Source organism: Collinsella tanakaei YIT 12063, assembly GCF_000225705.1.
Classification (GTDB): Bacteria; Actinomycetota; Coriobacteriia; order Coriobacteriales; family Coriobacteriaceae; genus Collinsella; species Collinsella tanakaei.
Map to the genome: position 1 here is coordinate 57,672 of NZ_JH126469.1, position 56,218 is coordinate 113,889.

Sequence of the window (56,218 nt, forward strand, 5' to 3'; positions counted from 1 at the left end):
AAGGCTCTGATGTCTGGACATCTTGGCGGATACGCGGTCGATGTTTACGTTAAGGAGCCGCCAGATCCTACTTCCTATATGAGCCTTCCAAATGTGCTCACTACTCCACATATTGGATCATCGACGATGGAGGCGAACCTTCGAATGGGCGACATGGCGGTCGACAATATTTTGGCATTCATGAACGGGGCCGTACTTCCCAATAAAGTTACGGTGGTTGATAGGCTGAGGTTCTCTTAGGCGGTCGGCTGAATCGCTCGCGCAGCTATTGAGCCCAGGAGCGGGCGAGTTCCTGGTAGCGGCGCGCAGCCAGGCTGCCGCGCTGCCAGATCAGGCGAAAGTCATGTTCTACAAAGAAGTCCGCAGGGGTGATGTCGCGCAGCTCGCCCTGATCAAGCTCGCGCTGCACGGCCGCGCGATACATAAACGTAATGCCAGCCCCCGCCTGAACGCAGAGTTTGATGGCGGGGATGCTGGCGACCTCGAGCGTGCCGGCAAAGTCGCCTACGGCGAGGTCGCGCGCTGCCAGGTGCTTTTCGAGAATCTCGCGCGTGCCGGATCCCTCTTCGCGCAGAATGAGCCTGCGACCAAGCAGGTCCGTCAGGGACGCGGGGCCGTCCGGCGCGTCAAACTCGTCCACGCACCCAACGGCAACATAGCGCTCTCGAGACACGGTGGCGAAGTCAAAGCGCTCCCGGTCAAAAGATCCCTCTACCAGGGCGAAATCTATGTCGCCAGCCTCTAGGCGCATCACAAGTTCATGCGTGTTGCCCACGCTCATCCGCACCAGCTCGTCGGGGTGCTTCGCCATGTGGCGGGCCAGCACGCGCGGCATCCAATAGTCGCAAATGGTGCGCGTGCATCCAAAACGCAGCGGCGCTTTGGCAGGTTGCTCTTGTGACAGGGCTTCTGCTTGCGTTTTGAGGCGTCCCTCATCGTTTTCCATGGTCTCCAGCGCGCGAAACAGCATGGCTCCCGCCGGCGTAAGTTCGCCGCGCCGGCCGCCCCTGTAGAATAGGTCGCATCCGTAATGCGCTTCAAGCTGGCGGATGTGCTGCGATACGGCGGGCTGGGTGATGTGCAGCTCCGCGGCCGCCCGCGTAAAGCTGCCCAGCTTGCACACGGCCAAGAACGTGTGGGTTCGGTAGTCCAGCATGGTGTCTCCTATGCTCAGATATCGTCCGCAGCCTCAACCACAGCGTCTAACGCGGCGTCGCCCGCGGCGTCGACTGGGACATCGTCCATATATAACAAATATTTATGGAGTGATAACCAAATGGGTGAAAAGAATTATAAACCAAGGTAGTACCATCTCTTTGCACATTCACCCGGCGGCGGGCTGGGAATAGCTGCACCGCATACGATAGCCGGTGGCCCGGCACATGGGGCAGCGCCTAGGGAAAGGACGATGACATGGCGGGAAGAACGTGGAACAAGGTTCAAGATAGCTGGAGGGGCGTGGCGCTATGCCTGCTTATCGCTCTGCCGGCATGGTTTTTGGGCAAGCGCTTTGACGTGATCGGCGGGCCGGTCTTCGCCATCCTCATCGGTATGGTGCTGGCGCTGTTTATTAAGGACGACGCGGCGCTGCCGTTTGCGTCCGGTATCAAGTTCACCTCTAAGAAGGTCTTGCAGTACGCGGTCATCCTGTTGGGCTTTGGCCTCAACCTTTCCCAGATCGCGCGCGTGGGCGCCCGTTCGCTGCCTATTATCGTGGCGACCATCACCACGTCGCTGGTGATTTCTTTCGCCCTGCATCGCGCTCTCAAGATCCCCACCAAGATTTCCACTCTGGTGGGCGTGGGGTCGTCAATCTGCGGCGGCTCGGCAATCGCGGCGACCGCTCCGGTTATCGATGCGGACGATGAGGAGATCGCGCAGGCCATCAGCGTCATCTTCTTGTTCAACATCATCGCCGCGCTTATTTTCCCGGCTCTTGGCGGCATGCTTGGCCTTTCAAACGAGGGCTTTGGCCTGTTTGCCGGCACCGCCGTCAACGACACCTCGTCCGTAACCGCCGCTGCTGCCGCGTGGGACGGCATGCACCCTGGCGCCAATACGTTGGACGAGGCGACCATTGTGAAGCTCACCCGCACGCTCGCCATCATCCCCATCACGCTGGCGCTGGCATTTTGGCAGGTTCACAAGGCCAAGCGCGCCGCCGCGAACGGCGAGGGCGGCGAAGCTGCGGGCACGTTCGATATCAAGAAGATCTTCCCCTTCTTTATCCTCTTCTTTGTGCTTGCCAGCGTGATCACCACGGTCTTCGCGCTGCCTGCGGGCGTGACCGCACCCATAAAGGAGCTCTCCAAGTTCTTCATTGTTATGGCTATGGCGGCGATTGGTTTCAACACCAATATAGTCAAGCTGGTCAAGACGGGCGGCAAACCCATCTTTATGGGTCTGTGCTGCTGGATCGGCATCGCTCTGGTGAGCCTGGGCATGCAGCATCTGCTTGGCATTTGGTAGGCTGACCTTATTGGCGCCGGCGCTCGATGATGGGTGCCGGCGCCTTTTTCTATGTCCACGTTTCGTTAGCATTCCGTACAAATTTCGTGGGCGGGCGCCCCTGCATATATGATGTAGCGCGCAGCAAATACGAAAGGTTCGGTTATGCAAGAGGCATTCTTCTCGTTCATCAGCCAGTTTGGCTATTTCGCCGTCGCGGCGCTCATCTTGCTTGAGAACGTGTTTCCGCCCATTCCCAGCGAGGTCATCCTGCCGCTTTCCGGCGCCCTGGTTACCCAGACCGACATGCAGTTGCCCGGTGTCATCGCGTTCGCGACCGTCGGTTCCGTCGTCGGCGCCTTCTTCCTGTACGGCATTGGCCGCCTGCTGTCGCAGGAGCGCCTGGAGGGCTTTTTCGACACCAAACCCATGCGCATGCTGGGATTCCACTCCGGTGACGTTGCTAAGGCGATCGGTTGGTTTGATAAGCGCGGCCAGATCACCGTGCTCATCTGCCGCTGCATCCCCGTGGTCCGCAGCCTGATCTCTATTCCGGCGGGCACCGCCAAGATGGGCATCATTCGCTTTACGCTGTACACCCTTGTGGGCTCACTGGTGTGGAACGCCGTGCTGTGCACGTTGGGCTTCTACGCCGGCAATGCGTGGGAGACCGTGTCTCAGCAGGTCGAGGGCTTCTCTGACATCGTGAAGATCGTTATCATCGTGATTGCCGTCGCCGTCATCGCCTGGTGGATTGTCAAGCGCATTATCCCCGCCATGAAGAAGGACCGCGCCGAGTAAACCGAGCAAAGGCGCTCGAGCACCCTGCGCATGGGCCGGCGGCGGGCTGCCGATCGCTGGCGTTAGCGCCTCCGGGTCCCTTTCCAATCGACGAAACCAAAAGAAAGACCGCTTTCCCCGTTTCGCACAGCGGGAAAAGCGGCCTTTTTTTGTTGGCTTCGTCAAAGATACTTTTACAACTTTTGCTCTTTTTTATTTCTTTTGCTCTTTTGCGTGACGCTTGGGCGGCGGCGCCGATGGCGGATGCTCGAGGCGGTGCGCGGCAACAAGGCCCTATGGGCCAGGGGGTGCTTTGCCGTATGGCAAGCTGTATCAAAACAGTTTGGCACCTGCATAAATGAGAGCGTCACAAGAATAAAAAGCGGCAATGTGTTCATGCACCTCGTATCAACACGCAATCGTCACGCTTCTTGCCCAATCTTTACCGCTGCTCGAATAGGTTGCCCGTCTACCTATTTAATCGTTTGGCGAACGGTATTTGGGGGTTTAACTGAGGGTAGCTATTACATCCGAGCGCCCGGCGGGGCGCGCGACGCCGAGGAGGCAGCCATGGGACTGAAGGCAGACGACACTCTCACGTTTTCGTTTGAGGAGCTGCTGGCTTACCTGCGCTCCAAGACCCGTGTGTTCATGGATGTGGACGACCACGAGTACTACATCACCCACACCGACGGCTACTGGCGCGTGCAGGATTGCGAGAAGCTCAACCCCAAGGGTCGCTTCTCCGACTGCTCCGAGCTTGTTACCACCATGTCCGAGCTCGTCGAGCTCCCTTGGTTGGATGGCAAGAGCCTGCACGACCTGTTTGAAAACGCCACGTTCTACGAGTCGGTGCAGGAGGGTTGGGTTCGCCCCGAGTAGGCAATCCAACGGGGCGCGCGGCGCCCGAAGGCATTCGCACGCAATCAAATGAACGCTTTGTGGTTGGGGCGCTCCGTATGGGGCGTCCCTTCGTCATTTACTATGCGCGGCAGATTTTTTCCTTGCGAGCATCAATGCGTAGCCCAGCAGGTTTTGCCCACGCCATAGCGCGGGGTCGAGTCGGGCGTGATCTTTCATGGACAGCCCTATGCCCCAGATGCGGTCTTTGACCGCGCATTCAGCCAGCATGGCGTTGCCGGTTTCGTCAAGCTGCGCGCAAAGGTCCGGGTTCTGCCCGAACTTGGCAACCAGCCCCTCGTACACCTCAATCTGCCACATGCCGCTCCATATGTGCTCGTTATAGTGTGCGACGAGTCGTCCCAATCGCTTGATTTCCCCAACATCGTCAATCTCGAGTATGCGCGTGGCGACCTCTTCGTCGTTAAAGCACATTGCCTTGCGGTACATCATGTATTGCTCCATTGAAGAGAACGCTACCCCGCGTACCGTGAAGCGCGATGGATGCCAGTTGCTTAGGTAGCCGTTTTCCTCATTTGGGTTATGGAAGCAGATAATCTCACTCAGATGTCTGTTCGAGTGTGACCTCCTGCAAATGTACAGCATTTGCAGTGATGCTAGGTGGCTCTTTGCATTCTTGCGATCCATTTTGCAATCACATTGCCAGCAGGGTAGCGTCGGCTTTACATGTCGCTGCGCAGTTCTCGAGGATAATTGCATCAATATCGGATAGTGCTCTGTATAAAAAAACGGTAGCAATTCATTTTTCTAGTGTACGGACGAGCAGCGGGTGCGGCTACTCGGCTTTTTTCAAAATCGATGCAATTATCCTCGAGAACTGCGCAGCGACGTGAGGAGAAGTGCCCGCAGGAGGGATTGACTTGGGCACTAAAGGATTGTTAACCTCTAAGTTTGTCCGAAATCGGACAGAATAGCACCGCGGACGGTGCATTTCGCGCGTCCGTGGGCAATCGGGTAGGACATGAAGAGGGGGTTTCAATGTCAGGTACCTGCAACTTGCCGGTAGAGCTTGAGTATCTCTACAACGCGGCGGATCGGCTGTACGTGGACTTCGCGCGCAGCTGCGGCATCTCGAATTGCGCCTATTGGATGCTCTACGAGCTGGAACGCGCCGGGGGCGAGGCATCTCTGCGCGCCCTCAACGTGGACTGGGGCTATAGCAAGCAGACTATGAGCTCGGCGCTCAAGACCATGGAGTCGCGCGGGCTTATCGAACTCTCGTTTGAAGAGGGGAGTCGCAAAAGCAAGCGCGCTTCGTTGACGGACGCGGGCCGCGCATTCGTGGATAAGAACATCGTCCCCGCCATGCGCGCAGAGGAGCGGGCGTTCTTCAGCCTTGATCAGGAAGAGCGCGAAACGCTCATGACCTTGGCGAGACGCTACGCGGAGGCACTCACAAGGGAATTCGAAAACATGAACGGCTCGCGCTCGGAAGACGGGCGGTGCGAGAACGGCGCCAAGGGCGCGGCGAATGCCGCGGGCGCCGCAGAAGGGGAGGGGACTGCATGAAGCTGCTGCTAAAGTACATGAAGCCCTATCGGGGGCTTGCCATTATCACCGTGCTGGTGCTGATGGTCGACATCGCCGGCACGATGTTGGTGCCGACGCTGCTGGCGAATATGGTCAACATCGGCGTGGCCACCAAGAACTTCAACTACATCTTGCAAAACGGATTGGCCATGCTGGGCGCTACGGCGCTGGCGAGCGGCGGCGCGCTACTGGGCAGCTATCTGTCCGCTAAGTTGGCGGCCAACGTGGGCCGTGACATTCGCAACGCCGTGTACGATAGCTCGCTGGCGTTCTCCGGCAGCGACTTCGAGCGCTTCGGCACCGGCTCTATGATTACCCGCACCCTCAACGACATCAATGTCATTCAGCAGTCCATCATCATGACCATCCAGATGGTGCTGCCCGTGCCCATCATGTGCGTCATGGGAATCGCGCTGGCAACTTCCATCGACTATCAAATGGGCATCCTGCTTGCGATCGTGGTCGCCGTGGTGCTGGTCATCGCCGCGATCACGGTGGCAAACGCCGCGCCCATCTTCACGCGACTGCAGCGCTTCATCGACCGCATGAACGTGGTGTTGCGTGAAAACATCACCGGCGTCCGCGTGATCCGCGCCTTCAACAAGGAAGAGCATGAAAACGAGCGCCTGGACGACGTCTTCTCTCGCTACGCCAAGGCCGCCATCAAGGTGAACTGGCTGTTCGCCGGCCTGGACTGCTCGGCGTTCTTCCTCATGAACATCGCAGAGGTCGCCGTGCTGTGGTTTGGCGGCAACCGCGTGGGCGCGCACGCCATGGAGATCGGCAGCATCTCGGCGGTGCTGGAATACGCCATGCTCATCTTGTTTTTCATCATGATGGCGCAGATCGTGGCGTTGACCTTGCCGCGCGCCAAGGCGTGCCTGGATCGCGCGGACGAGGTCATCAACCTGGTACCTGAGATTCGCGATTGCGTGCGACCCGCTCACGACCCGCTTGATGCCAAGGGCAACCTAGCGCTCGATGCCGCCGTGGTCGCCGATGCGGCCGTGACCGCCGATGCCGCCGTGGTCGCCGATGCGGCGGAGCCGGACGATGACGCCGACGTGGTGGCCGCCTTCCGCCACGTGACCTTCCGTTTTTCAGATGCGGACGAGGACACGTTGCACAACCTCAATTTCCGTTGCCGCCGCGGCCAGACCACGGCTATCATCGGCTCCACGGGCTCGGGCAAGTCCACCGTGGCCAAGCTGCTGCTGCGCTTCCATGACGTTACGGGCGGCGCCATCCAGTTCAACGGCGCGGACGTGCGAGGCATGACGCGGGAGTCGCTCCGAGATGCGATCGCCTACGTGCCGCAAAAGGCGTGGTTGTTCAGCGGCACCATTGCGGACAACCTGCGTTTTGGTAATGAGGCCGCCACGGAGGAGCAGATGCGCCATGCGCTCGACGTCGCCCAAAGCCAGTTTGTCTACGACCTGCCGGATGGCCTCGATTCGCGCGTGGCCCAAGGTGGAACCAACTTTTCCGGCGGCCAGCGCCAGCGTCTCTCCATCGCCCGCGCTCTCATGAAGCGCGCCGACCTCTACATCTTCGATGACAGCTTCTCCGCCTTGGACTTCAAGACTGACGCCGCTCTGCGTCGCGCCCTGGTGCCAGAGACGCGAGACGCCGCGACGCTGATCATCGCCCAGAGAATCAGCACCATTTTGCATGCGGACCAAATCATCGTTCTTAAAGACGGCGAGATGGCCGGCATAGGCACGCACGAGGAGCTCATGGAGACCTGCGAGGTGTACCGCGCCATCGCGGAGTCGCAGATGAAGGGAGGTGATGGCAATGGCCGATAAGGACGACGCCATGGACAACACCGCGGATAGCGCCACAGATATCGCTACGGAAGAGCTCGAGGTCCCGCGCGATACATGGCCGACCATCCGCCGCCTATGGGACGCCGCGCGCAGCCAGCACTGGCGTTTCTACCTGGTCATGGTGTCAATCATCTTCTACACGGGGTTTAGCCTCGCCGCGCCGGCATACAGCGCGCGCGTGATTGACGTGCTGTGGGACGGCATCAGCGAGGCGTTTGCCCGGGGTGGCGACTTTACCGTCACGTGGGATAACGCTGGGCGCGATATCATTATCTACCTGGGTATTTGGACGGCTGCCTGCGGTTTTTATAGCCTGCAGAGCTTCACCATGGCGGGCTTTGCGGAAAAGCTCAACCTGGAGCTGCGCAACCGCATCGCCCATAAACTCAACCGCCTGCCGCTAGCGTTCTTCGATAGCCATAAACCCGGCGAGGTGGTAAGCCGTGCCACTAACGACCTGGACAAGATGTCGGAGGTGCTGCAGACTGGCTTGCTCCGCCTGCTCACCGCGGTGGGCGCCATCGCCGGATCGGTCATCATGATGTTTCGCTACAGCCCGCTGCTGGCGAGCATCTTCATCTGCTTCGCCGTGCTCTCCACCGTGGTGACCAAGCTTGTCGCTAAGCGCAACCTCGCCCTGGCGGCGGAGCGCCAAAAGTGGGTGGGTCATCTCACCGGAGCAGTGGAGGAGGCGTACAGTGGGCGCGTGATCATTCGTTCCTTCAACCGCGAGCAGGCAAGCTCCGCTGACATCCATCGCATCTCGGATAAGTTGGCAGAGGCCTCCCGCCGCGCCGACTTCATGACCAACGCCATCTCGCCCGCCATCCGCATGATCATTCGCATCGCGCAGGTTATCATCGCGGTGGTCGCCGGCGGCATGCTAGTGGCCGGACAGCTTACCGTGGGCGTGTTCCAGGCGTTCTTCCAGTACATCTACCACGCATCCGAGCCGCTGACCCAGATGAGCTTCACCATCAACACGCTGCAAAGCGCGCTTGCCTCCGTTGAACGCGTCTTCGATATTTTGGACGAGGCCGAGGTGGAGCCGGATCCCGCCCCCGCCGCTGCCGCCCACGTGGAACAGCCCACGCAGGGCCACGTGGCCTTTGAGCATGTGCGATTTGGCTACAGCCCGGATAAACCGCTGATGCGCGACGTCAGCTTTGAGGCGCGCCCCGGCCAAAAAATCGCCATTGTGGGTGCGACCGGCGCGGGCAAGACCACGCTGATCAACCTGCTGATGCGCTTCTACGAGATCGACGGCGGCTGCATCACGCTAGACGGCGTGGACACCCGCGCGATGGATCGCGGCGAGCTGCGCCAGAACTTTGGCATGGTGCTGCAAGACGCCTGGCTCTTCGACGGCACCATCGCGGATAACATCGCCTACGGATGCCCGGGGGCCACGCGCGAGCAAATCGTCGAGGCGGCGCGCATGGCGCACGTGGACTTCTTTGTACGCACCATGCCGCAGGGCTATGACACCCACGTGGCCAATGACGCGGAGAACATCAGCCAGGGCCAGCGGCAGCTGCTTACCATCGCTCGCGTAATCCTCTGCGATCCCAAGATCCTTATTTTGGACGAGGCGACCTCCAGCGTTGACACCCGCACGGAGCGGGCTATTGTCCATGCGATGGAAACGCTTATGCAGGGCAGGACCAGCTTTGTCATCGCGCATCGCCTCTCCACCATTGTGGATGCGGACCTGATTTTGGTAATGCAGGCCGGTACCATTATCGAGCAGGGCACGCACCAGGATCTGCTCGCCGCGGGCGGTTCATATGCGGAGCTGTATCGGTCGCAGTTCATGTAGCGGGTGCGTATGGGCGCGGGGCCGTCCCCGCGCCCCGCTGCTATTTTTGACCTTCAGTTGGAGTTGCCTTGCTAAAAACGACCTTCAGTTGGAGTTGCCCTGCTAAAAATGACCTCCAGTTGGACTTCGCCCTGCTAAAATCGAGCTTCATGTACGCTCTTTTGCTATTTTTGGCCTCCAGTTGGACTTGGGCCTACTGAAATCGACCTTCAGTTGGAGTTTGCCTTGGCTATCAAAAAGACTCTCGTGAAAGAATAGCAGGTAGAGAGCTTGCGCGACTGGACGATGAATACTAGCAAGTCCAACTGAAGGTCGATTTTAGTAATTCGGCCAACATGAAGGCTGATTTCAGCACGCTCCAAGTCCAACTGGAGGATAAAAATAGCAGCAGTTGCTTCCGGGCGTTCATTCAGGGGCTGCGCGAGGTGTGGGCGGCGGCTGCCTTCGGTCGCGCGCAATCGCGACCGCGGCGGCCCGCAACCGCGGGGACCCGCGACCGCGCGGCGCGTGCCATGTGCGCCTATGCGGCCTCGGCGGATACAAAGACGTTGCTGTTGGGGTAGTACGTGAGGTCGATAGCAAACGCATTTTCGCGAAATACCTGGTCAAGAACTGCATCTACGTCGCCGGCGGCAATATAGACCACTGGGTTGGGCATGGTGCCGTCCCCGCTCACGTTGGTAAAAGCGAGCTGAAGCTGAGTAGGGTGAAGCCCCGCGTAGCGACCGGTGGGCCTGTCGATGTCGTAGTCGCGATAGAAGCATCGCACCGTAGCGGGGCCGCTTGCCGCATCGACCGCAGCCCTCCATGCGATATCCCAGCCAATGAGCGCGCCGCCAACGGCAAAGGAAAGGCAGAATGCGATGAGCCCCGCATTGCCAAGGTGCTTGTACGACACGCCCCTGCGCTTGCGCCTGCGGTGCACAAGGGCAGCCAGCGCAACCGCGCCGCCCGCGAACGCCAGCATGATGATGAGGTTGAGTGCGGTCTCGTCTTCAAGAAAGGAAACGCCGGTTAAATAGAGCAGCGCACAGCCTGCGTACGCGGCGACGGCGGGTGCAAGCATGACGAGCTCTTGGACGTATTCGCGGCGCAGCGCGTCACGAGTCCGTTCGTTCGGCGCGGCAGGGGTCCCCGTGGTCTTCGTGCGGTGCTGCAGATGTAGAAGGCGCGCGGTCATGGCTAGGCTGATGCCAAACGTAATCAGCCCCACTCCCTGGCATGCCTGCATGGCAAGGCCGGCGGCTCCGGTGCTGGGTCCCCACTCGCCCCCAAAGATGAGCGCGAAACCGCCAAACAGCAAGATGAGAAGGACGATGATCCAGACGCGGCTCGCGGGCTTGGCTCTACGGCCCTCGCGGCCGCCGCGCGCCTCTTCGATAGGGCCTTGGACGTCGTCCGCGCCGTCGCGCCTCTGGGGCTTTACAAAAGGGACGATGTTGGAGGGGATGGACATGCGAGCTCCAAGTAAAGGCGCCAAAACGTGCCGCGAGCCAGGCGGGCGACGCGAAAACGCGGTTTATTGTAGCGTGACGTCGCGCCTGCGGCGCCGCTAGCGCCGGGCATTGTCCGCGGACGGAGCGTTCGGGGGCATGGACGAGTCGCGCTCCTGGTCGGCTCCTTGCGTCGCGAGCGCCTCGACCAGCGCAGTCAGCTCTGCCACGCGCTGTTCAAGCTCCTCGATGCGGCGTTGGTTGCCCACAATGCCCTCGCGGTTAAGCAGCGACTGCTCCTGCACGGGGTCGGGCATGCTCTCACGATGCTCGCGGCGGTCCATGTTCTCGTTCAGTACGCGGCAGCCGGCGCGGCGGACCACGCGGCCGGGCACGCCCACCACGGTGGAGTTGCTCGGCACGTCCTTAACCACCACGGAGTTTCCGCCAATTTTGACGTCGTCGCCAATGCGGATGTTGCCCAGCACCTTGGCGCCGGTGCCCACGGTCACGCGGTCGCCCAGCGTGGGATGGCGCTTTCCGCACTCCTTGCCGGTGCCGCCCAGGGTGACGCCCTGGTACAGCACGCAGTCGTCGCCCACAATGGTGGTCTCGCCAATCACCACGCCCATGGCATGGTCAATAAACAGGCGGCGCCCAATCTGAGCCGCGGGATGAATCTCGACGCCGGTCATAAAGCGGGTGAACTGGGACATCACGCGCGCAATGCTGTGCAGGCCGTGGTTCCATAGCCAATGCTCCGGCGTGTGGGCCCACTTGGCGTGCAGGCCGGGGTAGGACAAAAAGATGACCAGGCCGTTTTGCGCAGCGGGGTCGTGCGTCTGCACGGTGTTGATGTCTTCGCGTATGGTGGTGATGAAGCTCATCCGCTCTCCCGCCGGACAGGTTGCCGCGGCGTGCTGTAGACGTCCGGCGTAATCGGTAATGCTGTCATAGTAGCCATCGTCCGCGGTTAAGTCTAGAGAAACGCTAGGGTTTAACGTAGCGCCGCCTAACGCGGGGCGGCCGGGACGCGGGGCGCCCAGGGCACGCGGGGCACCCCGTAGCGCGGGGTTGCGCCTGGGTCGTGCGAGCGACGCGCAAAGCGGTCCCGGCACGGGCGCAACTGTGAATCTAATTGTTACGCGATGGCAAATTGCTTTACTTAATAAAAGAAAGCTTTTACGCGCGAGCGGGGTGCGGAGTAGAATCACATCCAGTCAATCAGGGCGAGCGTTTGCCCGCACGCGTCGATGGGAGTAATGCCATGGCAGTTGAGAAAAAGGACCTGGACTGGGGCAGCCTGGACTTTGGCTACCGCAAGACGGACGTTAGCTACGTCTCCAATTGGAAGGATGGCGCGTGGGACGAGGGCGGCCTTACCGCCGACCACAGCCTCAACCTGTCCGAGTGCGCGGGCATTTTCCATTATTGCCAGGCGTGCTTCGAAGGCCTCAAGGCCTATACCACCGAAGACGGCAAGATCGTCTGCTTCCGTCCTGACCTCAACGCCCAGCGCATGTACGAGTCCGCCGAGCGCCTGGAGATGCCGCCCTTCCCGGTCGATCGCTTTGTCGACGCGGTCAAGCAAGTTGTTGCCGCCAACGCCGCATGGGTCCCGCCCTTTGGCTCTGGCGCCACGCTGTATGTGCGCCCGCTTATGATCGCCACCGGCGACGTCATTGGCGTTGCTCCCGCGGACGAGTATCAGTTCCGCATTCTGGTCACCCCCGTGGGCCCGTACTTCAAGGGCGGCCTCAAGCCCATCAAACTGCGCATCTCCGAGTACGATCGCGCTGCGCCGCACGGCACCGGCAACATCAAGGCCGGCCTTAACTACGCCATGAGCCTCAAGCCCACCATGGATGCCCACCGCGCCGGCTTTGCCGAGAACCTCTATCTGGATTCCCAGAGCCGTACCTACGTTGAGGAGACCGGCGGCGCCAACGTGCTGTTTGTCACCAAGGACGGCACCCTGGTTGTTCCCCAGTCCCACACCGATTCGATCCTGCCCTCCATCACCCGTCGTTCGCTGGTCCAGGTGGCCGAGGACCTGGGTATCACCGTTGTCCAGCGTCCGGTCGAGTGGGCAGAGGTCAAGTCCGGCGCCTTTGTAGAGTGCGGCCTGTGCGGTACCGCCGCCGTTATCAGCCCCGTGGGCGAGATCCACGAGGATGAGACCGTGGTCTCCTTCCCGGCGGGCCATGATGAGATCGGTCCCGTCATGAAGAAGCTCCGCGAGACCCTTACCGGCATCCAGGACGGCGCCGTTGAGGACAAGCACAACTGGGTCTTCGAGATCTGCTAGCACCAATGTTGCCGGCATCGTTTTACATCACGCGATAGCTTGCATATACGGCACGCATCTCCACGGCGGGGTGCGTGCTTTTTTATGGACGAGGCGGGTCGGCGTGCCAGCGATGTTGCGCGCCGGCCCGTCCTCGTCCATACTGGGCAGGTACCTTGCTATATCGCAAACGCACATGTAAACACACCACCCCGTAAGGGGGCGACAACCAAGGAGGACGAATGGCCAAGCCTCGTCACCGCGCCCTGGCAATAGGGCTTGTTTCCGTGTTGGCTACCGGGTCCGTTTTGGCGCCCGTGTCAGCATCCGCTTCCATCTCTGCATCCGTTGAGGCTTCTGCATCTGCCGCCAGCGACGTCATCGCGATCGATCGCGGGGCGGATTACCGGGAGCTTTCCGCAGACGAGCTCGCTGCGCTCGCCGCCGCAGCCGACGACACGGCCGATGCGGTCTCGCTGCTTTCGACCGCTCGCCTCTCTCCCGTGAAGCTTTCTGATGAGATGCTGTATTTTGCCATCTATGAAAGCGGTCACAACTATGACCAGGGGCTCTCTTACGGCGACGGCTACAATGCGATGGGTTATTACCAGTTTGACCGCCGCTACGCGCTGGTGCCCTTTATCACTGCGGTCTACAACTACAATCCCACCAAATACGCCATGTTCAAAGAGGTCATCGCCCAGGGCGACACCATCATCAACGGCGCCCAGGACCCCAGCTATCCGGACGACCCCTCCAAGAAGGTCAATCCGTTTCGCGATTCCTCGTCCCAAGACGGCTTGAGCGACCTTGGCAGGCTGGTCAACAACGCATGGCACGCCGCGTACAGGGCGGACTCCGCGGAGTTTTCCGCGCTTCAGGATTCTTATGCGTACGAGAACTACTACAAGCAGGCCGAGCGCATCTTCCGTAACTATTACGGCATCACCATCGACAACCGCGCGGACGCCGTGCGCGGTCTGGCGTGGGGCATGTGCAACCTGTTTGGCTCGGGCGGTATGCAGAAGTTCATCAAGGCGGCCAACATCAACAACGCCATGACGGACCGCGAGATCGCCACGCGCCTTACCAACGCGATCGTCACCTATTACTCCACCGGCGACGGCAAAGACCACACCTATGCGGCCGGCTACATCAACCGTTACCGCAAAGAGCAAAAGGTTGTTTTGGGTTATGTGGCCGAGGACGAGCGCCAGTACCTGAGCTCTCGCTATAGCGATATCGATTACGGCCAGTGGTACGTGGAGTCGATTGCATGGGTGGCGCAGCGCGGCTTTATGTCCGGCTTGAGCGGCACCACCCAGATGGCTCCGTACGGCACCACGTCGCGCGCCATGGTGGTGACCATGCTGTGCCGCGTATCCGGCGGTGCGACCGGCAACGTGGGCTCGCTCGCTTTCCCGGATGTATCCCGTAACGAGTGGTATTCCGGCACAATCGCCTGGGGCGTGCAGAACGGTCTTGTCTCCGGCTACGGCGACGGCACGTTCCGCCCCGATCAGGACGTGACGCGCGAGGAGGCGGCGATCTTCTTGATGCGCTACGCCCAGATGCGCGGTCTTGACACTTCTGCCCGCGCTAACCTTTCCGCGTATCCCGACGACGATGAAGTGAGCCCGTGGGGCGCCCAGGCCGTGTCTTGGGCCGTGGCGACCGGCATCATCAACGGCGAGAACGGTCGGCTGAACCCCCAGGGCACGGCATATCGCTGCGAATTCGCCGCCATGCTGCGAAGCCTCTGTAACATCGCGAATATCTAACGGCGACCGAGTCTCCGTTACCTTTGGCGCGGGGCGGCATTCGACCCCAGGCCAATTCAAGACAGCTTGCTTTTAGGGCTCCGCGTTTTGGCGCGGGGCCTTTTTGGTGCCAGGGTGCACGGGCGGTCCGCTGCGTCAGGACGGCAGGGGGTTTGTTGCGCGGGCATTACGGAGGGCTTGTCCAAATGAATAAAGGTTGCCCCTGACACTGCATCATAGTAAAGTACTAGCTCGTTGTAAGGCGATTATGCAAGCTCGGATCTCTTGCCATGGCGCGCGCGACGCATGGGTGCATGGCGACGCGGGTGGACGAGGATTTGTGACATGGGGAAGGAAACTGATATGAAGAAGCGCATCTTTGCTCCCGTTGCCGCGGCGGTGGCGCTGGTCGCCGCGCTGGTCCTGTCCGCGTGCGGCGCCTCGCCCGCTGCCAGCGACCAGGGCTCTGCCGGATCCTCGTCCGCTGATGCCGGCGGTGAGATCGCCACGCTCACGGTTGGTTTTGACCAGGCCTACCCGCCGTATGGCTACGTGGGCGATGACGGCGAGTTCACCGGTCTTGACCTGGAGCTTGCGGCCGAGGTCGCCAAGCGCAATGACTGGGAGCTCAAGCTTGAGCCCATCGACTGGGACGCCAAGGACACGCTGCTTAACTCTGGCGCCATCACCTGCATTTGGAACGGCTTCACCATGGAGGGCCGCGAGGACGATTACACGTTCTCCGACCCCTACATGCTGAACGCCCAGGTTGTGGTGGTCCGCGCCGATAGCGGCATCGAGAGCTTTGAGGACCTGGCGGGCAAGACCGTGATCACCCAGGTCGACTCCGCCGCGGAGGAAGTGTTGAACGGTGACATGGCCGACCTTACCACCACGTTTGCCTCGCTGGAGACCATTGGCGACTACAACACCGCGTTTATGCAGCTTGAAAGCGGCGCCGTCGATGCGGTCGCCTGCGACCTCTCCATCGCCCAGTACCAGATGGCCGGCAAGGATACCTATAAGCAGTTGGACGAGCAGCTCTCTACCGAGCACTACGCCGTCGGCTTTAAGAAGGGCGATACCGCGCTTGCCGAGAAGGTGACCGAGACCTTGAAAGAGATGGACGAGGACGGCTTTGTTAAAGAGCTGTGCGACAAGTACGCGGACGACGGCGTGAGCTACGACAACTGGCTGATCAAGTAAGACGCCGAACAGGATAGATGAGGTGCCCTCGGTTCGTGTTTGCGGGCCGGGGGCTTTACGCTCTTGCTCGCGGCGCCATATGGCTGCGGGCGCGTCGGTGGAATGCAGGCGGCGTGTCCGCGCGGGCGCGAGCGCAAGGTGGTTGGAAAGGAGGCGCGGCATGGATATCTCGACCATGGCGGGCATGCTGTTGGAGGGGTTTGGCGTAAGCGCCCAGGTGTTCGCGCTCACCCTGCTAGGGTCGATTCCGTTGGGAATTCCCGTGGCGCTGGCGCGTTTGTCGCGCTTCAAGCCGTTGCAGTTGCTGGCCCGCGCGTTTATCTCCGTTATGCGCGGCACGCCGTTGATGCTGCAGATGTTCGCCGTGTACTTTGCGCCCTACTACGTGTTTGGCATCCAGCTCACCACGCAGTCCAAGTGGCAGGCGTGCATCATCGCGTTCATCATCAACTACGCGGCGTACTTTGCAGAGATCTACCGCTCTGGTATTCAGTCGATACCGCGCGGCCAGTACGAGGCGGCAGAGGTGCTGGGCTACTCGCGCGTGCAGACGTTTGCGCGCATCGTGATGCCCCAGGTGGCCAAACGCATTTTGCCCGCTATGGGCAACGAGATCATCACCCTGGTCAAGGACACCTCGCTTGCCTTTGCCATCGGCGTGGCCGAGATGTTCTCTACCGCCAAGGCGTTGGTGGCCTCGCAGCGCAGCATGATGCCCTTCGCCATCTCCGCGCTGTTCTACTGGGGTTTCAATTTCTTGGTCGAGATCATCCTTGGCCGCATTGAGAAGAAGATGGACTACTACCACGATTAGGAGGCGAACATGGAGCGTATGAATACAGGGGTTCAGCCCGCGGCCAAGGTGGCGTCGCAGCCTGCGGGCGCGGCAGCACCGCAGTCCGCGTCGCAGCGCCCGGTGGTGCGCCTGGAGCACGCGCGCAAGGCGTTTGGCGGCAACCAGGTGTTGAATGACATCTCGCTTTCCGTTTCCCCGGGCGAGGTCGTGGCGATCATTGGGCCCTCGGGTGGGGGCAAGTCCACGCTGCTGCGCTGCATGACGCTGCTGGAGCGCCTGGACGGCGGCGGCCTGTGGTACGGCGGCTTTTCTGCGGGCGAGGACGGCGAGCTCGCGGTGGCGCGCCCTGCCAGCGGCGATCCACGGGGCCGCGCGGTGTACGGCGACAAGGGCGCGCTTGCCCAGGCGCGCCAGCGCTTTGGCCTGGTGTTTCAGAGTTTCAACCTGTTTCCCCATATGAGCGTGATGCGCAATATCATGGACGCTCCGCTGGTGGTGCAAAAGCGCGAGCGTGCGGAGGTTGAGCGGCAGGCGCGGGGCCTCGTCCAAAAAATGGGTCTGGCGGGCTGCGAGGACAAGGTGCCCTGTCAGCTTTCCGGCGGCCAGCAGCAGCGTGCGAGCATTGCCCGTGCGCTTGCCATGAACCCGCAGGTGCTGTATTTTGACGAGCCCACCTCTGCGCTGGACCCCGAGCTCACCGGCGAGGTCTTGAAGGTGTTAAAGCAGCTGGCGGCCGAGGACACCACCATGATCGTGGTGACGCATGAGATGGCGTTTGCCCGCGACGTCGCCGACCGCGTGGTCTTTATGGACGGCGGCGTTATTGTGGAAGAGGGCCCCGCCGAGCAGGTGATGGACGCTCCGGCGCACGAGCGCACGCGAGAGTTCCTGTCGCGCTTTAGCGGCTAGGCGGTCGACGATTGCATTACACTAAAAGCGATCTGTGTCGAGGCGGCGCGCGGCCCTGTCCGCACCGCGACCGCGCGCGTCTGCGCGCCCCCAGCGAAAGGAATGCACATGGAGGCTTACAAGTCCGAGTTCATCGAGTTCATGGTCGAGTCCGACGTGTTGAAGTTTGGCGACTTCACCTTGAAGAGCGGGCGCAAGTCCCCCTTCTTCATGAATGCGGGCGCGTACGTGACGGGCGAGCAGCTCAAGCGCCTGGGCGAGTACTACGCCCGCGCCATCCATGATAACTTTGGCCTGGATTTCGACGTTGTCTTTGGTCCCGCGTACAAGGGCATCCCGCTGTCCGTGGTGACCGCTATCGCCCTGTCCGAGCTGTACGGCAAGGAGGTTCGCTACTGCTCCGATCGCAAGGAGGTCAAGGACCACGGCGCCGACAAGGGCGGCATGCTGGGCTACGAGCTCAAGGATGGCGACCGCGTGATCATGGTGGAGGACGTCACCACCTCTGGCAAGTCGATCGATGAGACCTATCCCAAGCTCAAGGCAGCGGCGGACGTCGAGGTCAAGGGCCTTATCGTCTCGCTCAACCGCATGGAGGTTGGCAAGGGCGGCGTGACCACCGCCCAGAAGGAAGTCGAGGCCAAATACGGCTTCCCCGTTGCCTCCATCGTGAGCATGGCCGAGGTCACCGAGTACCTCTACAACCGCGAGGTTCAGGGTCGCGTGGTGATCGATGATCAGATCAAGGCGGCTATTGACGCGTACTACGAGCAGTACGGCGCGCGCGAGTAGGCGGGGCGCTTGCGGGGACGGGCGTTTGCATCGTCCAAAAAAAGCAAGCGAATTGCCGCTCGCTTGAGCCATTGGTTGAATAAAGGGTGCCGCTTGGCGATGGGCCGGGCGGCATCTTTTTGTCTCGCGTACACTGTGCGGGAAGGCGCGCCCGCGGGCGTATCTCAAGCGCGCGACGGCGCGTGGCGCTGGACCCATGAGCCCCTTGGAGGTTGTTATGAAGAAGAGGCTCCCCCTGCTTGCTCTGATGGCCGTTATGGCCGCCTCGCTGTTTGGCCTGTACGGCTGCGGCGGCGGTCCGTCCGTTGAAGAGCAGATCAAAACGGATTTGACCTCTCAGTTTGACCGCGTGAATGCGGACGATAGCGAATTGATGGACAGCCTGGACGAAGTTGCTGGCGAGGAGATCGAGCAGCTGGGAATATCGTCCAAAGATTTTATGGCGTCGTACCTGGACGGTTTTGCCTATGAGGTGGGCGAGATCACGGTGGACGAGGAGGCCGGCACGGCCGTGGCGAAAGTGTCCATCACCATCAAATCGATGGCCGATATCATGACCAACTTCCAGACGGCCTTTACGGAGCGCCTGGGATCCATGGATCTTGCGTCGATGACCGAGGCCGAGCTCTACGAGGAGGGCGGCAAGATCCTGCTTGAGGTAACGGATGCCGCCGAGCCCAAGGGCTCTGAGATCGAGATGGGCTACACCAAGAACGAGGACGGCGAGTGGGAGGTCGATGACTCCGCCGAGGCGGCGCTGATGGGCGCGATGATGGCGTAGGCCGCTTTGCCGAAGATGATTTTGAAAGGGCGTCTCGCATGTGCGGGGCGCCCTTCATTTTGCATCTAGCCTTGGACGATGCGCAGCAGGTCGTCTGGCGTGTGGGCGATAAAGTCCGCGCCCTCGCGCTCAAGCTCCTCCGTTCCGCGGAAGCCCCATGCCACGCCGGCGGCGCGCATGCCGGCATTGTGCCCGCACTGGATGTCGACGTTGGAATCGCCCACGTAGAGCGTGGACGAGGGGTCGGCCCCAAGCTGCTCCAGAACATGGAGGGTGACGGGCGCCGCAGGCTTGGGCGGATAGGCGTCTATGCGCCCCTGGACCACGGCGAAGCGGTTCGGTCCAAAATAGCGCTCGATCAGCGGGACGGCGGCGGCGTGGTCCTTGTTGGTGAGGACGGCGAGCGTGACGCCCGTCTTGCGCATGGCGTCGAGCATGTCGATGATGCCGGGGTAGGGTGCGGTGTGGTCCTCTTTGTGCTCGCCGTAGTAGGAGCGAAACTCTGCCAGGGCGGTTTGGAACATCATTCCGTCGCCGGCGTACTCCGCGGGCATGAAGCGCTCGACCAGCTTGAGCATACCGTTGCCGACCTTGTAGCGGTATTGGTCGACGGCGAAGGTGGGCCATCCATGCAGCTCGCAGGTATGGTTGCCGGCAAGGGCGAGGTCCTCCAGCGTGTCGAGGATGGTGCCGTCCAGGTCAAAGATTACATGTTTGAATTCCATAGTACCCCCGTGGGTTATTTGAGACGCATCGCGCGGGGCGGTGCGGGGGACAGCGGGCCGGCGCCGTTTGCCGGGTCCGCCGCGGCATGATGGATACTGCTTTGGCAACCATACCATAGGGCGGGTGGGTATATTTGCGCTTCTCGTGCGTTTGCGGTCGCGGGGGTGGGCAGCGAGGCGAGTTTTCGCGATACTGTGTCACCCAAATTTGAACGGCCGCCTGTGCACCGCGCCCGGCCGCGTCGTCCCGACGGCCCTGCGACCCGACCGTCCGATGACCTGGCGGCAGGGCGGGCCTGTCATGACGGCGTGGGGGAACCAGTACATCGGAGCAGATGAGAAGGAGTCCGGCATGCCCCAAGGCAAGCAGGTTGCTATCGCACGCGCAAACAAGCCCCATCGCGACCATAGGGCCAATCGGCTTCCTGGATTCTACGGCATGCTGCAGCTGAGCGTGCGCGACCTCAAGGGTCTGCGCGAGTCCGCTGGCTGCCGGGCGTGCCGCGCCACGGTCAACGCCGCCCTGCTGGTGCGCGCCGCCCTTATTGTGGCGTCTGCGGTGCTGTTTATCTCCGCCTTTGGCGCCGCGTTTGGACCGCAGAGCTCCATTCCGGCCGTCGCGGTCTTTGTCTTCATCCTGTGCGTGCGCTTTGTGGGCTTCAACTACGCTCCGCGCCAGAACCTGCTGGCCCTGCTGGTTGTGTTCGCCGTTCTCACGGCGGTGCCGCTGCTGGGGCAGGGGGCGGGCCCGCTTGCGAGGCTGGCGCTCAACATCGCCGGCCTCGCGGTGGTTATGGTGGTGGGCGTCGACGACCCGCGCATGGGAAACGGCGGCACATACGGCTTTGGCTACGCCCTGCTGGTGGGTGCTTCCTACGACGCCCCGCTTTCTGCCGGGCAGGTTCCCGCTCGACTGGCAACCATGGCCGCGGGCTTTGCGCTGTGCGCGGCGGTCTATTGGCGCTGTCGCAACCGCACGGCCGAGGCCCAGGTGGCAGCGGCGGCGCGCGAACGCGGCGAGGAGCGCCCGTATAGAACCATCGTCCAGGCCTTGGACGAGGCATCGCTGCAAAATCCCAAGACCCGCTACCATATCAGGGCGGCGCTGGGTATCTCCCTTGCATTCTTTGCGGGCGACGTGTTGGGCGTGGAGCGCCTTATGTGGATGGGCCTGGTGGGATCGAGCCTGTTGACCCCGTACGCGACGGCCGTGCGCGACCGCATCTGGTGGCGCGTGGGGTTCAGCGCGGTGGGCGTGGGGCTGTTCTGCTTGGTTTACCCGGCGGCCCCGCCCCTGGTCCAAGCCGTGTTTGGCATGGTGGTGGGTATGTGCTGCGGGCTATCCGGCAAATACCACTGGACGCAGGCGTTCAATACCATGGGGGCGATGCTATTGGCGCAGACCATGTTTGGCATGGGCGGGGCGGCGTTTTGGCGCATCGCGGACAGCCTGATCGCCGCGGCGGTGGTGGCGGCGTTCTCGGTGGCGTTCAATCGCGGCATGAGCCGCCTTGCGTCCGATGGCGAGACCGCCGTATAGGCTTGTTTTGAGGAGCTGGGCGGTTGCGGATGCGAGGACGTGCGGGCGCGCGGCTTGCTTTCGCGCTAGCAGATGCGGGGGAGCTGCTCGCCAACCAGCATATCGAGCACGCGCGTGGAGCCCCAACCGCAGCGGACGCGAACCGTGGGGCGTGCGTCGCGCCTGGTAGAGGCCGCCTCGCAAACCTCGCCTATGATGGCAGCGCTCTCGCCGTAGCGGCTGGAGCGCATGGCGGCAAGCGCGGCGTCGGCCTCGTCCGCGGGGACAACGGCGACCATCTTTCCCTCGTTGGCAACCTGCAGCACGTCGTATCCCAGCATCTCGCAGGCGCCGCGGACTTCTGGGCGCACGGGGATGGAGTCCTCGTCCACATAGATATCCACGCCCGATGCGGCGGCGAATTCGTTGAGGGTGCTGGCAAGGCCGCCGCGCGTGGGGTCGCGGAAGCAGCGCGCATGCGGTGCGGCGTCGAGCACGTTGTAGATGAGATGATTGAGCGGCGCGGCGTCGGACTCGATGGCGGTGGAGAACGCCAGGCCCTCGCGTTGGCTCATGATGGCGATGCCGTGATCTCCCAATGTGCCGCTGACCAGCACCTTGTCACCGGGTCGGCAGGCCGCTCCGGAGAGCTCAACGCCCGCGGGCACCTCGCCCACGCCTGCGGTGTTGATGTAGACGCCGTCCGCGCCGCCGCGCTCGACCACCTTGGTGTCGCCGGTGATGATGGCGACGCCCGCCTCGCGCGCGGTCTGCGCCATGGTGTGGACGATCGCTCGCAGGTCCGCCATGGGATACCCCTCTTCCAGGATGAAGCCGCAGGAGAGGTAGCGCACGCGCGCGCCGGAGGTGGCGACGTCGTTGACGGTGCCGCATACGGCGAGCCTGCCGATGTTTCCGCCGGGGAAGAATTGCGGCGTGACTACAAAGCTATCCGTTGACATGGCGATGCGACCGGTGGGGGCAAGCTGAGCGACGCCGGCGTCGTTGCCGGCGAGGAGCTCTGGCGAGCCGAACTCGTCCAAAAACAGCTCATCGATGATGCGTTTCATCATCTGCCCGCCCGACCCGTGGCCAAGAAGGACGGTTGCGTCTGTTGAGGTATCCATGGTGAAGGTCACCCTTTCTTGGTTGCGATGGCGCCGGGGCGGCGGGGCCGCCGGGGCGGGGTTGGTGCGGACGAGGATGGGCACCGGCGTGGTCTTTGCGCTTTGCCGGATCTTTGCGCCTTGCCGGCTTGCCTATGCCTCGCGGTAGCGATAGTAGGCAGCGCAGCTGCCCTCGCTTGAGACCATGCAAGGGCCCACGGGCTTTTCCGGCGTGCAGGTGCGCCCAAACAGCGGGCAGCCGCCGGGGGTGATGACGCCGCGCAGCACGTCGCCGCAGCGGCAGCCGGCGGCCTCGCGCGTGGGTTCGATGTCGACGTCAAAGCGGCGGCTTGCATCCAGGTGCGCGAACTCGTCTCGAATGCGCAGGCCGGAGGCGGGGATGGCGCCCAGTCCGCGCCATGTGGCGTCGACGGGCTCGAAGACCTGCTGCACCAGCTGGCGCGCGACGGCGTTGCCGCCCTGGTTCACGCCGCGGCGGTAGGCGTTTTGGATGTCCGGCGCGCCTTCGGCAACCATGCGGACCAGCATGGCGATGCCCTCGAGCACGTCGACGGGCTCGAAGCCGGTGACAACGCCCGGGGTAGAGAACTCGTCCACCAAAAAGCGGTAGGTCTCCACGCCCGTGATGGTGGAGACATGGCCCGGCAGGATGAAGCCGTCGATACGCGTCTGCGGATCGCTGGCGATGGCGCGAAGCGCAGGCGGCGTGGTCTTGTGGGCGCAGAAGACGGAGAAGTTCTCTATGCCGCGGTCGTGCGCGTCGAGGATGGTCGCCGCGATCGCGGGGGTGGTGGTCTCGAAGCCCACGCCCATAAAGATGACCTGCAGGTGCGGATTTGCCTGGGCGAGCTCCACGGCGTCTAGGGGGGAGTAGACGATGCGCACGTCGCGGCCGGCGGCCTTTTGGCGCGATAGCGACGTGGTCGATCCGGGTACGCGCACCATGTCGCCAAAGGTGGCGATGACCACGCCGTCTAGGCGCGAGAGCGCGATAGCGTGGTCTATGTCGCGGTTGGAGGTGACGCAGACCGGGCAGCCGGGGCCGGAGAGCAGGTGCACGCCGGCGGGCATGATGGAACGAAAGCCATAGCGCCCGATGCTCACCGTGTGGGTGCCGCAGACTTCCATAAGGTTGATTTGCCGATCGCCCGCCATGGCATGGATGGAGTCGATGAGCCGGCGGGCAAGCGCGGCGTCGCGGAAGGCGCCGAAGTCGATATCGCTCATGCGGCACCGCCGTCGTCGAGCGAGGGTTCCGCGTGCATGGAAAGCTCTTCTGCTGCCTCGGCCTGCGCCAGGTCCTCGTCAAAAAGGTCGGGAAGCTCGCGCACCAGGCGCAGGGTCTCCTCCGCCTCTGCGGGGTCGATCACCTGGATGCCAAAGCCGGCGTGCACCAGCACGTAATCGTCCACCTGCGCGGTGGGCACCAGGCGCAGCGACACCTCGCGCTGGACGCCCAGCATGTCGACCGTCGCGCGGCCAAAGGGGTTTATCTGCAGGATCTTACCGGGAACTGCAAGGCACATAAGACCTCTTTTACGGGTTGGCGCCGCGCCCCTTTCCGTGTTTGGAATGGAGCGGGCGGTGCGATTTGTTTTCTTGCTAGATGGTACCCCGCCGGAGCGACATCGCCAATGACAAGCGTTGGTTTGGACGCGGATTGGGGAACGGCAGGCCCGGGGTGCGGGGCGGTCCTGGGGAGTGAGGACCGAGCGAGGGGCGGGCCGCCCCCATGCGGGCTTCGAGCCAAATAGCGCCTTACTGCGAAATGGAGGGTGTGCCAAATAATCGCTTAGTGTGGAGGCTGGGACAAATAATCGCTTAGTGCGGTTCGAATTGTGCCAAATAGTGCGTTAGTGTGGTGAAAAAGGGTGATAGATTGGTACCTTATGAATAGGTTGTTTGTATCGGGCGAGGTAGATGGCTTGGACGGTGGGGCTTGATGCATAAAGAATTCGCTCCGAGACCTCTCCGGACCGCACTAAGGCACTATTTGTCCTAACCTCCACACTAAAGGCTTTTTTGACACGCGCCGCTGGCTGACACGCGCCGCTGGCTGACACACGCCGCCGGCTGGCGTGGGTATGATGGGTGCGGAACGCAAGAGCGCGCGGGTGCGCTCGCCGCAGAAGAAGAGGGGTGCCATGACCTGGGAAGATTATGTTGTAAGCGATGTGTGGGTTGACTGCGACCCCGGCATCGATGACGCCGTGATGCTGGCCGCCCTTTCCGGCGCGGTTGGGCGGGGGCGCGTGCGCCTGCATGGGCTTTCGAGCGTTGCGGGCAACATGCCGCTTGACGTGACGACGGCGAATCTGCTGGCACTAGCCTCTTATTTGGCGCTTCCACACGTGCTGGTTGCCCGCGGGGCGAACCGCCCCTTGGTGCGCGCCGCGTGCGATGCCGCCCACGTGCACGGGGCGAACGGCCTGGGCGAGGTCGAGATCCCCGCGGGCGACCGAGCTCTTGCCAACGATTCTGCAGTGCTGGCAATGCACAAGGCCATTTGCTTGCTGGCGCCTGCGCGCCGGATGAGGCTGGTTGCTGCGGGGCCGCTCACCAACATCGCCCTGCTGTTGCGCGCGTTTCCAGATGACGCTGTCCGCATTCAAGACGTGGTCATTATGGGTGGGTCTACCTGCGGCGGCAATGTGACCCCGCGGGCGGAGTACAACATTTGGGCGGATCCTGAGGCGGCGCACATGGTCTTTGCGTCGGGCGTGCCCGTGGTGATGTGCGGGCTGGACGTCACGCTCAGAAGCGGGCTGTCCGCAGAGCAGCTGACATCGATGCGCGATGGCGATAGCGAACGCCTTTGCGCGCTGGCTCGTATGCTGTCCTTTTACAAGGGCGATCCCGCCTCGTGGCCGCATGGCGTGTGCGTGGTGCACGATGCGGTGCCGCTGCTCTACGTGCTTGCGCCCGACCTGTTTCAAGGAGTGCGCGGCGTTGTTGAGATTGGCTTGGGCCAGGACGACCGTGGCGAGACGCGGCTTGTCGCTGCGGGCGACGGCGCGGATGCTGGCGTCGCGAAGGCCTCGGGGAATGCGACACCGTCTAATGCGTTGGTTTTGAGCCTGGTGGACGCGCTGGGATTCCAGAAGGTCCTGGGCAACTTGCTCCAAGCGGTTCGCTAACGGCTTTTTGGATGCCTGCGCGGCGGCTTGGGGTGTATGGCCTAGCGCCCGGCTTGGGACAGAAGGCGCCGCTCCAGGCCCCTTGCCGCGCTTCGCTGCCGTGCAAATGCAGCCCGCGGCGTCCCCACCCGTGCGATAATCCCAAAGAGAAACCCCATCCAAGCGACCATAGATTGCGCCGGCCGCGGCGCCCGGGAGGCATCATGAGCATCTTGTGCTTTGGATCTGCAAACATCGACGACACGTATCGCGTGCCTCATATGGTTGCGCGCGGCGAGACGCTGGCGGCGACCAGCGTGGTTCGTTGCGCCGGCGGCAAGGGGCTTAACCAGGCGATAGCGCTCGCGCGCGCCGCGTCGGGGCGCCTGGACGTAGCGTTTGCCGGCTGCGTGGGAGCGGACGGCGCGTTTTTGCTGGGCGAGCTTGAGGCGGCGGGCGTTGATGTGGCGCGCGTGCAGGTGCTTGAGGACGAGCACACCGGGCTCGCCGTTATCCAAAATGATGACGCGGGCGACAACTGCATCATCTTATACGGTGGCGCCAACCGCCGTGTGACGCCCGAGCTGGTTCGCCGTGCGCTGGCGTTTTATGGGCCCGGCGACATGGTGGTGCTGCAAAACGAGGTTAATTTGGTGGACGAGGTTATCGACCAGGCGGCGGACCGCGGCATGCAGGTCGCGCTCAATCCCTCGCCCTTCGATGCGTCGATTATGGACCTGCCTTTGGATAAGGTCGACTACCTGCTGGTGAATGAAATCGAAGCGATGCAGCTGCTCAAAGCGCTGGGCGCCGCTTCTGTGGACAGTGCCGATATCGATGCTGGAGAGGCCACCGCGACCACGGGGGCTGACGCGACCGCGGGTGATTGGGCGGCGGTGGCCCGCGCGTTGGGCGAGCGCTTCCGCTCCACGTGCGTCGTCATGACGCTGGGGGCGCAGGGAGCCTATCTTATTGACGGCGCCGCGTGCACGCACGTGCCGGCATGTCCTTGCAAGGCGGTGGACACCACGGCAGCTGGCGACACGTTCACGGGTTATTTCTTGGCGGGAATCGCGTTGGGCGGCAGCGCACTTGCGGCAATGGCTACGGCTGCATGCGCGGCGTCGATCGCTGTCTCGCGCCCGGGCGCTGCCGCTTCGATTCCGTCTGCGGACGAGGTTGCCGCTGCGGGCGAGGGTGCTGCGGACGGGGCTGGTGTTGCGGACGAGGGCGTTGCGGACTCGTCCGTCGTAGACGGAGCTGCCGAGCGGCTGGTTTAACCCAGGCTCAAGCGCTGCCGGGCGACCGCTGCTTGCCCGTAAGCGATGCACCCGTCGTTGACGGGGACGCTGCGCGGGATAAGCACTTCAAGCCCTGCGCTTTCAAGTCCATTGCGGATAAGCTGCAGCAGCAAGCGGTTCATGAAGACGCCGCCGGAGAGGGCGACGGTGCGGACGCTGGCATCGTGGCAGATGTCTTCCGCGGCGGCGCAGGCAGAGCGGGCGACGGATTGGTGGAACGCTAGGGCCAGCGCGTCCGTAGGCGCGCCGGCGTGAAGTCGGTCGAGAACGCCTTGCAGCGCAGGTGCGGGATCGAGCGTCAAGCGGCGCTGTGGGGTCTCCTCGTCCACACGCGCCATATGCGAGCGGGTCTGGGAGTCTGGTTCTGCGGGGCTTTGACAGGACAGCGCGAAGGAGGGCAGGTCGATGGCGGGCGCGTTGCGGTCGCGGGCGCGCCATGCGGCGGTCTCCAAGAGGATCGCGGGCTCTCCCTCATAGGTTGCGACGCCGCAGATGCCCAGCAGGGCCGAGACGGCGTCGAGCAAGCGGCCCATGCTGCTGGTGAGCGGGCCGTTGACGCCGCGCTCGACCATCTGCAGCGTGACCTCGCGCATCGTTGGTTCAAGTTGGCCGAGCGCTGCCGCCGCGCCGGGGTGGTCCAGCAGGTCGGCGGCGTAAAGGAGGGACAGGGCGTTTCTGCGGGCGTCGCGCACCGATGCCGCCGCGCCCGGCAGGCGCCACGGCGCGAGCGATCCCGCCCGAGCGTAGCCGCCAAGGTCGCAGAGCAGCAGCTCGCCGCCCCACACGGTGCCGTCCGTGCCCGCGCCGGTACCGTCGAACGCCAGGCCCAGGACGCGGTCGCGGCGGGAGTGCTCGGCCATGACGGCGGCGATGTGGGCGTGGTGGTGCTGGACTTCGATGGGCGGGGCCTGGTGCTGCGCTGCCTGCTGGCGCGCCCACTGACTTGAAAGGTAGGCGGGGTGCAGGTCGCACGCGATGGCGGTTTGCCGCAGGTCGAAGAGGCCGGTGAGGCGCTCGCGCGCGGCGTGCCACGCATCGAGGGTCTCGGCGTTCTCTATGTCGCCGATATGCTGGGACAAGAAGCAGCTGGCCGTGCCGTCCGCGTTCTCGCGCGTGAGGGCGAGCGTGGCCTTCTGCTCGCTTCCGCACGCCAGGATGCAGGCGTCCTGCGCGCTGGGGGCGTTTTGGGTGGCGGGCGGCAATGGGCGCACGGGCAGCGGAAGGGGCTGCGGAGCGTACCCGCGGGCGCGGCGCACGGGCATGGCGGCGCCGTTGACGACGCGTACCACGGAGTCGTCGTAGCGCGAGAGGATGTCACGGTCGTTGCCCAGCAGGGCGTCGGCGATGCCGGTGGCGACCAAGCGCTCCCAGGCAAGCTTGTCGTTTGTTTCGATGGGTTCTTCGCTGACGTTGCCGCTGGTCATGACTAGCGCGGTGACGCCGGTCTTCTCGCAGGAGGCCAGCAGCAGGTGCTGCAGGGGCGTATAGGGCAGCATGACGCCCAGCTCCGGCAGGTCGAACGCGACTGCCGGCGCGACCGCGGGCGCGGTTGCCGGGCGGGCGCCGGGCGCGGGCTTGCGGCGTCGCAGCAGGACGATGGGCCGCACCGATCCTGCGAGCAGCTGCTGCTCGTCCTCGTCCACATGGCAAAGGGCGCGGGCGCGGTCGAGGTCGCGCACCATGACGGCGAGCGGCTTGTTGGAGCGGCGCTTGCGGCGGCGGAGTTCGAGCACCGCGGCCTGGTTGGAGGCGTCGCAGGCGAGGTGGAAGCCGCCCAAGCCCTTGATGGCGACGATGCCCCCTGCGGCGATGAGTTCGCGGCAGCGCTCGATGATGGCGTCGCTTTCTTGGCGGGTGCGCCCAATGGCGGGGACTGGCCCGGCGTCGGGCGCGGTGCCGGGCTGAGGATCGCGCTCGCGCCACGTGATGTGCGGGCCGCACTCAAAGCAGGCGTCCGGCTGGGCGTGGAAACGCCGGTCGAGCGGATCGGCGTATTCGGCGGCGCAGGCGGGGCACATGGGGAAGCGGTCCATGGAGGTCATGGCGCGGTCATAGGGCAGGTCGCGGATGATGGTGAAGCGCGGTCCGCAGTTGGTGCAGTTGATGAAGGGGTAGTGGTAGCGCCGGTCTGTGGGGTCGAAGAGCTCGCGGACGCAGTCCGGGCAGGTGGCGATGTCGGGCGAGACCAGCGTGGTGTGGGCGGTTTTGTCCTCTGACGTGCGGATGATGAACGCAGGCGCGCCGGGGGCGGAAGCCGCGTCGCCGCTGCGGGACGGATGGTTCTCGAGCGGGGTTACCGCCACGCGCTCGATGCGGGATGCGGCGGGCGCGTGGGCGGAAAGCGCGCGCACGAACTTGCGCATATCCTCGTCCGCGCCATGGGCCTCGATGTGTACGCCGTCGCCGGCGTTGAGCACCCAGCCGGATATGCGGTTGGCAACGGCCTCGCGAAAGACAAAGGGACGCATGCCGACGCCCTGGACAATGCCGGTGATATGGATGAGGGCGTCGGTCATACATGTTCCTAACTTTTGGGGTGCCGTCGCGCGGCGCGGCGCGGTGCGGGCTGCACCGCAGCGGGCGTTGCGCGACGGATGCCGCTACAGCTCGAGGCTGGAGTCGGTCGCCGCGCAGGTGAGCTCGCCATGGGAGACGCCGCGCAGGCCCAGTAGCTTGTCGGCGAGCTCGTAGACGCGCTCGCCGCGGCCCTTGAGGGCGAGAATCTCAAGGCAGTTGTGGTGGTCCAGGTGCACGTGCATGGTCGAGACTATCTCGTCCGTGTAGTCGTGCTGGACCTCGTCCAAGCGACGGGTGAGGTCGCCGGTGTGGTGATCGTAGATCATGGTGAGCGAACCTATGACCTGCGCGTCTGGCGTGCGTTGCGCATCCTCGACCAGCGAGGCGCGGATGAGGTCGCGGATAGCCTCCGAGCGGTTGGCGTTGTCGCCGCGGCGCTTGATCTGCTCGTCGAACGCGCGGAGCAGGTCCTCCGGAACGGCGATGGAGAAGCGGGCGAGCTCGGCGGCTGCGCCCGGGGTGGTGGCCACCGCCTACACCAGCTTTACGGAGCCAACGGAGTTGTGGTCGGCCTCTATGGCGTCCTCGTAGCCCTCGAGTGCATCGTGGGCTTCGTGCAGGGCGGCCATGGCGGCTTCGAGTTTGGCGCCGATGCGTTCCATGTCGAAGTTCTCGGTGGCGTGCAGCAGCTGGTGGCTCCATTCATGGGCAAGCTGGATGGTGTCGTCGACCTGCTTGACGCTCATGGCGAGCTGGCTCATGTTCATTCCCACGTCATGCATGGCTTCCTCCTGGGGTAGGTCCAAAAAACGGACGGTTGTGTCGCTGTTGGTTCAGTGTACTACGGCGGGGCTTTCACGGTTCTTACGGATAATTGCACGACTTTTGAGATTTGTTTTGTATACCAAATCAATAACATATCGAAATTCGAGGTAGCGGCGTTAGGTAACTGGGGTCTACTCAGCACTTTTTAAAATTGATGCAATTATCCTCAAGAACTGCGCAGCGGGATGGCTGCGCCTGTCTTCATGCGTGTTGTTATTGGACAGGCGGGGCAAAAAGAAACCCCGGCGCCAGAAGGGGAGGGCGCCGGGGCGGAAGGGGGCTGTTGGTTTGCCCTCTCGCGGGCGGGGCGGGGTTTACAGGTGCGCCTGCAGCTCCGCCATGAGCTTGGCTTTGGGCATGGCGCCCACGGTGCGGGCGATTTCCTGACCACCCTTGAGCAGAACCAGGGTGGGGATGGACATGACGCCGTACTTCATGGCGATATCCTGGTTCTCGTCCACGTTGCACTTGGCGACCTTGATCTGGCCGGCAAGATCGTCGGCGATCTCGTCGACGATGGGGGAGAGCGTACGGCAGGGGCCGCACCACGGTGCCCAGAAGTCGACCAGGACGGGGGCGTCCTCGTTCAGCAGATCGTTAAAATTGGCCTTGGTGACCTCGGTGATGTTTGCCATGGTTCCTCCTATTGGCGTGCCCGCGACGCTACGGCGCGCGGTGGTTTATCTCATCGACAAGCGTTATACCCAAGTTGCGCCAATGCTTGCAACGGTTTATGTGACAAGGTTACCGACATTGCGAGACGCCGTCCGCGCGGTAGAATGGTGCGGCATAAGAGAAAGAGGGAATCCCATGAACATCTCTACCGCTGATCGCAAATCCGCCCTGCATAATCAAGCGAACCAGGAGCTTGAGTCTCTGGTGTCGCGCGGCCTGCGCGCCGTGGGCAACGGGTTTTCGCCCGTTTTGCTGGTAAAGGGCGATCTTAACGCGGCGGAGATCGCGGGCGGCGAGCTCTTGGCGGGTGCGGACGGCAACGCGTTGCGCTCCGCCCTTTCCGCGGTGGGGTTTGCGCCCGAGGATTTCTGCGGTATGGCCGCCGTGTATGGTGAGGGCGCAGACGCGTCTGCCGGCGCCTTGGGCAGCCCGCTTTCGGTTGAGTTTTTCCGCGAGGCCGTAGAGGCGTTCGATCCGGAGGCCGTGATTTTGCTGGACGATGCCGCGACGGCGCTTATGCGCGAGGCGTACGCGGACGCCCTTGCCGCTATCGAGGACTTTAACACGGCGATGCTTATGCCGGGTCTGGTGGCCCCCGTGCTGGGTCGCCGCGTGCTGGCGCTCGACGGATTCGAGGCGGCGCTTGCGGATCGCGCGGCCAAGCAGCGCATGTGGGCGTATCTCAAGCAGATTCGTCCCGCCGCCGCTCCGTACTAGAGATTCGCTCCCGGCCGCCTCGCGGCAAGTTTGCGCTATGTTCTGGGCGAGACCGTCCGCGCCGCGGGTCGGTGGCTCCCCATGTGTATGAAACGTTAACAGTCTTTACACCTGTCTTGTCAGGTGTATGGTCTGGTGCCATACTTTCCCCAACGATTGAGAGCGCGTCCGCACGGGCGCGTCAAACAGGGGGAGACACTAATGAATCGACAATTGAATGGCGATCTCGCTAAGGACGCCGATGCACAGAATCTGCTTGAGCGCATCGCCCGGCTTAAGCAGGATCGCGACGCCGTGATCCTGGCGCACTATTACGTGGCGCCGGAGGTCCAGGCAGCGGCAGATTACGTGGGCGACTCGTTTTACCTGGCCAAGCTCGCCGTCAGCCTGCCGCAGCAGACCATTGTGCTGAGCGGCGTGGAGTTTATGGGCGAGAGCGCCAAGCTGCTCAATCCGTCCAAGACCGTGCTGCTGCCCGAGCCCGCGGCGGACTGCCCCATGGCTCACATGGTCAAGCGCGAAACGGTCGAGGCCGCGCGCGAGCGATACGGCGACGACCTCGCGGTCGCCTGCTACGTCAACTCAACGGTAGAAGTCAAATCTTGGAGCGACGTCTGCGTGACCTCGTCCAACGCCGTCAAGATTGTCTCCGAGCTGCCGCAGCATCACGTGCTGTTTATTCCCGACCGCAACCTGGGCCGCTATGTGGCCGAGCGGGTTCCGGACAAGCACATCATCCTCAACCAGGGCTGCTGCCCTCGCCATGAAGAGGTGTCTTTGGACGAGCTTCGAGAGCTCAAGGCCCAGCATCCCGCCGCGCGAGTGCTGGCGCATCCCGAATGCACCGAGCAGGTCCTGGCGGAGGCCGACTACATAGGCGCGACCTCCGGCATCATCGCGGCCGCGGAGGCGAGCGACGCGGACGAGTTCATCGTGGTCACGGTTCGCGGCGTCCTCTATGAGCTGCAGCGACGCTGTCCCTCCAAGCGCTTCTATTTCACTCACACGCCTCCCACCTGCCGCGATATGGACATGGTCACCCTGGAAAAGGTGGCGGCGTGCCTGGAGACGGGTTTGGGCGAGGTCGCGGTCGACCCCGCCGCAGCGCCTCAGGCAAAGCTGACGCTCGACCGCATGCTTGAGTACGCGGCCCGCTAGAAAGGGGAGCAGATGGACTGCGATGTTGTCATTGCGGGCTGCGGCGTGGCCGGCCTGTATGCCGCGCTGAACCTGCCCGCCACCTCGCGCGTGGTCATGCTTTCAAAGGGAGAGCTGGACGAGTGCGACTCCATGCTTGCCCAGGGCGGCATCTGCGTGCTGCCGGAGGGCGACGACTACGATTCTTTTTTTGAGGACACCATGCGCGCGGGGCATTACGAGAACCGCCGCGAGAGCGTGGACATCATGATTCGCTCCAGCCGTTCGGTCATCAACGACCTGGTGGCGTTGGGCGTGGAGTTCAATCGCGAGGCGGACGGCTCGCTGGCGTTTACCCGCGAGGGTGCGCATGCCCGTCCGCGCATCGCCTTTTACAGGGACGTTACGGGCAAGGCGATTACGTCCAAGCTGCTAGAGCGCGTACAGCAGCTGCCCAACGTGGAGATTCTGGACCACACGGCCATGATCGATCTGCTGGTTGAGAAGGGAGAGTGCCGCGGCGTTGTGGCCTGCCCGGTGACGGAGGAGCAGTCCGTCCAGACCATCGACGAGCTTATGCCAGAGGACGCGACCGCCCCCGCTGCCGGCGAGCCCGCTGCCGGCGTCCGTCCCGCCCCCGCCTTTGAGATCCATGCGGGCGCCACACTGCTGGCGACGGGCGGCATTGGCGGCGTCTACCAGCATTCCACCAACTTTCCCCAGCTCACGGGCGACGCAGTGTATCTGGCGACCAAGTATGGCCTTGAGACGGAGCATTTGGACTACGTGCAGATTCACCCCACCGGCCTGTATTCGCAGCGACCGGGGCGCACGTTTCTTATCTCTGAGAGCTGCCGCGGCGAGGGCGCGGTGCTGCTCAACCAGGCCGGCGAGCGCTTTGTCGACGAGCTCCAGCCGCGCGACGTGGTGGCCGCTGCCATTCGCGAGCAGATGCGCGCAGACGGCTCGGAGCACGAGTGGCTGAGCTTCGCCCCCGTGGACCCTGCGGTGGTGCGCGAGCACTTTGTGAACATTCGCCAGCGCTGCTTGGAAGAGGACCGCGATATTTTGGACGAGTCCATCCCCGTGGTGCCCACGCAGCATTACTTTATGGGCGGCGTGCGGGTGGACCGCGATTCCGCAACTTCTATGCCCCGCCTGTACGCCGCGGGCGAGACCAGCTGCAACGGCGTCCATGGGCGCAATCGCCTTGCAAGCAACAGCCTGCTGGAGGCTCTGGTGTTCGCGCGCCGCGCGGCGTACAACATCGCCACGGGCCGCTCGCTTGAAGTCGAGGCTGCGGGGGAGCCCGCGCTGGACGGGGCTCACCGCGCAACCGGCTTCGACGCATCGATCGACCGCCTGTGCGCGGCGCCCGCGATTTCCGTGCCCAGCGCTTCTGATCCCGCGAGTCCGGTGCGTGGCGAATCCTCGTCCAAATAATCCCAGGCCAACTAGGAGGACCCATGAACCCCATTACCATGAACCTTGTGGCGGACGAGTATATTCGCCGCGCCCTGCAAGAGGACATTACCAGCGAGGACATCAGCACCATGTCCGTGTGCCCCGCCCGCCGCGAGGCTCAAGTGCAGCTGATTGCCAAGGCGGACGGCGTCATTGCCGGCCTGGGTGTATTTGAGCGCGCGTTTACGCTGCTTGATCCCTCGACGCGCGTGGATGCTCGCGTGCAAGACGGCGACCGCGTCGAGAACGGCCAGCTGCTTGCCATGGTCTATGGCGACGCGCGCGTGCTGCTGTCCGGCGAGCGCGTGGCGCTGAACTACCTGCAGCGCATGAGCGGCATCGCCACCTACACGCGTCGCATGGCGGACGCGCTGGCGGGTACCAAGACCGTGCTGGCAGACACGCGCAAGACCACGCCCGGCATGCGCATCTTCGAGAAGGAAGCCGTGCGCCTGGGCGGCGGCGCCAACCATCGCTACAACCTTTCGAGCGCGGTCATGCTCAAGGACAACCACATCGACGCGGCGGGCGGCATTGCGCGGGCGGTCGTGGCGGCGCGCGCTCACGCGTCGTTTACGTGCACAATCGAGGTGGAGTGCGAGACGCTCGACATGGTGCGCGAGGCGGTGGACGCCGGCGCGGACATCATCATGCTGGACAACATGGATCACGACCACATGGCCCGGGCAATCGCACTTATCGACGGGCGCGCCGTGGTGGAGGCGTCCGGCAACGTGGACCTGGATAGCATCCGCGAGCTGGCGGACCTGGGCGTAGACGTGATCTCTTCCGGTGCGCTTACGCATTCGGCCGGCATTTTGGATCTGTCTCTCAAGCACCTGCGCATGATCGAGGACGAAGGTGTGTCGGCGGGCGCTGCCGATATCGCGCTGCACGCGGGTGAGGACAAGTGATGAAAGGTCGCGAACGCAGGCTCGAGCTTATGGGCGAGCTGCAGCGTGCCGCCTCGCCTGTCTCCGGCAGCGCGCTGGCGCGGGCCCTGGGCGTGAGTCGGCAGGTCATCGTCCAAGACATCGCCTTGCTGCGCGCCAACGGCCATGACGTGGTCGCCACGGCGCGCGGCTACGTTCTGCGCGAGGGCGCGGTCGCCGAGCTGCCCACGCGCCTGGTAAAGGTGCATCACACGGTGGACGATGTGGAGGACGAGCTCAATACCATTGTCGACTTGGGCGGCGCGGTCACCAACGTGATGGTCAACCACCGCGTTTACGGCAAGATCACCGCGGATCTGGACGTGCGCAACCGACGCGACGTCGCCCGCTATATCAAGGGTATCGAGACGGGCAAGAGCTTTCCTCTTATGACCGTTACCAGCGGCTATCATTTCCACCGTATCGTGGCGGATTCTGAGGAGGAGCTGGACGAGATAGAGGCGTCGCTTGCAGAGAAGGGCTACCTGGCGGAGGTTATGCCCTATGAGGATGATTTAGCGTAGCGGCTTTGGCGTAGCGGCGCGGCGTTGAGCCCGATGTCGCGGCGGGGCTTCATGCGATGGCGGAGGGACCCGGCGGGTAAGCCCGTGGGGCCGCTTCGCCGGAGCTGCCTGCAGTGTCCCGCTGCGGCTTACCCGCTGCGGCTTCGTTGTCTAGGGGTGAAATAAAAAAGAACCCGGCTCGGCGGATTATCCGCTTCGAGCCGGGTTCTCTTTAGCACGCGGGTGCGCGTACGATGTTACTCGTCGACGATCTCGGTGATCGCGCCAGCGGGGCAAGCGTCCTGGCAGGCGCCGCAGGCAACGCAGGAATCCTCGTCAGCGACGGTAGCGACGTCGTTGAGCTCCAGAACACCAGCGGGGCAAGCGTCAACGCAAACGCCACAAGCGATGCACTCGTCGGCATCAATTACGGGATGAGCCATGGTAGTTTCCTCTCTATAGTCCGATGCGCTTAGGCGACAGGCATCGGTCGGTCGGGTCAAATATACCGCGAGTAAAGGGGTTTGCAAGTCCTCGCGGTGAGCTTCTTCATACCGTTCACCGAGTCAGCTATGGCTTACTAGAGATTGCTTTTGCTATGGGTTGAAAACATGCAGGTAGAGGGCTTGCCTGCGCCCATACTCTCACTTCTAATAATTGGGATGCATTCCTAGGAAAAGTATCTTTAATAAAGAGCGGCACCGGTTTGGGCAGCGGCTGATTGCTCGAGCGCCGGCTTTGAGGCGCCCGCATGGCTGGGCGTGATGCGGTTGCTGTTTTTTGCCTTCAGTTGAACTTGCGCTCTGCTGAAAAATGCCTCTGTGCGCGCTCGACTGCTGAAAACGGCCTTCAGTTGGAGTTGCGCCAGCGAGGAGATTGTGGCTGCGGCGCCATTACCTGCAGTTTCCCTGGAGAGATCTGTTGTGCCTAAGCGCCCAACTCCAACTGGAGGTCATTTCCAGCAGCGCCAAGTCCAACTGAACCGCATTTTCAGCAAACGGGCGCAACCGGAGCGCGATTTCAGCGGACGTGCAAGTCCAACCGGAGCGCGATTTCAGCGGGCGCGCCGAGCGCGGCGTTGTTAAGCCCGCTTGCAAGATTGTGGAGCAATGTGAAGATGACGGAAGCTCGCCGGCGTGGCCAAAACAAGAGCACCGGCTAGAGAATCCCGTGGTCAGCGCGCGTGGCGTGTCCACTAAGGTAACTTTAGGGCGGACGAAATAAGAAATCTTATATGAATTGACTTAGATTTTGTATATCGCGATACTTAAGGGGATATAGTACTACCGAACGAAAAAGGCACCGCTGCTTCACGGCGACTCGGGGAGCGCGGTCCAACCCCAAGAAGGGATGATTACTATGAGCAAGATCCTCGGCATCGACCTCGGTACCACCAACTCCGCCATGGCGGTCCTGGAGGGCGGCACCCCCACTACCATCGTGAACGCAGAGGGCGACCGCACCACCCCGTCCGTCGTGGGCTTCCGCGCCGACGGCGACCGCATCGTGGGCAAGGCCGCTAAGAACCAGGCCGTCACCAACCCCAAGAACACCGTGTTCTCCATCAAGCGTTTCATGGGCCGCAAGTTCTCCGAGGTCCAGGACGAGCTGAAGACCGTTCCCTACGAGGTCAAGGAGGGCGCCAACGGCCGTTGCGTCGTCATGATCGAGGGCAAGGAGTACACTCCCGAGCAGGTCTCCGCGATGATCCTGTCCAAGATGAAGGCCGACGCCGAGAAGTATCTGGGCGAGACCATCACCGACGCCGTCATCACCGTCCCCGCCTACTTCAACGACGCCCAGCGCCAGGCCACCAAGGATGCCGGCCGCATCGCTGGCCTCAACGTCAAGCGCATCGTCAACGAGCCCACCGCCTCCGCTCTGGCCTACGGCCTGGACAAGAAGACCCAGGAGCAGAAGGTCTTGGTCTTCGACCTGGGCGGTGGCACCTTCGACGTGTCCCTGCTCGACCTCGCCGACGGCGTCTTCGAGGTTCTCGCTACCAACGGCGATAACCACCTGGGCGGCGACGACTGGGATCAGCGCGTCATCGACTGGATGGCCGACAAGTTCAAGCAGGACAACGGTATCGACCTGCGCAACGATGCCATGGCTCTGCAGCGCTTGAAGGAGGCGGCCGAGAACGCCAAGAAGGAGCTCTCCTCCGCTCAGCAGGCCCAGATCAACCTGCCCTTCATCACCGCTGACGCCACCGGCCCCAAGCACCTTGATTACACCCTGACCCGCGCCGAGTTCGAGCGCATTACCCGCGACCTGCTCGAGCGCTGCAAGCAGCCCGTTACCAAGGCTCTGCGCGACGCCGGCGTTTCGCTGAACGAGGTGGACGAGGTCATTCTGGTCGGCGGTTCCACCCGTATGCCCGCCGTTCAGGATCTGGTCAAGAACATGACCGGCAAGCAGCCCAACATGTCCGTGAACCCGGACGAGGTCGTCTGCAACGGCGCTGCCGTTCAGGGCGGCGTTCTCACCGGCGACGTCGAGGGCATCCTGCTGCTCGACGTGACCCCGCTGTCCCTGGGCGTTGAGACCATGGGCGGCATCATGACCAAGATGATCGACCGCAACACCACCATCCCCACCAGCAAGACCGAGGTTTACTCCACCGCTGCCGACAACCAGACCAGCGTCGAGATCAACGTCCTGCAGGGCGAGCGCGAGCTTGCGCGCGACAACAAGTCCCTGGGCAAGTTCCAGCTCTCCGGCATCCCGGCTGCCCGCCGCGGCGTGCCTCAGATCGAGGTCACCTTCGACATCGACGCCAACGGCATCGTGAAGGTCTCCGCTAAGGACAAGGGCACCGGCAAGGAGCAGTCCATCACCATCTCCGGTTCCACCGCTCTTTCGGACGAGGAAGTCGACCGCATGGTCAAGGACGCCGAGTCCCATGCCGAGGAGGACAAGAAGCAGAAGGAAGAGGTCGAGGCCCGCAACCAGACCGACTCCCTGTGCTACTCCACCGAGCAGACCCTGAACGAGCTGGGCGACAAGGTTTCCGGCGACCTCAAGAGCAAGGCCGAGAGCGCTATCGCCGACGCCAAGAAGGCACTCGAGGGCTCCGATATCGACGCCATCAAGTCCGCTGGCGACAACCTGCAGTCCGTTGCCTACGAGCTCGCCCAGATGGTTTACGCCGACGCTCAGCAGGCTTCCGCTGCCGATGGTTCCTCCTCTGACGACGACGTGGTCGATGCCGACTACGAGGTCGTTGACGACGATTCCAACAACTAACGATGTCCCCGCGTAAGGAGAAGGACGTGAAGATCCCTGTTGAGTCGGTTGAGGAAGTCGATGCACCCGAGACCGAAGAAGAGACCGTAGCGCCCGAGGTTGTCGAGGAAGTTGTCGACGCCGAGGCGGAGGCTCCGGCCATGACTGAGGAGGAAATGGTCGAGGCCGCCATCCGCGCCGGTGAAGAGGCTGCCGAGAACGACTTTAAGTTCAAGTACGAAAAGGCCGTCAAAGAGCTGGAGCAGGTTCGCCACGAGCTGGAGGAAGCTGCCGAGGCCGCCTCGTCCGCCGAAGAAAAGGCGAAGGACGCCGTCGAGCGCCACGCCCGCCTGCAAGCGGACTGGGAGAACTATCGTCGCCGCACCGCCCGCGAGCGCAATGAGGAACGCGATCGCGCGACCGAGAAGCTTGTGATGGCGCTGCTGCCCGCGATCGATGACATGGAGCGTGCGCTTGACCACGCTCGCGCCCAGGAGCTTTCTGAGAGCTTTAGCCAGTTCGTCGATGGCGTGGACGCCGTCCGCGTCAAGATCATGGGCGTGCTGGAGCATGAGGGCGCCGAGGTCATCGATCCCGTTGGCGAGGCGTTCGATCCCAACGTCCACCAGGCGGTGGGACGCGTTGAGGACGCCAGCCGGTACGACGAGACGGTGAACGACGTGTACCAGAAGGGCTATCGCATGGGCGGCAAGGTCCTGCGTCCCGCGATGGTGACGGTCACCTACGGTGGCGAGAAGCGTCCCGCGCCGGAGCCCGAGGCCGATGAGGCCCAGGACGCCAACGAGTAAGTAGACAGGGCTTCGGAAGCTGATTGCGACCGGAGCCCTTTGCGGGACCAGAGCCGTTGTCGTGGACCCACTTGGGGTTCTTGGCGACGCGCTCTGGTTTCGTTTTGAAGAAAGGAGGCAGACGATGCCACAGGGTAAGAACTTCTACGACGTCCTCGGCGTATCACGCGACGCCTCCGACAAGGACATCAAGACGGCGTTTCGCAAACTCGCCCAGAAATACCACCCGGATGCGGGCGGCGACGAGGCGAAGTTCAAAGAGATCAGCGAAGCGTACGAGACCCTGTCTGACGCGAAGAAGCGCAAAGAATACGACCAGCTGCTGATGTTTGGCGGCATGCCCGGTGCCGGCGGCGCCGGCGGCTATACCTACACGGGAGGCGCCGGTGCGGGCTGGGGCGATATCTTCGACAGCATCCTGCGTGGCGAGGGCGCCTTCGGCTCTGATTGGGGCCAGGGGTTTGGCGGCGGCATGGGCGGCATGGGCGGCGCCGCGGGAGCTCGCGCGCGCAGCCGCAAGGGCAGCGATCTGTCCCTGACCGTGGACGTTACGGCGGAGGACGCGTTTCGCGGCGTGACGCATAAGGTGACCTACCGCATTCCTTCCACCGGCGAACAGCAGACCATAACGGTCTCCGTGCCCGCCGGCGCGGTGGATGGCGGCAAGCTGCGCTACAAGAGGCGCGGCGAGTACGGCGCCGGCGGCGGCGAGCGCGGCGACCTGGTGGTTACCACGCACGTCGAGGAGCACCCGCTGTTCAAGCGCAAGGGCGCAGACGTGAATATGGACCTGCCCATCTCCATCTACGAGGCGGCGCTGGGCTGCCAGGTGGACGTTCCCACCCCGGGCGGCGCCACGGTTCGCCTTAAGGTTCCAGCGGGTACGCAGACGGGCAAGACCTTCCGTTTCAAGGACATGGGCGCGCCGGACGTAAAGCATCGCGGTCGCAACGGCGCGCTGCTGGTCAAGATCGTGGTGCAGACGCCCTCGCGTCTTTCCGACCAAGAGCGCGAAAGCCTTGAGTCCCTGTTGGAAGCCGACCAGCGCGACTATCGCGAGAAGGTCGACCGTTTCCGCGCTAAGATGTAAGAGTTGCCAGCACGCCTAGGGTGAGGAGTTAACAATGTCCCAAGATGGACGCGACAAGCCGCTGTATATGATCAGTGTGGCCGCTGAGCTCACGGGCATGCACCCGCAGACCCTGCGCGTCTACGAGTCCAAGGGCCTGGTCAATCCCAAGCGCTCGGGCGGCAACACCCGCCTGTACTCGCAAAGCGATATCGAGCGCCTGGAGCTTATCAACCAGCTTACGGACGAGGGCATCAACCTTGCCGGCGTGGTTCGCATCCTCGACATGAAGGAGCGGGCGGAAGAGCGCGAGCGCGAGAACGAGAAACTGCGCGAGCAGCTGCGCCGCGCGCAGGACGAGTTACATGAGCTGAAGATGCAGAAGCGCATCACGGCCTTGGCTCCGCGCGACGGCAGCGCGAATCCGGAACAGGTGCTGCGCGGCCTTCTGGGCGGCGGCTCGCTGTAGGGGCTTGCTTGTCGCAAATATGGCTGCCTTTATGGGTGGCGGTAACTGAACAACAAAGGGCGCTTGGCTGCACGCCGGGCGCCCTTTCGCGTTTTGATGATTCTCATCCAGATTTCTTCGTCCACATATGCATGCGCCAGATTGGCAGGCACCTGTTTGCTAAAACTTGCTAAAAGAAACTAAAACTTGCTAAAAGAAATCTGATATGCTAAAACTTGCTAAAAGAAACTAAAACTTGCTAAAAGGATCCAAGGGGACGAGGGCGAGAACGAACGAACAAAGGTGAGCGATAGAAGGGACTGGTTGCGTTGAAGAACCCCTTTACTCCAAGTTTTGGCAGCGAGCCGCTTGTTCTTGCTGGTCGCCGAGACATCATCGAGGGCATGCGGCGCGGCTATGAAAACGGAACGGGCGATCCGCGCTTGAATTCAATTGTTGTCGGTGCACGAGGCACGGGTAAAACCGCGCTGCTCAATATCATTCCAGGTATTGCGCAGGAACGCGGGTGGGCGTGCGTTAGCGTAACGGCTCTTTCGGGAATGCTTGAAGATATATACCAACGCGCTGTTGCGCAGGCCTCGGATATTCTAAACGATGGCAAAGGCGCTAGGCTGACCGGGCTGACAATAGGAAGCGCAGTTGGGGCCACATGGGAGCTGCCGGACGAGCCCGAGGGCAACTGGCGAACAAGGATGTATCGTGTTTTGGATACCTTGGAGTCGCAGGGCACGGGCTTGTTGATTACCGTGGACGAGGTCACGTCCGATCTTGATGAGATGATTCAGTTTGCAGCTGTATACCAGCACTTTGTGAGGGAGGGACGCAGCGTCGCCCTACTGATGGCTGGGTTGCCAAACAACGTATCGAGCTTGCTGTCTAACAAATCTGCCTCCTTCTTGCGCAGGGCAAAGCAGTATCGCTTGGGACGCATCTCTGATGCCGACATGGCGTTTGCGATTCGGCAGACGGTAGAAGGCGGTGGCAGGAGCATCGAGCGGGAAGCGCTTGATCTTGCTGTAAAAGCGTCCAGCGGCTTTCCCTACATGATGCAGTTGGTGGGTTTTCATACCTGGGAGTCCAGCGAGGATGGCGGAGCTATCGATGCCGACGCCGTGGCGCGTGGAATCGAGGTTGCTGGCTACGACATGAGGGACGGCGTGTATCGCAGCACGTTGCGAGACCTTTCGGCAAAAGATATCGATTTTCTTCAGGCGATGCTGGAAGATGAAGGCGGAAGCAGAATGGCGGACGTGGCTCGGCGCATGGGCGTGAGCTCGAGCTACGCATCTCAATACCGCTTGCGCCTTATTGACCAGGGCGTGATTGGAGAGCGCGGGCGAGGTCGCGTGTGGTTCGACATTCCCGGGTTTGACAGCTATCTTCGCGAGGAGCTGTAGCTCATAGTTTTGAGCGCTGTATTTTGGCGCGTGGCGGATGCCGTTGGCTCCTTGCTGCAACTTGCGCAATCTTCTGGGTACACCGCTGGTATGTCCACCGTAAAAGATTGGGGGAGCTATGTCCGGCTTTGGCGTAACGGAGACCGTGTTGGCGCTGACGTGGGCGCTGCTGCTCATCGTCCCCATAGTGCTGGCGTTTGTGGTGAGCTACTTCCTCATCAAAGCGGCGGTCAAAAACGGCGTGAAGGAGGCTATGCGCGATCTTGATATGGAGCGCGCTGCGCATAGAGAGCAGTAAGGTGCTCTTCATGCGGCTTAAAGTGGGGCTTGAAGTGGGGCGCGGCGACGTGCCATAAGCGTCAAAAGCTTGTTATACCGTTGGTATACTGGGAAAGAGGAGGTTTGCCAAGATGCAGCAGATCAATCATAAATATCCTGTAGGTATCCAGCGGTTCGACACCATTCGCGCCGAGGGTTATCGATATGTGGACAAGACTGATCTGGTGTGGCGGCTCGCCAATGGCAACAGCAAGTCTGTGTTCCTTAGCCGACCACGCCGCTTTGGAAAGACGCTCCTTGTCTCTACGCTTGAAGCATATTTTCAGGGGCGTAAAGAGCTCTTTGAGGGGCTTGCTATAGAGGGGCTTGAGCGCAGCTGGGAGTCGTTTTCCGTCATTCACATCGACCTGAGCAGCATCAAGGCGCGAAACGTTCAAGAGCTTGAGGAGCAGCTCGATGCCGTCCTGCGAGATCAGGAGGCTCTGCTAGGACAAGAGGCAACTTACAGGCTACCCGGATCTCGACTTAGCGCGATGATCACGCGCGCGCATGAGCAAACGGGTAAAGAGGTCGTTGTGCTTGTGGACGAGTATGACGCCCCCATGCTTGCCGTTATGGATGACGAGGCGACGCTCAAAGAGGTTCGCGAGATTATGCGGGGCTTTTATGCTCCGCTTAAATCGCTGGAACGGCATCTTCGCTTTGTGTTCTTGACGGGCATTACCAAGTTTAGCCAGCTCTCCATCTTCTCTGAGCTTAACAATCTTAAAAACATCAGCATGAATCCAGCGTTCGCTTCTCTATGCGGCATTACGGAAGAGGAGCTTTCGAATCAGTTTGGCGAGGATATTTGTCAGCTGGGTCGGGCGCTTGACATGGGTTATGACGAGACGTTCGCGGCTCTCAAGCGCCGCTATGACGGCTATCACTTCTGCGAGCCCTCTCCCGATATCTACAATCCGTTTAGCTTGCTTAGCGCTTTTGATGATCAGGCTCTGCAATCATCATGGTTTGCTTCTGGCACTCCAACGTACCTGCTTAGGACGTTGCAGGGCGCGCACGTGACGTTGCCAGAGCTTGAGTCATGCCGCGCCCGCGCATCGGAGTTCGATGCGCCGACGGAGCGGCTGGTTTCGCCCATCCCGCTGCTGTATCAGTCTGGCTACCTTACCATTAAGGCGTATGACGCGCGGAGCTGCGCGTATACGCTTGGAATTCCCAACGATGAAGTACGCATTGGCTTGTGCGAGAATCTGCTTCTTTACTTGGGTGAGCAGGAGGGGGTAAACATGCTCTCTCCTCAGTATGGTTTAGTGGATGCCATTGTAGGCCGGTTGGACAAGGGCGACATGGACGGCGCGCTTAGAGCGATGCGATCGTTTTTGGCGAGCATTCCCTATGATTTGGGTTCACGTGATGAGAAAGGGTTTCAGCTCAAGTTCTATCTCATCTTCCGTCTGCTTGGAATTCAAATTGATTCTGAAGTTAAGACGGAGACGGGTCGCGTAGACGCGGTGGTCCAACACCAGGGCAGCACGTATGTAATGGAATTTAAATACGATGGATCCGCGGGCGAAGCTCTGCGGCAGATTGACGAGCGCGGTTATCTTATCCCCTATGAAGCGCTGGATAGCAGATTGGTAAAAGTTGGCGTTAACTTCTCTTCCAAGGAACAGACCATAGAAGAGGGATGGATTATCCAGGAGGCCGCCTCTGTTACTCCACGCTAAGGGCGAATGCCTGCCGTTGTGACATAGAGTCTTCGCGCTTAAGAAATCTTATATATGAAGACTTAGATTTGTGTTTAGAAATCGGCTTGGTCGGAAACAATAGCCTCGATTAAACGATGAGCCGCCCCGTAGGGTGGCTCGCGCGCAACGGCGCTAAGGGCCGCAAGCCTGGGGCGCTGGCGTGCGCAACCCAGGAGAGGTGATGAATATGAGGATCGACAAGCTGGCGATGACCTCCAAGGAAGCGCTGCAGACGGCAATTGGTATCGCGGGCGACGCGAACGCCGGCGCGGTGGAGCCCATCCATCTGCTGAGCGCGCTGCTCAGCAGCGGCGAGCGCAACATCTCGGTCATTATCGAGCGCATCGGCGCCGATCCCAAGCAGCTTGCTCGCGCGACGCAGCAGGCTGTTGACAGCGCGCCCAAGGTGAGCGGCGAGGCTCAGATCGGGCTTTCCAACGAGCTGACGCGCGTTTTGAACAAGGCCGAGAAGTTTGCCTCCAAGATGGAGGACAACTTTGTGGTGACCGAACACCTGCTTATGGCGCTGGCCGAGGACAAGGGCCAGGCGGGGCAGATTTTGTCGCAGGCCGGCGTGACGCGCGACCGCATCGAGGAGGTCTACACGGAGCTGCGCGGCGACGATCGCGTGACCAGCGAAGATGACAAGATGCAGTTCGAGGCGCTGGAGCAGTACGGCCGCAACGTCTGCGACTTGGCGCGCGCAGGCAAGCTCGACCCGGTCATTGGCCGTACCGAGGAAATCCGTCGCACCATCCAGGTGCTCAGCCGCCGTACCAAGAACAACCCCGTGCTCATCGGCGAGCCGGGCGTGGGCAAGACCGCCATCGTGGAGGGTATCGCCCAGCGCATCGTCGCCGGCGACGTACCCAGCACGCTGCGCGATCGCGACATCATCGAGCTCGACATGAGCGCGCTGGTGGCCGGCGCCAAGTACCGTGGCGAGTTCGAGGACCGTCTCAAGGCCGTGCTCAAGGAGGTGCAGAAGTCCGACGGCCGCGTGATTCTGTTCATCGACGAGCTGCATACTATTGTGGGCGCGGGCGCGACCGAAGGTTCCATGGACGCCGGCAACATCTTGAAGCCTGCTCTTGCCCGCGGCGACCTACATGCCATTGGCGCTACCACGCTGGACGAGTATCGCAAGTACATCGAGAAGGACGCGGCGCTGGCCCGTCGTTTCCAGCAGGTTATGGTCAGCGAGCCTACCGTGGAGGACACCATCTCGATTCTGCGCGGCCTTAAGGAGAAGTACGAGATCTTCCACGGCGTGCACATCACGGACGGCGCCCTGGTGGCGGCGGCGGACCTTTCGGATCGCTACATCGCCGACCGTTTCCTGCCCGATAAGGCCATCGACCTGGTGGACGAGGCCGCAAGCCGCCTGCGCATGGAGCTTGATTCCATGCCGGTGGAAATCGACGCCATCACCCGTCAGCTCACCCAGATGCAGATCGAGGAGCAGGCCCTCATGAAGGAGTCCGACGACGCTTCGAAGGAGCGCCTTGAGACCCTGCGCCAGGAAATCGCCGAGGTCCAAGAGAAGCTGAACGTGCAGAAGGCCGGCTGGCTGAACCAGAAGAACGCCATCGACCACGTGCAGGATCTCAAGAGCCGCATCGATGACGCCAAGGGCGAGCTTGAGCGAGTGACGCGCGACGGCAACTTCGAGCGCGCCGGTGAGCTGCGCTACTCCGTGATCCCTTCGCTCGAGCGCGAGATCGTCGATGCGGAGGCGGGGCTCGAGGCGCAAAAGGCCTCCGGCGAGGGCTTGAACGAGCAAGTGACTTCTGACGAGATCGCCGAGGTCGTGTCCGCGTGGACCGGCGTGCCCGTGTCCAAGATGCTGCAGGGCGAGCTGGATAAGCTCAAGACCCTTGAGGATGAGCTGCACAAGCGCGTTATCGGCCAGGATGAGGCCGTGTCCGCCGTCGCCGCAGCCGTCCGCCGTAGCCGCGCGGGCCTTTCCGACCCCGATCGCCCCATCGGTAGCTTCTTCTTCCTTGGCCCCACCGGCGTGGGCAAGACCGAGCTTGCCAAGGCGCTGGCCGAGTGCCTGTTTGACGACGAGCGCGCGCTGGTTCGCATCGATATGTCCGAGTACATGGAGAAATTCAGCGTGCAGCGCCTCATCGGCGCTCCTCCGGGATACGTGGGTTACGACGAGGGCGGACAGCTTACCGAGGCGGTGCGCCGCAGGCCCTACTCCGTCATCTTGCTGGACGAGATGGAGAAGGCGCATCCGGACGTGTTCAACGTGCTGCTGCAGGTGCTGGACGACGGTCGCTTGACCGATGGCCAGGGCCGTCAGGTGAGCTTCAAGAACACGATCATCATCATGACCAGCAATGTGGGCTCGACGGCGATCGCCGAGTACGCGGGCAGGGATGATGAGGAGATGCGCCGCCAGGTGGACGAGGCTATGAGTCATACGTTCAGGCCCGAGTTCCTGAACCGTATCGACGACATCGTGGTCTTCCATCCGCTCGGTATGGCCCAGATCGAGAAGATCGTGGACATCCAGCTGGCAGACGTTCGCCGTCGCCTTGCCAAGGAGCGCATGACGCTGGTTATCAGCCCGGCGGCCAAGCAGATGCTCGCTGTGGGCGGCCTGGACCCGGTCTTCGGCGCCCGCCCGCTCAAGCGCCTGATCCAGCGCGAGGTGGTCGACGCGATCGCGCGCGCTATCATCGATGGTCGCGTGCGCGAGGGTGACGAGGTCACGGTGGACGTGGATGCGGAGAACAACTTTGTTGTCGCCGACGCGGAGAATGTGACGTACGAAGTCGAGTAGCGCGCTGCCGGAGGGCATCGATAAGGGCGCTAAATAAGTAGAGACGCTAGGGGAGCTGGGGCATTGAGTCCCGGCTCCCTTTTTTTATGCTGCCGGTACGGATGCTTCTTTAGAAAGCTTGCGTGCGCGATGAGGGCCTATGTCTGATTCGTATAATGGTGGCGAAGGAAACGGAAGGAATCGCCATGAAGAAGAGCTCTGAAGAAGAGATTAAACGCGCGCTCGAGGAGAAGCTGCGCCGCGAACGCAAGACGGCTTCTCGCGATCCGTTTGTGCGTGTGGAGAACGAAGATGACGACGGCTACGATCCCTATTCCGACCGTCGTCCCGCCAAGGAGCCTCTGTTTCAGCACGACCCATGGGCGTAAAGGACCTTACTACTCTCCAAGGCGGAGCCTCTTTGGGCTAGGCGCCTGCTTTTCACTCAGGAATCTTCCGGTCCTCGTGACTGCCCCCTTGCTTTTGCACAGGTGGAGGGTTTCCGGGGTGCGCCGCGCGGGCGGATCGCTGCGAATCGAGGCATAAAAACGGGAGGCGGCCCCTATGGACTGCCTCCCGTTTTCAGTTTCTATGGCAACCAGGACGCTCCGCCGCGTTAGCGGTCGAGCTCCTTGCGAACGCGGCCATCGAAAATGGCGGCGAGAGCTGCCAGAACGGCTGCAGCCGCCGTGACGATCCAGGTAAGCAGGCCGCCAGAGATCGCCAGAACAACGGATGCGACGCCGCAGACCGCGGCCAAAACGCTCGCCGGGGCATGCCCGCCCAAAGAGCTGGGGCGGTTGGCTCCGCGGATGCCCAGCGCGGCTGAGATAAAGGTAAGAACGCCGGTGGCGATGGAGAGCCCGCCGCAGAGCATAGTCCACATGCCGCCTTCGAGCTGCATGCCAAAGACGTCGACGGTGGTGCCCGCTGCAGCTTCGGAGCTACCGATGGTTACAAAGCCCAGCACCAGGGCGAATACGGCGACAAGGACTTGGATGAGGCTGAATACCTTCAGCAGCTTTCTGTTTTGCGACATGCGTGACTCCCATAGGCGAGGTATACAAAAAGGCGACCCGCAAATCTGCGAGCCGCCTGTTACTATACCCGTTTTGCCTGGCATAACTCCAGCTCATGCCAAGCGCTCGGGCGAACGTGCGGTTGGGTATCGCCGTGGGCGCTACTCCGCGCGGGCCATTGCCTGCTCGAAGTCGCGGGTGCCGCGGAAGACCTCGTGCTTGTAGGGGTTCACACCCAGCTTCTTGGAGCGGTAGATGATGTAGCCCAGGGCGAGAACGTTGGCGACCAGCGCGATGACGGAGACAACCAGGTTGATCTGCGGGTTGTTGACGGAGTCGACGGAGAACACGCTGTAGTCCTGGAACATGGGGAATACCTGGGCGAACATGCACCACAGGGCAAGGGTGTTCGCGCGGTTCTGAATCCAGCCGCCCTTGTTCCAGAAGAAGTTGGCCACGGTGGGGGCCAGCAGCAGCGCCAGACCGCAGTACCAGGCGTGGGTGGGCAGGCAGTTGTAGGTGTAGCAGAAGTTCCACAGGTCGTAGGCGATGATGAAGACCCAGGTCATATCCGGCCAAAGCATGTCGTCCTTCTTCTTGGAGACGTAGATGCCCCACCAGCCGGTCATGCAGAAGATGTTGATCAGGCCGGCGATGCCGTTGAAGACGTTGTGCCAACCGCCCATAAGGGTGACGCCCTCAGAGGAGACCCAGGTGGTGCCAAAGGCGCGGAAGGCGCTCTCAAAGTCGGAGACCACGGCGATCAGGATGTTGATGGCGACGATGGCGAACGGGAACGCCTTAAACCACTCGGCCTTGCCCAGCTTGCCCCAGCGGTACTTGAGCATCATGAAGCCAATGCAGCCCGCCGTGGCGGCGTAAAGCTTGGCGTAGTGGAACCAACTGTTCATGTGCACGTAAGTGGGGTTGTTAAGCGCCCACTCCATGCCCATGCCGGCGCACACGTAGATGCTGATGAAATAGACGGTCAGCGCGGCGGGCAGCGCCAGGAAGCAGAAAATGCCTCCGGCCTTAGAGCGGCGTGCGACCTCGTTGGCCAGGATCAGGCACGCGAATACCGCGACCCAACCCAGCCACTGGAACATGGCGGTCTCGCCATATACCTGGAACAACATGGACAAACTCCCTTCTTTTTGTCTTTGGACGAGGAAAGGCGATCCCTTTGATCCAAAGACGATGTCCATATATCGAGCCTTGAGCGTGGGCGATGCGCCTAGCGCTCGGGGCGACGATCTTTGTATTTCTCGGTGTATCCCTCGATGTGGAGCGTGCTGGCGACTATGTCCTTGATGAGGTCGTCCGGCGCGTCCGGATGCGTGCGGATGTACATGACCAGGCCGGTGATGAGCACGTAAAAGGTCTCGTAGACGTGGTCGATGCGCACCTCGTGGTAGCGGGCGAAGTCGACCACGGTGGAGTCGCAGATATAGCGCGCCGTACGGTCCGCCACGCGGTGCACAAACGCGGTGTAGAGCGCCGCGTTGCCGCCGGTGGCCAGCGACTTGGACGGGTCGCGTTCGTCGAGCACTATATGCTTCATGAGCGCGACCGCATCGTCCAGGGCGCCTTCGATATCGCCTTGCTCGCGATCGGAGTTCCATGCCTGCAGACGCTCGATAAAGGACTCGATGATGTCGTCCAGCGCGGCGTTGAGCGCGGCCTCCTTATCGGGGAAGTAGTGGTAGAAGAGCGAGCGGGTGCATCCCACGCGCTTGGTGATGGACGAGACGGAGAACCTGCTCACGCCCTCCTCGGCGCATGCGTCCCGAACCGCCGCGAGAATCTCCTCGCGCCTGTCGTCGTGGGCATGGCGCTCGTGACGTCTTGACTCCTCATGGGAAACTTGCTGGTCCACGTACCGCCTCCGTCAAGTTGTTGGTATCTCGCCGATATAGTCTTGATTATTGTTGACAAACCGTCAATATTTATTTTTGACGAAGCGTCAATATCAGCCGATGAACGGTTACGGCAGGGCCTAAGGGTGGTGTGGCGCAGACGTCTTGTGCCCGACCGGCTTTGGGGAATGGGCCCCGCGGGGTTGGCGCCCCGTGCCGGCGTTGAGGATTGTACGTTGCACGCGCCGTGCAGCACCGTGCATCGCATGCTGTCGAATGCGGTGCGCTAGAGAGGGAGCCACATGATCGTAAACGGACCCGGAGTCTCGCTTCGCGAGGACGATATCGGAGCGGAGTTTGTTCCGCCGCTGCCAAAAAACCCTCGTCCCAAGATCGTCGCGCTGTGCGAGCACTGCACCAACCGTATGCTCAAGCGCGATGAGCTGCTGCCGTATGAGTACTGGGCGTTCGACGCCGCCGCGACCGATGAGATGGCCGACGTGCTGCTGAAGATGAAGATGCGCAAGCCCTATACGCTTGAGGCGGCCGTCAAGGCGACCGGCATGGATGCCGAACCGCTTGAGAAGCTTTTGGACGAGATGAGCTACATCGGCCTGCTCGAGTACAACTGGGAGAATCCCACCCGCACCAAGCAGTGGGTTTTGCCCATGCTGGTGCCCGGATCCGCCGTGTTCATGAACATGCGCCAGAGCCAGCTGGACGAGCATCCCGTTATGGCCAAGTTCTTCGAGCAGTCTTCCAAGAACGCCCTGGCCAAGGCATCCGCTATGGTTCCGCTGGGAGGCGGCGGCGTCGGCCTGCACGTCATTCCCGTCGAGAAGGCTATCGAGACCGAGAACCAGTCCGTGTCCGTTGAGCATATCGAGCATTGGCTCGACAAGTACGAGGGTAAGTACGCCGCCAGCCCCTGCTCCTGCCGTATGAGCCGTGCCCGTTTGGGCCAGGGCTGCGGCGATGATCCCAGCGATTGGTGCATCGCGGTGGGCGATATGGCGGACTACATCGTAGAGACCGATCGCGGCCGCTACATCACGCGCGACGAAGTTTACGAGATCCTGCAGCGCGCCGAGGACAACGGCTTTGTGCACCAGATCACCAACATCGACGGCGAGGACAAGATCTTCGCTATCTGCAACTGCAACGTGAACGTGTGCTATGCGCTGCGCACCTCGCAGCTGTTCAACACGCCCAACCTCTCCCGCTCCGCCTATGTTGCCCGCACCGAGACCGAGAAGTGCGTCGCGTGCGGTCGCTGCGTCGAGGTTTGCCCCGCCGGCGCCGTCAAGCTTGGCCAGAAGCTCTGCGCGTCGAGCACCGGCAAGGTGCCGGAGTATCCCAAGCAAGAGCTTCCGGACGAGGTCAAGTGGGGCCCGGAGAAGTGGAGCCCGGATTACCGCAACAAGAACCGCATCGAGACCTATGACACCGGCACCGCACCCTGCAAGACGGCCTGCCCCGCGCACATCGCCGTTCAAGGCTATCTCAAGCTCGCCGCCCAGGGTCGCTACACCGACGCTCTGGCCCTGATCAAGCGCGAGAACCCGCTGCCCGCCATTTGCGGCCGCATCTGCAACCGCCGTTGCGAGGATGCCTGCACCCGCGGCCGCGTCGACCAGGCGATCGCGATCGACGAGGTCAAGAAGTTCATCGCCCAGCGCGACCTGGATGCGGACACCCGCTATATTCCGCCCGTGGTGACCCCCACCACCAGCGGTGGCTTTGATGAGAAGATCGCGATCATCGGCGCCGGTCCCGCCGGCCTGTCCTGCGCTTTTTACCTGGCCGAGAAGGGCTACAAGCCCGTGGTGTTCGAGAAGAGCAACCGCCCCGGCGGCATGCTCACCTACGGTATCCCCAGTTACAAGCTCGAGAAGGACGTCATCGAGGCCGAGGTCGACATCATCCGCGAGATGGGCGCCGAGTTCCGCTACGGCGTCGAGGTCGGCCGCGACATCACGCTGGACCAGCTGCGCGAGGAGGGCTTCAAGGCCTTCTATGTTGCCATCGGCTGCCAGGGCGGCCGCCTGCCCGGCATCCCCGGCGAGAACGCCGAGGGCGTGTCCGTGGCGGTCGACTTCCTGCGCCGCGTCGCCGAGCAACAGGAGAATGGCGGCACCGCGGATCCCATGCATGACCGCACCATCGTGGTGGGCGGAGGCAACGTCGCCATCGACGTCGCCCGTACCGCCGCGCGCCTGGGCTCCGAGCACGTCGAGATGTTCTGCCTGGAGAGCTCCGAGGACATGCCCGCCAGCACCGAGGAGGTCATGGAGGCCAACGAGGACGGCGTGCACATCTCCTGCGGTTGGGGCCCAGTCGAGGTCCGCTGCGGCGAGGACGGTCGCGTGAGCGAGATCACCTTCAAGCGCTGCCTGCGCGTCTTCAACGATGAGGGCCGCTTCGATCCGAAGTATGACGAGAGCGAGACCCGCACCGTCTCCGCAGACCGCGTGGCCTTCTCCATCGGCCAGTCCATCGTGTGGGGCGACCTGCTCGCCGGCTCCGCCGTGGAGCTCGGCCGCGGCCAGGGAGCCGTAGCCGACCCCAAAACCTATCAGACCGCCCAGCCCGACATCTTCGTGGGCGGCGACGTCTACACCGGTCCCAAGTTCGCCATCGACGCCATCGCTGCTGGCCATGAGGCCGCCGTCTCCCTGCACCGCTTTGTGCAGAACGCCACCCTCACCATCGGCCGCAACCAGCGTTCCTACCGCGAGCTCAATAAGGACGATGTCGAGTTTGGCAGCTACGACACCGCCAGCCGCGGCGACGCCGTGCACAATTACGCCCGCGAGAAGGCCGAGCCCTTCCGCGAGTACCTCGAGACCTTTACCGAGGAGCAGGTGCGTGCGGAGACCGCTCGCTGCCTTGGCTGCGGCGCAAGCATCGTGGACGAGAACAAGTGCATCGGCTGCGGCTTGTGCACCACCAAGTGCGCGTTCGATGCAATCCACCTGCATCGCGAGCACCCGGATGCAAGCCGTATGGTGAAGTACGAGAAGAAGCTGCCCACTCTCGCCAAGTACGCGCTCAAGCGCGAGATCAAGATTCGCTTTGGTAAGAAGAGCAAGTAGCCAAAGCTGATCGCTGCATAGTACACAGGGCGGTTGCGGTCATCCATCCGCGGCCGCCCCTCAGCCAAAAAGGAGGCCGCTCGTGCACGAGCTGGGCATCGTCTTTCATATCATCGAGAGCGTCGAGGAGGTCGCGACGCAAAACAACATCCATCGCGTCTCCGGCGTGACGTTGCAGCTGGGCGAGGTCTCGGGTATCCTGCACGACTATCTTTCCGATTGCTGGCGCTGGGCCTGCGACAAAAACGACCTTATGCGCGGGGCGGAACTCACCATCGAGGAGATTCCCGCTATCACGTACTGCGAGGCGTGCGGTCGCCAATATCCAACTGTGGAGCATGGGCGCACCTGTCCCAATTGCGGCAGCGGCGACACCTATCTTATCCAAGGCGATGAGATCATGATCAAGGAGATCGCGGTTCCAGATGAGGACGAGTGTGCTAAAATCAGCTGATACGTGCCTCCGTAGCTCAGGGGATAGAGCACCGCTCTCCTAAAGCGGGTGTCGACGGTTCGAATCCGCCCGGGGGCACCATGAGAATGCAACGGGTCGAAGGGAGTGTTCCTTTCGATCCGTTTTTCTTTTTTGAGCATGGCATCCACCGCATGGTCTCGATGGAAAATTGCTGCTTTGGAGCTAAAAGCGAGCAAATAGGCGGCTGCTTCCAGGCACGTGTTCAAATCCGTGATTGAGGTAAAACGCGGCGACGTCTTCATCCAACGAATCAATTGGCGGCGAGCTCCAATTCTTTTAATTGCTCGCAAGTCATGCGAGGGCATAGGTGCTCGCTCTGTCTTGCTGCGGTGATACCGGCCATAATCACTCCCATCTACGGCGCATTGCTGTACAAATATTTTCCCCGCAAGCGAATCGAACACGCTGCGTTCGCATCCGTTTGTGGAATAGCGCCCTTAAGCCATAGCCGACTCGCCCGCTGCTCTGGTAGAGTCTGCTGCAATTACTCTCCTACGGCAGCGAGGCGGTTTTGCATGGGCGGTTTTTTCGAGTCATTTTTACGCGTCGCCATGATCGTCCTGATCGTTGGGCCCGTCACGGCTTGGGTCGCACGCGTGGGCGCGAAGGAGCGCGGCGATGCGAATGAAAGCACCGAGCGCTTCACGGTGCGCATGCCTCGGGCTCCCCGTCTCCTCATGGCTGGTTGCGCCATCGCGTTCGAGGTCATCATGCTGGTCCCTTATATCTGGCAGGGCCTCTCCCTGGGGATCTGGGACCATCAGCTGGTTTGGCTGGGGCACGGCCTGGCGCTTGCGGCTCTTGCGGTGTTGGCGCTTTTCAGCATGCCCCGCATCGATGTCGATGGCGAGGAGATATCGGCGCGTAATATAGTCGGCATGCGCAAGCGCACCACGTTTGACCACATCACCGCCGCGACGCTGCATACGCAGATGATGTCGATTGCGCTTTACACGGAGCAAGGAAAGTTCTCCTCCGTCAGCCTCGAGGGCGTATGTTCTTCCAACTTGCTGATCCGTTTGGCCGAAGAGGGGATAGAGGTCGCCGACGCCGTTCAGGCCCCCATGACCAAGGCGAGCCTGTGCTGGGCGGCTATCAAGCCGTTGACGATCGTCTTTCTCGGCATGGCGGCCGTCTTCTCGCTCGTCCTTATCTTTATGGCTGTCTTCGCGAACGTGGACATCGCTGTGCTCGCCATGGTTCCGTTTCTCTTCATCTTGCTGGGGGCTGTCTTGCCGCTTTGCATGCTCAGTATGCCGCTGCGCGGCGTGTTGCTGATCGGTAGGCAGGAGCGGGAGTTGGGCTTCTGTTTCGCACGCGAGATGGCCGCCCACGGAGCTACGGGCACGGAGCTTGAGGACGAGGACTGGTTTGTGTCTATCAGCAACGCCCGCATCGTTGCGTTTCGTCGCGACTACATCAAGAAGATATCTGCCGTAGAGGATAGCGATAGCGGCAACCGCTGCATGCTGACTGCGAAAAGCGGGCGCAAGCACAAGGTCTATGCTGCCGGATCAACGTTGGACGACCTACGCACATGGTTTAGGAGGGGAGCGAGAAAGCGGACGATGACTGAGCGCGCCCAGGATGCGCTCGAAACAATAGGGTAGCCCTACTTCTCTTCAAAAGATTCTATTGAGTCGAGACGGACCGCCGTGAGACGCGCGCCGCCCTTCTTTTGCTCGACCTCAAAGAGCGCCCATTCATCGTCTACATCGCGCAGCGTGCCGGTAAGGGTGATGCCCTCGGTTGCGATGGTCGCGTCTGCTAGGGTGACGCTGCATCGCGTTCCCATACGACTGCTGAGAGCTTCCCTGTACTTGTTTGCCCTAGAGCCGTTTGCGGATTCTAGAAAACGTTTAAGGTCCTTCTTGGTGGGCACGGTGCAGATGAGGTAGATGAGAAGGGCGAAGCTGATCATACCGAAGGTTTCCATCGTTTAGGCTCCTTCCGTCTCGCTGGTTTTTGCCGATGGCGCCGCAGCTAGCGCCATGGTGATGCTCAGGACATCGTCCAAATCGATAAGGCGTATGACATGCTCGCGTTTGGTTTTGGGGTTGCCGAACAGCGCGGTCGAGCGTTCGACGGCGATGCGCAGCCAGCCACCGCCCGCTTCAAGAATTTTGGCGTGCTGGATGGTCGCCTCGTC

At 62.2% G+C, this 56,218-nt stretch carries 52 protein-coding genes and 1 tRNA gene (2 of these 53 only partly in view); 35 read left to right on the forward strand and 18 right to left on the reverse strand.

From position 1 onward, the window contains the following. On the forward strand, positions 1 to 240 hold the final stretch of the coding sequence (locus HMPREF9452_RS05340) for a phosphoglycerate dehydrogenase (protein ID WP_009141108.1). Its footprint begins 741 nt before the window's first position; 240 of the gene's 981 nt are visible here — the last part of the coding sequence; its start codon lies beyond the left edge, outside the window; it ends in the stop codon at positions 238 to 240. A 25-nt stretch (positions 241 to 265) separates the two neighbouring features. Here the strand turns inward: HMPREF9452_RS05340 and HMPREF9452_RS05345 are convergent, their stop codons facing one another. Beyond that, positions 266 to 1,156: a LysR family transcriptional regulator gene (locus HMPREF9452_RS05345; RefSeq protein ID WP_009141109.1), complete on the reverse strand. Its 891-nt coding sequence runs from the start codon at positions 1,154 to 1,156 to the stop codon at positions 266 to 268. 257 nt (positions 1,157 to 1,413) lie between these two features. Here HMPREF9452_RS05345 and HMPREF9452_RS05350 point away from each other — a divergent pair, with 257 nt between their 5' ends. From HMPREF9452_RS05350 to HMPREF9452_RS05360, 3 genes are all read left to right on the forward strand, one after another. Beyond that, positions 1,414 to 2,469 (forward strand): YeiH family protein, encoded by a 1,056-nt coding sequence (locus HMPREF9452_RS05350; protein WP_009141110.1) that lies wholly within the window; start codon positions 1,414 to 1,416, stop codon positions 2,467 to 2,469. 144 nt (positions 2,470 to 2,613) lie between these two features. Further along, positions 2,614 to 3,249: a DedA family protein gene (locus HMPREF9452_RS05355; RefSeq protein WP_009141111.1), complete on the forward strand. Its 636-nt coding sequence runs from the start codon at positions 2,614 to 2,616 to the stop codon at positions 3,247 to 3,249. Between the two features lie 549 nt (positions 3,250 to 3,798). Continuing rightward, positions 3,799 to 4,110 (forward strand): hypothetical protein, encoded by a 312-nt coding sequence (locus tag HMPREF9452_RS05360; RefSeq protein WP_009141112.1) that lies wholly within the window; start codon positions 3,799 to 3,801, stop codon positions 4,108 to 4,110. A gap of 93 nt (positions 4,111 to 4,203) precedes the next feature. Here HMPREF9452_RS05360 and HMPREF9452_RS05365 read toward each other — a convergent pair whose 3' ends face one another. Beyond that, a complete protein-coding gene (locus HMPREF9452_RS05365) occupies positions 4,204 to 4,848 on the reverse strand; it encodes an NADAR family protein (protein WP_315968581.1) in 645 nt (214 codons plus the stop codon). A gap of 279 nt (positions 4,849 to 5,127) precedes the next feature. Between HMPREF9452_RS05365 and HMPREF9452_RS05370 the strand changes: the two genes are divergently transcribed. Genes HMPREF9452_RS05370 through HMPREF9452_RS11950 form a run of 3 tightly spaced genes read left to right on the forward strand, consistent with a single transcriptional unit; the run spans position 5,128 to position 9,327 of the window. Then, positions 5,128 to 5,658, forward strand: coding sequence for a MarR family winged helix-turn-helix transcriptional regulator (locus tag HMPREF9452_RS05370; protein WP_009141114.1), 531 nt, complete (start codon positions 5,128 to 5,130; stop codon positions 5,656 to 5,658). Further along, on the forward strand, positions 5,655 to 7,487 hold the full coding sequence (locus HMPREF9452_RS11945) for an ABC transporter ATP-binding protein (protein ID WP_009141115.1): 1,833 nt from the start codon (positions 5,655 to 5,657) through the stop codon (positions 7,485 to 7,487). The genes HMPREF9452_RS05370 and HMPREF9452_RS11945 overlap by 4 nt, the downstream gene beginning before the upstream one ends. Continuing rightward, the gene (locus tag HMPREF9452_RS11950) at positions 7,477 to 9,327 is read left to right on the forward strand and encodes an ABC transporter ATP-binding protein (RefSeq protein WP_009141116.1); all 1,851 of its coding nucleotides are present in this window, start codon (positions 7,477 to 7,479) and stop codon (positions 9,325 to 9,327) included. The genes HMPREF9452_RS11945 and HMPREF9452_RS11950 overlap by 11 nt, the downstream gene beginning before the upstream one ends. 520 nt (positions 9,328 to 9,847) lie before the next feature. Here the strand turns inward: HMPREF9452_RS11950 and HMPREF9452_RS05385 are convergent. Together HMPREF9452_RS05385 and cysE are read right to left on the reverse strand one after the other, a co-directional pair. Beyond that, positions 9,848 to 10,783 carry a hypothetical protein gene (locus tag HMPREF9452_RS05385; protein WP_009141117.1) on the reverse strand — a complete coding sequence of 312 codons (936 nt, stop codon included), beginning with the start codon at positions 10,781 to 10,783 and terminating at the stop codon, positions 9,848 to 9,850. 96 nt (positions 10,784 to 10,879) lie between these two features. Continuing rightward, positions 10,880 to 11,647, reverse strand: a complete 768-nt coding sequence (gene cysE / locus HMPREF9452_RS05390; protein WP_009141118.1) for a serine O-acetyltransferase — start codon at positions 11,645 to 11,647, stop codon at positions 10,880 to 10,882. Positions 11,648 to 12,027: 380 nt separating this feature from the next. Between cysE and HMPREF9452_RS05395 the strand changes: the two genes are divergently transcribed. The 7 genes from HMPREF9452_RS05395 to HMPREF9452_RS05425 all read left to right on the forward strand — a co-directional run bounded on the left by HMPREF9452_RS05395 (position 12,028) and on the right by HMPREF9452_RS05425 (position 19,291). After that, positions 12,028 to 13,068 (forward strand): branched-chain amino acid aminotransferase, encoded by a 1,041-nt coding sequence (locus tag HMPREF9452_RS05395; RefSeq protein WP_009141119.1) that lies wholly within the window; start codon positions 12,028 to 12,030, stop codon positions 13,066 to 13,068. Positions 13,069 to 13,289: 221 nt separating this feature from the next. Next, on the forward strand, positions 13,290 to 14,828 hold the full coding sequence (locus tag HMPREF9452_RS11300; RefSeq protein ID WP_009141120.1) for an S-layer homology domain-containing protein: 1,539 nt from the start codon (positions 13,290 to 13,292) through the stop codon (positions 14,826 to 14,828). 342 nt (positions 14,829 to 15,170) lie between these two features. Then, on the forward strand, positions 15,171 to 16,013 hold the full coding sequence (locus HMPREF9452_RS05405; RefSeq protein WP_009141121.1) for a transporter substrate-binding domain-containing protein: 843 nt from the start codon (positions 15,171 to 15,173) through the stop codon (positions 16,011 to 16,013). Between the two features lie 160 nt (positions 16,014 to 16,173). Next, positions 16,174 to 16,827, forward strand: a complete 654-nt coding sequence (locus HMPREF9452_RS05410; RefSeq protein WP_009141122.1) for an amino acid ABC transporter permease — start codon at positions 16,174 to 16,176, stop codon at positions 16,825 to 16,827. A 9-nt stretch (positions 16,828 to 16,836) separates the two neighbouring features. Then, positions 16,837 to 17,718, forward strand: a complete 882-nt coding sequence (locus tag HMPREF9452_RS05415) for an amino acid ABC transporter ATP-binding protein (RefSeq protein WP_009141123.1) — start codon at positions 16,837 to 16,839, stop codon at positions 17,716 to 17,718. A gap of 108 nt (positions 17,719 to 17,826) precedes the next feature. Continuing rightward, positions 17,827 to 18,510, forward strand: a complete 684-nt coding sequence (gene pyrE, locus HMPREF9452_RS05420; protein ID WP_009141124.1) for an orotate phosphoribosyltransferase — start codon at positions 17,827 to 17,829, stop codon at positions 18,508 to 18,510. Positions 18,511 to 18,727: 217 nt separating this feature from the next. Continuing rightward, positions 18,728 to 19,291 carry a hypothetical protein gene (locus tag HMPREF9452_RS05425; protein ID WP_009141125.1) on the forward strand — a complete coding sequence of 188 codons (564 nt, stop codon included), beginning with the start codon at positions 18,728 to 18,730 and terminating at the stop codon, positions 19,289 to 19,291. A 65-nt stretch (positions 19,292 to 19,356) separates the two neighbouring features. Here HMPREF9452_RS05425 and HMPREF9452_RS05430 read toward each other — a convergent pair whose 3' ends face one another. Continuing rightward, positions 19,357 to 20,016, reverse strand: coding sequence for an HAD family hydrolase (locus HMPREF9452_RS05430; protein WP_009141126.1), 660 nt, complete (start codon positions 20,014 to 20,016; stop codon positions 19,357 to 19,359). 301 nt (positions 20,017 to 20,317) lie between these two features. Between HMPREF9452_RS05430 and HMPREF9452_RS05435 the strand changes: the two genes are divergently transcribed. Next, positions 20,318 to 21,556, forward strand: coding sequence for an FUSC family protein (locus tag HMPREF9452_RS05435; protein ID WP_187116501.1), 1,239 nt, complete (start codon positions 20,318 to 20,320; stop codon positions 21,554 to 21,556). Between the two features lie 65 nt (positions 21,557 to 21,621). Here HMPREF9452_RS05435 and hypE read toward each other — a convergent pair whose 3' ends face one another. The 3 genes from hypE to HMPREF9452_RS05450 all read right to left on the reverse strand — a co-directional run bounded on the left by hypE (position 21,622) and on the right by HMPREF9452_RS05450 (position 24,188). Then, positions 21,622 to 22,662 carry a hydrogenase expression/formation protein HypE gene (gene hypE / locus HMPREF9452_RS05440; RefSeq protein WP_040362465.1) on the reverse strand — a complete coding sequence of 347 codons (1,041 nt, stop codon included), beginning with the start codon at positions 22,660 to 22,662 and terminating at the stop codon, positions 21,622 to 21,624. Between the two features lie 132 nt (positions 22,663 to 22,794). Then, positions 22,795 to 23,889 carry a hydrogenase formation protein HypD gene (hypD, locus tag HMPREF9452_RS05445; RefSeq protein ID WP_009141129.1) on the reverse strand — a complete coding sequence of 365 codons (1,095 nt, stop codon included), beginning with the start codon at positions 23,887 to 23,889 and terminating at the stop codon, positions 22,795 to 22,797. Then, positions 23,886 to 24,188: a HypC/HybG/HupF family hydrogenase formation chaperone gene (locus tag HMPREF9452_RS05450; protein WP_009141130.1), complete on the reverse strand. Its 303-nt coding sequence runs from the start codon at positions 24,186 to 24,188 to the stop codon at positions 23,886 to 23,888. The genes hypD and HMPREF9452_RS05450 overlap by 4 nt, the downstream gene beginning before the upstream one ends. A gap of 618 nt (positions 24,189 to 24,806) precedes the next feature. On the opposite strand from HMPREF9452_RS05450, the gene HMPREF9452_RS05455 reads away from it, so the two are divergent. Both HMPREF9452_RS05455 and HMPREF9452_RS05460 read left to right on the forward strand, forming a co-directional pair. Further along, the gene (locus HMPREF9452_RS05455) at positions 24,807 to 25,799 is read left to right on the forward strand and encodes a nucleoside hydrolase (RefSeq protein WP_009141131.1); all 993 of its coding nucleotides are present in this window, start codon (positions 24,807 to 24,809) and stop codon (positions 25,797 to 25,799) included. Positions 25,800 to 26,002: 203 nt separating this feature from the next. Then, complete coding sequence (locus HMPREF9452_RS05460; protein WP_009141132.1) at positions 26,003 to 27,058, forward strand: ribokinase; 1,056 nt, start codon at positions 26,003 to 26,005, stop codon at positions 27,056 to 27,058. Here the strand turns inward: HMPREF9452_RS05460 and hypF are convergent. From hypF to trxA, 4 genes are all read right to left on the reverse strand, one after another. Continuing rightward, complete coding sequence (gene hypF / locus HMPREF9452_RS05465) at positions 27,055 to 29,595, reverse strand: carbamoyltransferase HypF (RefSeq protein WP_009141133.1); 2,541 nt, start codon at positions 29,593 to 29,595, stop codon at positions 27,055 to 27,057. The two genes, HMPREF9452_RS05460 and hypF, sit on opposite strands and share 4 nt — an antisense overlap. Before the next feature lie 84 nt (positions 29,596 to 29,679). Then, positions 29,680 to 30,126 (reverse strand): nickel-responsive transcriptional regulator NikR, encoded by a 447-nt coding sequence (gene nikR / locus HMPREF9452_RS05470; protein WP_009141134.1) that lies wholly within the window; start codon positions 30,124 to 30,126, stop codon positions 29,680 to 29,682. A gap of 3 nt (positions 30,127 to 30,129) precedes the next feature. Continuing rightward, positions 30,130 to 30,378, reverse strand: a complete 249-nt coding sequence (locus HMPREF9452_RS05475; RefSeq protein ID WP_009141135.1) for a hypothetical protein — start codon at positions 30,376 to 30,378, stop codon at positions 30,130 to 30,132. Between the two features lie 357 nt (positions 30,379 to 30,735). After that, on the reverse strand, positions 30,736 to 31,056 hold the full coding sequence (gene trxA, locus HMPREF9452_RS05480; RefSeq protein WP_009141136.1) for a thioredoxin: 321 nt from the start codon (positions 31,054 to 31,056) through the stop codon (positions 30,736 to 30,738). 175 nt (positions 31,057 to 31,231) lie between these two features. Between trxA and HMPREF9452_RS05485 the strand changes: the two genes are divergently transcribed. From HMPREF9452_RS05485 to HMPREF9452_RS05505, 5 genes are all read left to right on the forward strand, one after another. Next, complete coding sequence (locus HMPREF9452_RS05485) at positions 31,232 to 31,813, forward strand: hypothetical protein (RefSeq protein WP_009141137.1); 582 nt, start codon at positions 31,232 to 31,234, stop codon at positions 31,811 to 31,813. A gap of 201 nt (positions 31,814 to 32,014) precedes the next feature. Then, positions 32,015 to 32,971, forward strand: a complete 957-nt coding sequence (nadA, locus tag HMPREF9452_RS05490; protein WP_009141138.1) for a quinolinate synthase NadA — start codon at positions 32,015 to 32,017, stop codon at positions 32,969 to 32,971. A 12-nt stretch (positions 32,972 to 32,983) separates the two neighbouring features. Further along, the gene (locus HMPREF9452_RS05495; RefSeq protein ID WP_009141139.1) at positions 32,984 to 34,393 is read left to right on the forward strand and encodes an L-aspartate oxidase; all 1,410 of its coding nucleotides are present in this window, start codon (positions 32,984 to 32,986) and stop codon (positions 34,391 to 34,393) included. Between the two features lie 23 nt (positions 34,394 to 34,416). Beyond that, a complete protein-coding gene (gene nadC / locus HMPREF9452_RS05500) occupies positions 34,417 to 35,328 on the forward strand; it encodes a carboxylating nicotinate-nucleotide diphosphorylase (RefSeq protein WP_009141140.1) in 912 nt (303 codons plus the stop codon). Further along, on the forward strand, positions 35,328 to 35,870 hold the full coding sequence (locus HMPREF9452_RS05505) for a transcription repressor NadR (RefSeq protein WP_009141141.1): 543 nt from the start codon (positions 35,328 to 35,330) through the stop codon (positions 35,868 to 35,870). The genes nadC and HMPREF9452_RS05505 overlap by 1 nt, the downstream gene beginning before the upstream one ends. Positions 35,871 to 36,106: 236 nt before the next feature. On the opposite strand, the gene HMPREF9452_RS05510 is transcribed toward HMPREF9452_RS05505, so the two are convergent. After that, positions 36,107 to 36,292 (reverse strand): DUF362 domain-containing protein, encoded by a 186-nt coding sequence (locus HMPREF9452_RS05510; RefSeq protein WP_009141142.1) that lies wholly within the window; start codon positions 36,290 to 36,292, stop codon positions 36,107 to 36,109. Between the two features lie 916 nt (positions 36,293 to 37,208). Between HMPREF9452_RS05510 and dnaK the strand changes: the two genes are divergently transcribed. From dnaK to HMPREF9452_RS05555, 9 genes are all read left to right on the forward strand, one after another. Beyond that, on the forward strand, positions 37,209 to 39,098 hold the full coding sequence (gene dnaK, locus HMPREF9452_RS05515) for a molecular chaperone DnaK (RefSeq protein ID WP_009141143.1): 1,890 nt from the start codon (positions 37,209 to 37,211) through the stop codon (positions 39,096 to 39,098). A 26-nt stretch (positions 39,099 to 39,124) separates the two neighbouring features. After that, entirely contained in the window at positions 39,125 to 39,886 is a 762-nt protein-coding gene (locus tag HMPREF9452_RS05520; RefSeq protein ID WP_009141144.1) for a nucleotide exchange factor GrpE, read from the forward strand. 124 nt (positions 39,887 to 40,010) lie between these two features. Then, positions 40,011 to 40,976, forward strand: a complete 966-nt coding sequence (locus HMPREF9452_RS05525; protein ID WP_009141145.1) for a DnaJ C-terminal domain-containing protein — start codon at positions 40,011 to 40,013, stop codon at positions 40,974 to 40,976. 34 nt (positions 40,977 to 41,010) lie between these two features. Next, complete coding sequence (locus HMPREF9452_RS05530; RefSeq protein WP_009141146.1) at positions 41,011 to 41,424, forward strand: heat shock protein transcriptional repressor HspR; 414 nt, start codon at positions 41,011 to 41,013, stop codon at positions 41,422 to 41,424. Positions 41,425 to 41,732: 308 nt separating this feature from the next. After that, positions 41,733 to 42,821, forward strand: a complete 1,089-nt coding sequence (locus HMPREF9452_RS05535) for an ATP-binding protein (RefSeq protein ID WP_009141147.1) — start codon at positions 41,733 to 41,735, stop codon at positions 42,819 to 42,821. Between the two features lie 118 nt (positions 42,822 to 42,939). After that, positions 42,940 to 43,119 (forward strand): DUF6019 family protein, encoded by a 180-nt coding sequence (locus HMPREF9452_RS05540; RefSeq protein WP_009141148.1) that lies wholly within the window; start codon positions 42,940 to 42,942, stop codon positions 43,117 to 43,119. Between the two features lie 112 nt (positions 43,120 to 43,231). Then, positions 43,232 to 44,830, forward strand: coding sequence for an ATP-binding protein (locus tag HMPREF9452_RS05545; RefSeq protein WP_009141149.1), 1,599 nt, complete (start codon positions 43,232 to 43,234; stop codon positions 44,828 to 44,830). Positions 44,831 to 45,038: 208 nt separating this feature from the next. Continuing rightward, entirely contained in the window at positions 45,039 to 47,645 is a 2,607-nt protein-coding gene (gene clpB / locus HMPREF9452_RS05550; protein ID WP_040362523.1) for an ATP-dependent chaperone ClpB, read from the forward strand. A gap of 185 nt (positions 47,646 to 47,830) precedes the next feature. After that, positions 47,831 to 48,013 (forward strand): hypothetical protein, encoded by a 183-nt coding sequence (locus HMPREF9452_RS05555; protein WP_009141151.1) that lies wholly within the window; start codon positions 47,831 to 47,833, stop codon positions 48,011 to 48,013. Between the two features lie 227 nt (positions 48,014 to 48,240). Here HMPREF9452_RS05555 and HMPREF9452_RS05560 read toward each other — a convergent pair whose 3' ends face one another. The 3 genes from HMPREF9452_RS05560 to HMPREF9452_RS05570 form a co-directional block, all read right to left on the reverse strand. After that, positions 48,241 to 48,663 (reverse strand): hypothetical protein, encoded by a 423-nt coding sequence (locus HMPREF9452_RS05560; protein ID WP_009141152.1) that lies wholly within the window; start codon positions 48,661 to 48,663, stop codon positions 48,241 to 48,243. Between the two features lie 141 nt (positions 48,664 to 48,804). Next, positions 48,805 to 49,779 (reverse strand): DUF5692 family protein, encoded by a 975-nt coding sequence (locus HMPREF9452_RS05565; RefSeq protein WP_009141153.1) that lies wholly within the window; start codon positions 49,777 to 49,779, stop codon positions 48,805 to 48,807. A 98-nt stretch (positions 49,780 to 49,877) separates the two neighbouring features. After that, a complete protein-coding gene (locus HMPREF9452_RS05570) occupies positions 49,878 to 50,519 on the reverse strand; it encodes a TetR/AcrR family transcriptional regulator (protein ID WP_009141154.1) in 642 nt (213 codons plus the stop codon). Between the two features lie 282 nt (positions 50,520 to 50,801). Here HMPREF9452_RS05570 and HMPREF9452_RS05575 point away from each other — a divergent pair, with 282 nt between their 5' ends. The 4 genes from HMPREF9452_RS05575 (at position 50,802) to HMPREF9452_RS05590 (ending at position 55,679) form a co-directional block, all read left to right on the forward strand. Next, the gene (locus tag HMPREF9452_RS05575) at positions 50,802 to 53,594 is read left to right on the forward strand and encodes an FAD-dependent oxidoreductase (protein WP_009141155.1); all 2,793 of its coding nucleotides are present in this window, start codon (positions 50,802 to 50,804) and stop codon (positions 53,592 to 53,594) included. Between the two features lie 82 nt (positions 53,595 to 53,676). Continuing rightward, complete coding sequence (locus HMPREF9452_RS05580; RefSeq protein ID WP_009141156.1) at positions 53,677 to 54,048, forward strand: hydrogenase maturation nickel metallochaperone HypA; 372 nt, start codon at positions 53,677 to 53,679, stop codon at positions 54,046 to 54,048. 5 nt (positions 54,049 to 54,053) lie between these two features. Continuing rightward, positions 54,054 to 54,129, forward strand: a tRNA-Arg gene (locus tag HMPREF9452_RS05585). A gap of 455 nt (positions 54,130 to 54,584) precedes the next feature. Next, positions 54,585 to 55,679, forward strand: coding sequence for a hypothetical protein (locus HMPREF9452_RS05590; protein ID WP_009141157.1), 1,095 nt, complete (start codon positions 54,585 to 54,587; stop codon positions 55,677 to 55,679). Positions 55,680 to 55,681: 2 nt separating this feature from the next. Here HMPREF9452_RS05590 and HMPREF9452_RS05595 read toward each other — a convergent pair whose 3' ends face one another. Continuing rightward, positions 55,682 to 56,005, reverse strand: coding sequence for a hypothetical protein (locus tag HMPREF9452_RS05595; protein ID WP_009141158.1), 324 nt, complete (start codon positions 56,003 to 56,005; stop codon positions 55,682 to 55,684). 3 nt (positions 56,006 to 56,008) lie between these two features. Continuing rightward, a protein-coding gene (locus HMPREF9452_RS05600; RefSeq protein ID WP_009141159.1) for a helix-turn-helix transcriptional regulator crosses the window boundary here: on the reverse strand, positions 56,009 to 56,218 show its end. It continues 291 nt past the right edge of the window; only the last 210 of its 501 coding nucleotides appear in the window; its start codon lies beyond the right edge, outside the window; it ends in the stop codon at positions 56,009 to 56,011.

Coding starts and splice junctions, on each gene's coding strand:
- HMPREF9452_RS05565 (WP_009141153.1), bottom strand. CDS start 49,779: ATGTTGTTCCAGGTATATGGCGAGACCGCCATGTTCCAGTGGCTGGGT.
- HMPREF9452_RS11945 (WP_009141115.1), top strand. CDS start 5,655: ATGAAGCTGCTGCTAAAGTACATGAAGCCCTATCGGGGGCTTGCCATT.
- HMPREF9452_RS05455 (WP_009141131.1), top strand. CDS start 24,807: ATGACCTGGGAAGATTATGTTGTAAGCGATGTGTGGGTTGACTGCGAC.
- HMPREF9452_RS05360 (WP_009141112.1), top strand. CDS start 3,799: ATGGGACTGAAGGCAGACGACACTCTCACGTTTTCGTTTGAGGAGCTG.
- HMPREF9452_RS05365 (WP_315968581.1), bottom strand. CDS start 4,848: ATGCAATTATCCTCGAGAACTGCGCAGCGACATGTAAAGCCGACGCTA.
- HMPREF9452_RS05530 (WP_009141146.1), top strand. CDS start 41,011: ATGTCCCAAGATGGACGCGACAAGCCGCTGTATATGATCAGTGTGGCC.
- HMPREF9452_RS05495 (WP_009141139.1), top strand. CDS start 32,984: ATGGACTGCGATGTTGTCATTGCGGGCTGCGGCGTGGCCGGCCTGTAT.
- HMPREF9452_RS05595 (WP_009141158.1), bottom strand. CDS start 56,005: ATGGAAACCTTCGGTATGATCAGCTTCGCCCTTCTCATCTACCTCATC.
- pyrE (WP_009141124.1), top strand. CDS start 17,827: ATGGAGGCTTACAAGTCCGAGTTCATCGAGTTCATGGTCGAGTCCGAC.
- HMPREF9452_RS05505 (WP_009141141.1), top strand. CDS start 35,328: ATGAAAGGTCGCGAACGCAGGCTCGAGCTTATGGGCGAGCTGCAGCGT.
- HMPREF9452_RS05545 (WP_009141149.1), top strand. CDS start 43,232: ATGCAGCAGATCAATCATAAATATCCTGTAGGTATCCAGCGGTTCGAC.
- HMPREF9452_RS05555 (WP_009141151.1), top strand. CDS start 47,831: ATGAAGAAGAGCTCTGAAGAAGAGATTAAACGCGCGCTCGAGGAGAAG.
- hypD (WP_009141129.1), bottom strand. CDS start 23,889: ATGAGCGATATCGACTTCGGCGCCTTCCGCGACGCCGCGCTTGCCCGC.
- clpB (WP_040362523.1), top strand. CDS start 45,039: ATGAGGATCGACAAGCTGGCGATGACCTCCAAGGAAGCGCTGCAGACG.
- hypF (WP_009141133.1), bottom strand. CDS start 29,595: ATGACCGACGCCCTCATCCATATCACCGGCATTGTCCAGGGCGTCGGC.
- HMPREF9452_RS05590 (WP_009141157.1), top strand. CDS start 54,585: ATGGGCGGTTTTTTCGAGTCATTTTTACGCGTCGCCATGATCGTCCTG.
- HMPREF9452_RS05350 (WP_009141110.1), top strand. CDS start 1,414: ATGGCGGGAAGAACGTGGAACAAGGTTCAAGATAGCTGGAGGGGCGTG.
- HMPREF9452_RS05460 (WP_009141132.1), top strand. CDS start 26,003: ATGAGCATCTTGTGCTTTGGATCTGCAAACATCGACGACACGTATCGC.
- HMPREF9452_RS05430 (WP_009141126.1), bottom strand. CDS start 20,016: ATGGAATTCAAACATGTAATCTTTGACCTGGACGGCACCATCCTCGAC.
- nadA (WP_009141138.1), top strand. CDS start 32,015: ATGAATCGACAATTGAATGGCGATCTCGCTAAGGACGCCGATGCACAG.
- HMPREF9452_RS05435 (WP_187116501.1), top strand. CDS start 20,318: ATGACGGCGTGGGGGAACCAGTACATCGGAGCAGATGAGAAGGAGTCC.
- HMPREF9452_RS05355 (WP_009141111.1), top strand. CDS start 2,614: ATGCAAGAGGCATTCTTCTCGTTCATCAGCCAGTTTGGCTATTTCGCC.
- HMPREF9452_RS05425 (WP_009141125.1), top strand. CDS start 18,728: ATGAAGAAGAGGCTCCCCCTGCTTGCTCTGATGGCCGTTATGGCCGCC.
- HMPREF9452_RS05450 (WP_009141130.1), bottom strand. CDS start 24,188: ATGTGCCTTGCAGTTCCCGGTAAGATCCTGCAGATAAACCCCTTTGGC.
- HMPREF9452_RS05405 (WP_009141121.1), top strand. CDS start 15,171: ATGAAGAAGCGCATCTTTGCTCCCGTTGCCGCGGCGGTGGCGCTGGTC.
- HMPREF9452_RS05560 (WP_009141152.1), bottom strand. CDS start 48,663: ATGTCGCAAAACAGAAAGCTGCTGAAGGTATTCAGCCTCATCCAAGTC.
- HMPREF9452_RS05475 (WP_009141135.1), bottom strand. CDS start 30,378: ATGCATGACGTGGGAATGAACATGAGCCAGCTCGCCATGAGCGTCAAG.
- nadC (WP_009141140.1), top strand. CDS start 34,417: ATGAACCCCATTACCATGAACCTTGTGGCGGACGAGTATATTCGCCGC.
- HMPREF9452_RS05540 (WP_009141148.1), top strand. CDS start 42,940: ATGTCCGGCTTTGGCGTAACGGAGACCGTGTTGGCGCTGACGTGGGCG.
- HMPREF9452_RS05510 (WP_009141142.1), bottom strand. CDS start 36,292: ATGGCTCATCCCGTAATTGATGCCGACGAGTGCATCGCTTGTGGCGTT.
- HMPREF9452_RS05415 (WP_009141123.1), top strand. CDS start 16,837: ATGGAGCGTATGAATACAGGGGTTCAGCCCGCGGCCAAGGTGGCGTCG.
- dnaK (WP_009141143.1), top strand. CDS start 37,209: ATGAGCAAGATCCTCGGCATCGACCTCGGTACCACCAACTCCGCCATG.
- HMPREF9452_RS05525 (WP_009141145.1), top strand. CDS start 40,011: ATGCCACAGGGTAAGAACTTCTACGACGTCCTCGGCGTATCACGCGAC.
- HMPREF9452_RS05345 (WP_009141109.1), bottom strand. CDS start 1,156: ATGCTGGACTACCGAACCCACACGTTCTTGGCCGTGTGCAAGCTGGGC.
- hypE (WP_040362465.1), bottom strand. CDS start 22,662: ATGGATACCTCAACAGACGCAACCGTCCTTCTTGGCCACGGGTCGGGC.
- HMPREF9452_RS11950 (WP_009141116.1), top strand. CDS start 7,477: ATGGCCGATAAGGACGACGCCATGGACAACACCGCGGATAGCGCCACA.
- HMPREF9452_RS05395 (WP_009141119.1), top strand. CDS start 12,028: ATGGCAGTTGAGAAAAAGGACCTGGACTGGGGCAGCCTGGACTTTGGC.
- cysE (WP_009141118.1), bottom strand. CDS start 11,647: ATGAGCTTCATCACCACCATACGCGAAGACATCAACACCGTGCAGACG.
- HMPREF9452_RS05575 (WP_009141155.1), top strand. CDS start 50,802: ATGATCGTAAACGGACCCGGAGTCTCGCTTCGCGAGGACGATATCGGA.
- trxA (WP_009141136.1), bottom strand. CDS start 31,056: ATGGCAAACATCACCGAGGTCACCAAGGCCAATTTTAACGATCTGCTG.
- HMPREF9452_RS05410 (WP_009141122.1), top strand. CDS start 16,174: ATGGATATCTCGACCATGGCGGGCATGCTGTTGGAGGGGTTTGGCGTA.
- HMPREF9452_RS05370 (WP_009141114.1), top strand. CDS start 5,128: ATGTCAGGTACCTGCAACTTGCCGGTAGAGCTTGAGTATCTCTACAAC.
- HMPREF9452_RS05385 (WP_009141117.1), bottom strand. CDS start 10,783: ATGTCCATCCCCTCCAACATCGTCCCTTTTGTAAAGCCCCAGAGGCGC.
- HMPREF9452_RS05485 (WP_009141137.1), top strand. CDS start 31,232: ATGAACATCTCTACCGCTGATCGCAAATCCGCCCTGCATAATCAAGCG.
- HMPREF9452_RS11300 (WP_009141120.1), top strand. CDS start 13,290: ATGGCCAAGCCTCGTCACCGCGCCCTGGCAATAGGGCTTGTTTCCGTG.